This window comes from Leptotrichia sp. oral taxon 879 str. F0557, from assembly GCF_000469385.1.
Classification (GTDB): Bacteria; Fusobacteriota; Fusobacteriia; order Fusobacteriales; family Leptotrichiaceae; genus Leptotrichia; species Leptotrichia mesophila.
The window spans coordinates 39071-89248 of the sequence record NZ_KI271289.1 but is presented as its reverse complement, the minus strand read 5'-3'; the positions used below and the strand labels follow the sequence as shown (position 1 = coordinate 89248).

Below are 50178 nucleotides of genomic sequence, written 5' to 3'. Positions count from 1 at the left end.
TTTAGTCCCCTTCGATATCGGGGTGGTCTATATCTTATACTTAGTTATGATAATAATTATGTTAGTTTTAGTCCCCTTCGATATCGGGGTGGTCTATATCCCATCATATAATTGGGATTATATAGTTTTTTGAATTTTAATTGTCCCTCTATTCTTAAATTTTGATATAGATTACCCTTTTTTATATATTTTAGCACAGTTTATCTATAAAAACAAATATTTTTTTAATTTTAATGTTTGAAATGTCTGATTCCAGTAAATACCATTGTCATTCCGTGTTCATCGGCGGCTTCGATTGATTCTTTGTCTCTAATTGATCCACCTGGCTGTACTAGTGCTTTGATACCGTATTTTGCAGCTTCGTCTACACAGTCTCTGAATGGGAAAAATGCGTCTGATGCCAGAACCGCTCCTTCCAGTGAATCTAAATCTCCTTTGGCGTGTTCAAGTGCGTGCTGAGTTGCCCAGATTCTGTTTGTCTGTCCTGTTCCAACTCCTGTTGCCGCTCCGTCTTTTACGACCACAATTGCATTTGATTTTACGTGTTTTACGACTTTCATTCCAAGTTCCATATCTTTTAATTCTTGCTCTGTTGGCTGTTTTTTCGTTACAACTTCCATATTATCAATTATCTTCTGATTTGTCTGCTGAACTAATATTCCGCCATCAACTTTTACATATTCCACTTTATCCTGCGGTTTTGCAACTTCGCATTTTATTACTCTCAAATTTTTCTTGGATTTTAATATTTCCAGAGCTTCATCAGTAAATGCTGGGGCAATTACGATTTCTAGGAAAATTTTATTCAGTTCCTGTGCAGTTTTTGCATCGATTTCTCTATTAATCGCAACGATTCCACCAAAAATTGATACTGAATCACAATCATGAGCTTTCTTGTAAGCTGTGAAAACATCATCTGCCACTGCCACACCGCAAGGAGTCGAGTGTTTTACAGCACAGCAGGCAATTTCATCAAATTCATTTGCCACTTTCCAAGCAATATCCATATCCCTGATATTATTAAACGACAATTCTTTTCCATTTAACTGGACAAAATCCTTCATGCTTCCATTTTCAGTAGTTGAAACGTAATATGCAGACGATTGGTGAGGATTTTCGCCATATCTCAAGTCAAATTTCTTTTCATATGAAACATTCAAATATTTTGGATATTCCTCTTCCAGCAAGAAATTAGAGATAGCCGCATCATAAGCTGATGTCAAATTAAACACCTTCCCAGCCAATCTTTTTTTTGTTTCAAATGAAACTTCCCCATTATTTTCAATTTCTTCCATAACTTTCTCATAGTCTTCTGTTTCGCAGATAACTGTAACGTCCTTGAATGATTTTGCAGCCGAACGAAGCATTGTAGGCCCACCTATATCAATAAATTCGATCTTTTCATCAAAAGTCTTATCTGTCTGAACTTCCCTGAAAAACGGATAAAGATTAACTACAACATAATCAATTGTCTCTATTCCTTCTTTCGCAATCGTATCCATATGCTCCCTATTGTCCCTAATCGCCAAAATTCCACCATGAATATTCGGATGCAATGTTTTCACTCTTCCATCCAGCATTTCCTTAAAATTAGTAACTTCCGAAACATCTATTACAGAAAGCCCATTTTCCTTCAAAAACTTGTAAGTCCCTCCAGTAGAAATAATTTCCACACCTTTTTGATTTAAAAACTGTGCAAATTCCAATATCCCAGTCTTATCAAAAACACTAATCAAAGCTCTTTTTTTCATTCGGCATCATTCCTCCAATATATTTTGTTAATTTATTTTATCACAAACCCTTGTATTTATCAAGGTTGTGTAATTATTAACTTTTAAATAAAAAACTGCCTCAAATACAAGACAGTCTTTTATCGCTTTTTTTGTTTTAATATATGTTTTAATCTTTTGCTTATAAAGCATAACATAAAATTATTTATTATTCAACTGTAAAATTGTAAATTTAAAATTATTATACAATAATCTATAAAATTAACTACAATTTAATTCCCTTATAAGCAAAAAAAAAAAAAAAATAGTATAATTAAAAGGAAAATATAACTTTAAAACAAATAGGAGGTTTTTTTATGGGATTTATTAATCCATTTCAAATTTACTCTAAAGGAGAGAATACTATTACAAATAATATTCTATTACTTCTATCAAATTTATATAGAATAAATCCAAAAATTTATGAATTATTTATAAACAGTGTTCTTCCAGAAAATATCAATTATGAGGTTATCCCTGTTTTTGCACAACAAAAATCACAAAAGGAAGGAGGAATTATTGATGGGTATATTCAGACAAAAGCAACAAAAATCATTATTGAAACTAAAATTGCAGGATTAGATAATACAAAAAAACTTATTAATTACTGCAAAAACGAAAATCCATCTGAAACAAACATATTAATTCACATAAGTAATTCTACCTTTGATGAAACTACCATAAAATCTATAAATCAAAGAATAGGAATTTATAATTTTAATTTTGTTTCAATAACTTTTTCCGAATTACTTTCCTCCCTTCAAGAAATTACCGAAGAATATCCTTTTAATGAAGAACTATACCGTTTATCCAAAGATTTTTATTATTATTGCAGTTCAATGGGTCTAATAAAAAATGTATTCAGAATCGTTCCATGCAACAAAAGTTTTGAATTAAATAAAAAATATCGTTTATACTTCCAACCTGATTCCAGAGGATATTCAAACCATCAATTTACTGGAATATATACTGCAAAAAAAGTGAAATATATTGGAAAAGTAAACAAAGTTTTTTTGGCTGAACTTACAGAAGAAGGAAAATTAATTACTAAAAAAATTTCAGGCAATGGAGAAATTACTAGCGAGGAAGAAAACAGAATAATAAGCACAATAAAAGAATTTCCAGAAATTTATGGCTATGGAGATATTTCAAAAGGACATATTTTCTTTTTATTTGACGATAGTGATTTTTGTCCAACAAAATTTAAAAAAACTTCAAAATATGGTTTGCTAGGCTCTAGATTTTTTGACTTAAAATTAGATTTAGAAATTGAAAATGTAGAAAGATTATCAACTTTAGAAATTGCAGAAAAATTAAATGACATTACTTGGTAAAAATAAATTTTTAAAAGATTGGAGAAGAATTATGAGAAAATTGTTGTTAATTTTAAGTTTGTTTGTTGTAAACATTGTTGGATTGGCTTATGAGAAATGTAATCCTAAAACAATCTATGAAATTAGTGTAAATGATTTAAATGGAAGTTATTTTGGACAAAACAAAAAAGATGGAACAATTATGATAAAACTTGGTAAAAATGCTAATAAAGTACAAGCAATTCACTTTGATGAAAATAGGATTTTAAATAATTGTATTCTTGATCCCAAAATAACAGAATTTCATATTGAACATGGTTTATTTATCAATGCGATGTATGCTGAAATGATGGATGGTGTATATAATAATAATCAAGACATAAAAATAGATTATGATTCGTGTCTTGAGAAAAATCATCAATTTTGTAAAATTTCTAAAGATGCAGACATTAACGGAAATCCTGTGGGAATTTCATTTAATCAAGAAGTTCAGGATATTGAGATTCATGGAAATATAGTTGACGTTGAAAAAAGAAATGATTATAAAAAAGTGATAATAGGTGAAGGATATGAAGAAGATGATATTCCTGTATGTGCAAGTAAAAGTATTAGTGAAGAAAATTGTAAAAAAGAAAAATTCATAGTAAAATCTCCAAATGGTTATGCCAATCTTACTAGAAAAGCGTATGATAATTCGACTATTCGTGATAAAATAAAAAATGGAACAATTGTAGTCATAGATCCAATTGATATAAGTCCTTTTAATGTTGAAGGAGTATATGTTGAAGTTTTAGGACAACATAAATTTGGATACATTAATTGGAAATATTTGAAAAAGAAATAGTATTAAACATTTTAAATTTAAAATTTAGGAGAAATATAAATGGAAAATAATAATGTTGAAAACAAAAATTTAGTAAAAATTCTAATTGGAATAATAATTGCTCTTGTTCTGGTTATAGGATTTATTATCATAGGTGGTGGTATTTACCAATTTGTAAGTATGAAAAATAAAATAAATGAGATGGAAAAAGTTCAAAAGGAACAAGAAAAACGACAGTTGGAAAATCAAATGATGGCTTCAGTACAAACTCAGGCTAAAGAAGACAACAAAAAAAGTGAAACCAAAACCAACGAAACTAAGATTGAAACTAAAGAAGTCGATCCATATGAAAGAAGATTTACAGCTTCTGATATGAATGATACACTTGTAGAAATTAAAGGTGTAAGAGATGGAAATAAAGTGCTAGTGCGGGTTTTGGAAGGAAATAATAAAAATAAAAAAGGATATATTAATTTAAAAGGTTTTAAAAATATAAGCAGTTCTTCTTTAAGAAAATTAATTGGGAGCACTTGGGCTGCAACTGGTGTTAATAATGGAGTTGAAATGGAGTATGGTTTAATCCTTCATCGTCCTGGTTCAGATATATATAGCTTTAATTTAAATAAAGCATTAATAGATTACAAGTTATCTGGACATGATTCAGCAGTAAGGTATGACTGTGAGCGTGACACAGCAAGAAATTTTGTACAAAATTATGATCCTTCAGCTTGTTATTAAATATTCAAAAAAATACTCAGACAACTAACCACACTATTGTTTGAGTATTTTTTATACCAACTATTTTTAAAAATTCAATAGACAATTTATTTTTGATTCTTTTTAATCTTCTTCAACCACTCATCTGCCGCCTTTTCAAATTTATTTTCTCCATGCTCGTAAAATTTGATTTTTTCATTCATATAAATTTGGTCTACATAATGATTTTCATAATTATGTGGATATTTGTAGTCTTTTGCTCCAACTTTTGTGAGATGAACTGGCACTTCCTGAATTTTTTCATTTTCAATGTGGCTTAGTGCTGAATTTATAGCATTGTAGGCTGAATTGCTCTTGGGAGAAATTGCGAGATAGATTGCCACTTCAGATAAGATGATTCTAGCTTCGGGCATTCCAATTTCCTTTATTGCATTAAGTCCTGCCACAGCAACTGGTAAAGCCTGCGGATTTGCAAGCCCAATGTCTTCAGAAGCTAAAATCACAAGCCTTCTTGCAATATACAAAATATCTTCGCCACCAGACAGCATTTTCGCCATCCAGTAGACAGCCGCATCAGGATCACTTCCACGAATGCTTTTTATCATTGCTGAAATTGTATTGTACTTTTCTTCTGTCCTGTGATATGATTTTTTCGTATTCAAAATCTCCTTTACTTCTTCCAGTGTAAACTCCACTCCAACATTTGTTATCAGTTCCAAAATATTTATAGCCTGCCTTGCATCTCCTTCGATTATTTCCGAAATATATCCTAAAATATCATCTGAAATCCCCAAATTCTCCTTTTCATTAATATTTTTCAATATTTTAAGCAAATCATCCCCACTCAATTTCTTAAATTCAAATGCCATACATCGTGATAATAATGCGTTATTCAAACTGTAATAAGGATTTTCAGTAGTCGCTCCAATTAAAATAATATTTCCATTTTCCAAATCTTCCAAAAGTGAATCCTGCTGCAACTTATTAAATCTATGAATTTCATCTAAAAATAGTAATGTCTGCTGTCCATTTGTATGAAAACTGCTGTGTGCTTTATCAGAAATATTCTTTATATCAGTTACAGAGGCTTTTATAGCATTCAAATATTCATAATGGTAATTCATTTTATCAGCTATTATCTCTGCAAGCGTAGTTTTCCCTGTTCCCGGTGCTCCCCAAAAAATCGCATTCATAAAGTTTCCACGTTCAATAATCTTCCTCAAAATCCCATTTTCCCCAACCAATATCTTCTGCCCATAAAAATCATCAAGACTTTTTGGACGGTATCTAAATGCTAGTGGCTTCTTATCTTCATATACTTCATCAAATAAATTCATTTTTTTATATTTCCTTTTTTAATAAATTATAAGTATAATTATCATTTTCCAAAACTTTAATTATTAAACATCAATATTTTCAATAGTTTTAAAACTATTCTTCTCCATAAAGTTTCTTTTTATTATCTGAAAAAACGTTTAAAATTAATATTATTGTAAATATTACAACAACAGATGATGTTAAATAAAAATAATAATTAAACACTACTTCCTGCATATTTGCATTTTGCATTATTTCTCTTATAAATCCAGAGAGTGTTTCCATTTTCCATCCTTGACTTGTTTGAAGCAGATATAAATCTAAAAATAGTCCAATAAAATAAAAAATTATCATTAGAATTATTGAACTTACGCCAGCAAAGATTATTGCAAATAGACTCTTTTTCTTATTATTCTCATAAACTTTAATTGAAAATAAACACATTGTCAATAAAAATCCAATTAACTGCATCCCTTTTATTCCTTCTAAAACTCCCGTTTTAAAAAATATAGTAATTTTATCACTCAAAGAAATACTTCCAATATTTTTAACTATCGAATTTATCATCGAAAAAGTCACTCCAAGTGCAAATAAAACAAAAGTTATCACGATTATAACAAAAGTCCAGAATTTTATTTTATTCAAATTCTCCTTACCAAATCTAGCCTTCATCATTTTTATAAAAATAACACTTAATATAATCAGTACAACAAGGCTAAATAACGTCTGAACAAGCGTTACCATTTCTCCAGCTTTCAAATCTCCTGTTTTTGCCACACTATTGAAATAATAACTGCCAAAAATACCTCTTTGAAAAATTAGAACACTCCACGTAAAAATCATTATTCCAACTATTTTAACAGCTCCCAATAAAATATCAATAAAATTCCTATTTTCTATTTTTTCAAAATTTCTCATAAAAGCCTCCATTATATTTTAAATTTTTGTAAATCAACATTTACAATTTTAAGTATGATTTATTTCACTTAAAAACTGTACTCTTTATAATCAAACCAGACATACCACAGTATTTTTTCTTTCTGGTTAGGATATTTCCCAATAAGTTCTGTTACTATTGCCAATTCTTTTACTACTTCACTAAGCCACATATCTTCATCATCCTCATCGTAATAAATTTCATATTTCTCCATTTTCTCTTCCGTTAAGTAATCACCAATTTTCAAATCTTCTGCTGGAAAATACTTCTCATCTTTTATATCAATTTTTACAATTTTTCCAGTTCTTGGATTTGCAAATAATGAATATTTCTGTCCCTTATCTTCATACAACAAATACTGACAATATTTTTTTAGATTTCTTTTCTCTGATTTAGAAATTACTTTTTCAATGTGATTTCCTAATTTTATTCCACTGTATTTACGGTTAATTTTAATATTTTCATCTAGTTTGACTTCAATTTTCCCTGTTTCAAAATACCTCTTTAAGATTTTTTCAATTAATGTCAATTCATTATAATAATATCTTTTCAAATTTACAAATTCAGGAACATCAAGATTTACCTTACACTCCTGCAAATTATTCAAAAATTTTTCCATATCTTCAATTTCAATTTCATCAAACCATTTATTCTTAACAATGTACTTTCCTCCTTTTTTACTTATATAAAAAAATACGCAAAAAGCATACATATCTTTAAGTATTGCCACAATAAACGGTTCGCCTTCTCTTGCTGTCTCATTATAAATCAAAAACTTATTTTCCCAATTTCCACTTTTGGCTTTTACATATTTTTCTGTATTGTTTAAAATATCACAAAGTAATTCATAACTTAAATTTTCCTTAATTATTACCTCTTCTTGTCCGCTATCTGTTTCTTCTTTTTTATACTGATTATACAGCCACAATTTTAATTTTCTATCCATAATCTTTTTTAAAATAAAACTATCCCCAAATATTTTCTTTTCCCATAATGACTTATTCAACATAACTGAAAAACCTCATCTAATTTATTTCCCATTATATCATAAAAAAAGAACTCTGAAAATGTTAAAGTTTTCATTTCAAATTTTTACTTTTTTACTCCCTATTTACTTTTTTACCCAACCATACTATAATACATTTACCACAAAATGAATTAAAAAATTCAAATTTTAAATATAAAAAATTGAAAGGCTAATAACAATGAAAAAAAATATCTATTTTTATGAAACCAATACTCCAATTGGAAAAATTGGACTTGCCACAACAGAAAATGATTCTCATATTACTGATGTAATCTGGAGTTATGAAATTGAAAAATTTAAAAATGAGGATAATTTTCAAATTAAAGAAACCGAGTTAATAAAAAAGGCAAAAAATCAGTTATTTGAATATTTTTCCAAAAAGCGAAAAAATTTTAACTTGCCACTTTTAAAAGAAGGAACACCTTTTCAAATTTCCGTCTGGAACGCTCTTGAAACAATCCCTTACGGCGAAACCCGTTCCTACAAGGACATAGCAGTTGCAATTAATAACGAAAAAGCAGTCCGTGCAGTTGGAATGGCAAACAATCGAAATAAAATCTCAATTTTTATTCCTTGCCATCGTGTAATTGGTGCGAACGGAAAGTTAGTAGGATATGGTGGAGGACTTCATATAAAGGAGTTTTTATTGGAACTGGAAGGTATTAAAATAAAATAATTTAAGAAAATTACATTGTAATTTAGGTATAATTTTATTTTTTATTAAATTTTCTACAGAAATATAAAAAACAATTTGTATTCAAACTTAAAATATTGTATAATAAAAATATAAAAAAACACAAATAATCAATACATAAAATGAGAGAAATATATTTAAAACATAAGGAGATGATATGCAATACTTAAGAAAATTTTATTAATGGTTATACTTACTATGTCTGTCGTGGGATGTGAACTACTTGACCCTAAAGGCTGGAAAGAAGCAGAACAAAAAAGAAAGGAAAGTGGAGAAAAATGTTATAGAAGGGCTAGTGGAACATTCTATTGCAAGGATAAATATGGAAATAGAACATACTAGCTATATGTAAATATACAGAGCGATAATGATGATCAGGAAAAAGAAAATATATATTTAAGGCAGGGCTTCCTATACAGAGGAATGTTTTCCTGTCTTTTTTCTTTTGAATAAATATTTTATTTCTATTCTATCCCAGTTCAATTTCTTCATTAATTTTCTGATGAAAATCAATTTTGTTTTCAACATTAATAACATTAACTAATCATTTGTTTGACATATATTTTCTATAAAGCTATCTATTTTGTCTTATGTTATTCACTTCTTTTATTGTTTTCTGTATGAATGATATTTTTTATTCTAATAGGAACAATTTCATGCCCATATAGAGCAATTTCCTCTGAAGGAATTTTTTTGATACAAATTGCAGTTAATAAAATATTTTCGTTGATTTTTATTATTTTTTATGTTAAAATTTTATTAACAAAAATAACAAGAAAGGGTGTGAATTTTATGATAACCGTTTCTATAAATGCTCATCCTGACATAGAAGATAAAATAAACAACTATGTTAAGGAAAATAATATAAATTTAAACCAAGTAATGTTAGATTTAATTCTTGAAAAAATCGAAGATGAAGAGGACTACAAATTGGCTGTTGAGGCTTATGAAGAGTATAAGTTAAACAAGGAAAAAGCAATTTCATTTGAAGATTTAGTAAAAAAAATGGGATTGGAAAATGAAATATAAAGTTATCATCAGACAAAAAGCTGAAAAACAATTAAATAAACTAGATGATTCTATGAAACTAAAAATTATGAGATACATTAAACAAAATCTTAATAATACAGATAATCCAAAAAAATTTGGTAAAGCATTAAGATACAATCTGAAAGGATTTTGGAGATATAGAGTTGAAAACTATAGAATTATTGCAAAAATTGAAAAGGATAAATTAGTCATTTTAATTGTTCAAATAGATAAAAGGGATAAAATTTATATTTAGAATTATTTCTAAATTTATTGGGTTAATTGAGAATTAAAACTGTCTGATATTCTTATTTTTAGGGATAAGCGGCAGTTTTATTTTATTATTATTTTATTTAATTTTATACTAAACTCTGTTTAAAAAATAAAAATTATATCTTAAATTATTTTAAAATATTGGGTTTATATCCTTTATTAGGGAAGTTTATAATAAATCCGTTATTTAAATGGAGTTTAGTATTATTTAATTGTACTGTCAGATAAACAAAAAATTCTTTTAAAATCTTTCATTTATTTGTCAGGATAAAAAAAATTTTTTTATGGGTTGTAAATTTTTTGATAAAAAGTTAAAATATAGTATATTTTATAAATTCGAGAAAGGAGGCAGTATTTTATACTGTAAAAAAATCTATGAAAAAAATGGGATTAACAACTAGGATAATGGTTGGGTTAGCACTTGGGATTGTATTTGGGCTGATATTAAGTCCTTTTGCAAAAAATCCCTTCGTAAAAGATGTCGTTATTGATTCAGTCCTTGCTTTTTTTGGAGGAATGTTTATCAATCTTATGAAAGTTATGATTGTACCGTTAGTTTCTATTTCTCTTGCAATGGGAGCAGCTTCTATTGGAGATATAAAAAAACTTAAAAGAATTGGTACAAAGGTTTTGGGTTTCTATTTTGCAACTACTGCTATTGCTGTAGCAATTGGATTATTTGTAGCAAAAGTTTCTGGAATCGGAATGGGAATGGTGCATGGAGAACTTCCTAAAGGTGAATTTAAAATTGCGGAGCAAGGTAAACTTATTGATATTCTTCTTGATATGATTCCAAAAAACATTATTAATGCAATGTCAGAAGAAAAAATGCTTGCAATTATAGTATTTTTTTTGCTGTTAGGAGTTGCAATTTCAACTTTAGGAGATAAGGTAAAAAATTTAAAAGCTTTACTTGAAGAAGCAAATGAACTTGTGTTAAAAATGGTGGAACTTATAATGGAAGTCGCTCCAATAGGAGTATTCGCACTAATTTCAAAAGTTGTTGCTTCAACAGGTGTAGATGTGCTTGTAAAATTGCTTGGATTTGTGGCTGCAACATTATTTGCATTTGTTATTCATACAGGTGTTTATCAAATAATGCTAGCAACTATGGCAAAAGTAAGTCCATTAAGATTCTTCAAAAAATTCTTTAATGTTATATCAGTTGCATTTTCTACATCCAGCAGCAATGCAACAATCCCAGTAAATATTGAAACTTTAACAGAAAAATTTGGTATCTCTGAGGAAATAAGTTCATTCACAATTCCTTTAGGAGCGACTGTAAATATGGACGGTACTGCAATTATGCAAGGTGTTGCTGCAGTATTTATTGCAAATCTTTATAATATTCATTTAGGTCCAACACAATATTTGGGAATTATTTTAACAGCGGTACTGGCTTCTGTTGGTACAGCAGGTGTTCCAGGTGCAGGTATGCTAATGCTTTCACTTGTATTAAAACAAGCAGGATTACCGCTTGAAGGAATTGGTGTTGTAATCGGTGTTGACAGAATAATAGATATGTTCAGAACAGCAGTAAATATAACAGGAGATGCTGTCTGCACAATGGTTGTAGCTAGAAGTGAAAACGAAATTACAGACCAAAAAAAATTCTATAACTAATTTTAGTAAAATTTCTCTAAAATTAGACTAAAAAGTTATATTATATAAAATTATTATTTTTAAACAAATTATTCAAAAACTGTCTTTTAATCTTAGAATAGGACTATTAGACAGTTTTTTATTTCAAGTTATTCTTTTCTATTTTTCAACTTACTTATTTCATATAATGAAAATGCATAAATCTCTGTTATTTTCTCTAAATCTGATAAATCAAGCCACTCATCAGGTAAATGTGCTATATCCTTCTGACCTGGAAAACTTGGGCCATATGCAATAATATTAGGAATTATCTTTGCATAAGTTCCTCCTGTCGTTGTGACAGGTTCCGAATTAAATCCTGTAACATAATTATATACTTTCTGTAAAGTCTGCACATATTCAGAACTTTTATCATATAGAACTGGATTCCAGTTGGAAATTTCCTCCAGCTCCGTTCCTTCTGTCAAATTACTCTTAATTAAATCCATAAGCTGCTCTTTTTTGCATATTGCAGGATAGCTCATTACAAATTCAAAAAAATGTCTATTTTCAGAAATCCCAAATCTGTAACCTCTTAATATCATTTCTCCAAAGTCATCATCCTTAAAATTTATTTTTAATTTCACACCATTATTAGGTGCTGATAAAATATATCCATTTACAAATTCATATAATTTCTCTAAATCTTTCATTTCAGAATATATTCTTACTTTAAGCCTTCCCCTTTCTCCGTATACAACTGGCCATTTACAATCAGGAGTCCAGCCAAAAATAGGGGCTTTTTCCTTTGTCAGATAATGTTTTACACATGCAAATCCTGTTTCTTCATTTGTTCCGAAAACTATTCTTACAGGAACATCAAATTTTATTCCTAATTTTTTCAGAATATGGAGTGCAAAAAGATTTGATAGAATTGGACCCTTATTATCAAGAACACCCCTTCCGTATATGCGATTATTTTCTATTTCTCCATCCAATGGAGAGTACTTCCACCCTTCACCAAGAGGAACAACATCTACATGTCCAAAAATCCCTATATATTCCTCATAATCCCTTATTTCTTCCGATACATATTCTGCATAACCTATTTTATTATCTATATTCGCTGTATTAAATCCCAATTTTTCTGATATTTCCAGAGCTTTATTAAGTGCCTCTGCAGGCCCTTTTCCAAAAGGAGCATTTTCTTCAGCTTCCATCTGAATGCTGTAAATTGAAACTAATTCACGTATTTTCTCTATTAATTCAGGCTGTATTTTTTTCACTTCTTCTTTTATTTTCAATATTATTTCCTCATCGGAAATATTCCTGTTTTTATCATATTTTTTATTATCATCCATATTTTTATCCATTTTCTACCTGCCTTACTTTTCTATAAGAGGTTTAGTTCTTTCATTGATATACTCCTGAAGCCACTCTTCAGTTGCTTCTTCATGTACCATTTCATCGCCTTTTCTTTTTGTCCTGTATACTTTTACAGGAGTCTTTTCATTTCCTGCAACAAAGGAAAAATTTTCAATATTTGTAGCTACTCCCCATTCTCCTTTGTTATTCATAGCAATTACAGAAATATCTCCTGCTTTTCCTCTTTTTCTTATCAATTTCTTTTCAAAAGTGAAGACAGCCTTTTCACATGCTTTCTGAGGAGAAAGACCACTTTCCATAAGTTTTACTATCTCATATGAAATTATTCCCTTCATTATATCTTCTCCAAGCCCTGTTGCACTTGCTCCTCCAATCTCACTGTCAGCATAGAGTCCTGAACCGATTACAGGCGAATCTCCCACTCTTCCTTTCTTTTTCATGAAAAGTCCGCTTGTAGAAGTTCCTGCAACTATATTTTCTTCTTTATCAAGGCATACCATACCAACCGTATCATGTCCTGAATAGGGCTTTATTTCTATTTCTTTTATATGTGCCATATCCTTCAATCTGTTTCTGTAATGTATTTTTGCCCTTTCTGTAAGCATATTTTTTCTTTCAAAACCTCTTTTATGTGCATATTTTTCTGCGCCTTCACTTACTAACATGCTATTTTCATTTAAATGACTCAAATCTCTGGCAACAGATATAGGATTAGCAAAATCTTTAATAGCACATACTGCACCAAAATCAAAGTTGCTTCCATCCATGTATGCCGCATCCAGTTCCACTTCCATTTCTTCATTTGGAAGTCCACCGTAACCTACAGATTTATAAAAAGGAAAATCTTCAACATTTTTTATTGCTGTTTCTATTGCTTCTCCCGCTTTTCCATCATTTTTCAATATTTTTACAGCTTTTTTGACACCAGCATGTGCCATGCACCATGTTGCAATTATTCCCCACATCTTCTTACCTCCTCAAGTTTTTTCATCTTATTCACTGTAATTATAGTTTTCCTTCAGTATTCTGTCATACTTTTCAGGAGTCAGATCTTCTACTATCAGTTTCAGCAGTTTCAATGTCGCAATAATATCATCCTTATGTACGACTCCAAGATGAGTATGCATATATCTCATAGGTATGGATAAAGTTGTTGCAGGTATTCCAGTTCCTGACTTATGAATATTTCCTGCATCAGTCCCACCATCTGTAAAACAGCTCAGCTGATAAGGAATGTCATTCTTTCTGCATAGATTTTCAATATAAATAAGCAGTCCTCTGTTCATTATGGTCATTGAATCAATAACATTAATAGCTACTCCTTTTCCAAGCTTTATATTATTTTTATTCAAGGGGGTATCCCCTGCCAAAGTAGTATCTACAGCTATTGCCAGGTCAGGAAATACTTTATGTGCTGTTGTTCTTGCACCTCTTAGCCCAACTTCCTCCTGAACAGTTGCTGCCAGTGTGACTTTGTTACCTGTATTTTCCTTTTTCAGCATATTCATAAGCCATATTCCTGTCGCTACACTTACACGATTATCAAAGGCTTTTCCTGCAAGGTATCCTTCTTCATTCAGCTCTATCATTTTTCCATACGGACATATCATGTCTCCTACTTTTATTCCCAGTTCTTCAATCCGTTTTTTACTGCTAACTCCCATATCAATATATAGTTTATGAATTGGCAATACCTTTTCCCTTTCCTTTTCCTTTATTGAATGGACTGCAGGTCCACCAATAACACCATAATATATATTCTTTTTTTCATTTATAACTGTCACCTTCTGGTTAAGCAGAACATGCGACCACATATTTCCTACATTCTGAAAATACAGGTACCCCTGCTCATCTATTTCCTTTACGACAAATCCTACTTCGTCCATATGAGTGGCTACCATTATAGAAATACCATTGCCTTCTTTTGTAAAAAGGCAGGATCCAAGACCATCCTGAGAAAATGGAAGATTTATATGCTTTTTCAATATATCTACAATATCCTCTTCAAATCCTGAAATTGCATAAGTTTCTGTCAGCTCCTTCAAAACTTCCCATTCTATATCAAAATTCATTTTTCTCACCCTTTAAATCCGAATTTTTCTATTTTTTCAGCAGTCAGCCCCTTAATAAACTCTATGATTACATCACTCATATTATTTATATGTTTTACTTTTAACGAATTTAAAAGAGCCTGTTTATGTTTTAAAGGCAGTACAAGTACAACTGTCGGAGTTCCCTCCAATGACTTATGGATAAAAGAACCGTCTGTTGCTTCCAGCTGAACATGCCCTTCAGGAATATATCCTTTTTTCTGTGCAGCTTCATAAAATTCCTGTTTTAACATTTGATTTGGAAGCATTGACTTATCAAAACTACGAATATATATGGCATTTTCTTTGGGTTCTTTTACATATGCTGCATCAATAACAATAGCTATATCAGGTTTTACAGCAGTCGTTGCCGTTATTGCACCACGCTGACCTGTTACCGAATGGGAGATTCCTCCTATTGCAACATCAAATGGGAGATTTTCCTTGCTTTCTTCCAGTTTATCCAGAACTGTAAGACCAATCTCAAGCCCTGCCCTGTTAGAAAGATTTTTAGAAAGTATCTCTCCTTCTGGAAGGCATAAAGTTGGAACATCAAGTAAAAAAATATCTCCAATCTGAATTCCCGCTTTTAAAACTTCCTCTTTATTTCCATATCCTGTATCAAGTAAAAGTTCATTTTCATTTTTTACTATAAATCCTGTATATTCTTCATGTCTTCTATTAAGCACTTTTACTGTTCTCTGTTCAAACAGACCTTTTTCATAAAGTCCTATTGTTAAAAATTCCATCAATCCGTCTTCCCTGATATCTGAAATCATTCCTCCACTTTCATCCATGTTGGAACTTATCATTATTTTATATGACGAGTTGTTTCCTTTTTTAAGACCAAAAACAGAGCCAAGTCTGTCCTTTATTATTGAAAGGTTTCTTTTTTTATATTCATTATACAAAAAATCATGCACTTCCTTTTCATCCCCTGAAACTCCATTTAACTGACATAATTCTTTTAGTCTCATATTTACTCCATTTCTTTTATTTGACAATACAGATAAATTAATAGATAAAACTATCCTAAAGATATTCAAAAATAATATAAAAATTTATGCTTCTCATCTATTTTGTTTAACTTTTTGTGGTAATTTTTTCCTAGCTATTTATATATATAATCGCTCACTTCAGATAAATTATCTCCATCATAAACCTTCTTAATTACTTTTGCCATATTCTGAAGTGATTCCCGTAATCCTACTCCACCTTTTTTTGGCATTTTTATCATTACCAGATTATTTTTATATTTATCTATTATTTCTTTATTTTCTTCTGAACATACAACTACAGGTTTGCAATTTGTTTCCTTTTTTACGTACTCTGCTAAAATAGAGGATATTTCTGCATAGTTGTAATAGTTAAAACATGGTCCACATAAAAGAATATCAGCTTTTACCTTATTTAGAAGACCTGTCATTTTTTCAAGGACAAGCTCCTGATTTTCCTTAAAATAGCTGTCGCTGCAGTATGTTGTTGCAAGTACTGTTCCACCTATATTTTTTATATATTCTGAAAACATCATGTATGAACCTATTCCACCCTTTTCAAGTGCAAGTTCCACATTAGCTCCTTCTTTTCCACCTGTTCCAGATTGAATCTGATCAAAAAATAAAACTATTTTCATTATCTTTCCTCTTTTCTGTCAAAATTCTGCTTTCATTTTTTGTATTCATTAACAATAATACTTTTTTATAGTAAAACTTGTTTAGAACCAAACTCAAAAGCTATGACTATTTTACTCAAACCATAAATTTATATAATTTTAGCAGTTTAAATTAAAATAGGTTTGAGTATATCTTGAATAGTCTTTAATAACAAATAAAACTGCCCCAAAATCAAATTTTATAATTAATTTTGAAACAGCCTTATTCAATATAAATTTATACATTAGAAAGAGATATCATCAAGAGAAATATCTTCTAAATCATCTTTCTCATTTTGTTCTACTGGTTGAGTTTCTTCTTTCAAGTACTGTGTATCAAGCACTTTAAAGAATGGATAGTAAATAAGGCATCCAATTATAACCAGTATTATTTGGAAAAGTCCCGCAATTATACTTCCTGTAGCCAGCCATCCTGAAAAGAACATTGGTGTTGTCCAAGGCAGTAAAACTCCTGTTGTACGAGGTATAATATTTAACAAAGTGGCAGCTGTGGACAAAATCGTATTAACAAGTGGAACCAATAAAAATGGCACTGCTATAATTGGATTTAATACAACTGGAAGTCCAAATATAACCATTTCATTTATACCAAAGATTCCTGGAACTATAGACAATTTACCTAATTTTTTCATACGTTCTGATTTACCTTTAAATATCATAAGCAGTACAAGAGATAGTGTACTTCCTCCACCACCAAAGTTACAGAAGAAGTCTCCAAATGGTCCTGCGAATATATTAGGCAAAGGTTGATGTGCATTATATGCAGCTAGGTTTTCAGCAGTCAATGCTAAATGTATAGGATTGAAAATAGTATTTGTAACTGCTGGACCGTTTATACCAAAGAACCAGAATAATGTTGACAAAAATTGATAAATAGGTTCAAATATAAGGCTTTGACCAAATCCCATCAAAGGTGCCTGTAATACTTTGTAAATAAAATCATGTGCATATCCTTCTTTTGTCAAGAACAAGAACCCAAGTCTTATTATAAAGAATGTAAACATAACAAACATACTTGGAATCAGTGCTGCAAATGAATTCATTACCGCAGGCGGCACACCATCCGGCAATTTTATTGTCCATCCTTTATTTTTAATTGCCGTAAATATTGTTACAGAAACCAATGCTGTAATCATTGCTAAAAATAATCCTTTTGTTCCTAAATTCCCTGATGCAAATCCGCTAAAAGCTTTACCTTCCTTATCTACAAAAAGTGGATGTGTCTGAGGACTTATAATCAGAAATGCAACTAATGAAACTGCAGCTCCCGCAATACCTTCTATTCCTTTTTCTTTACCATAATAATAACCAATACCAATAACCCCAAGAAGAGCTATTATACCAAATGTAGAATTGATAACTGCATCAAGGTGTCCATCCCATCCTTTTCCCAAAAATTTTGCAATAAATTCTGTATATCCAGGAATTGGAAAATTCCCAATAACTAAAAATATTGAAGCTACTATAATTAACGGTGTACCTACTAAAAATCCATCACGGATTGCTGTTAAAACTTTATTACTGCTTAATTTAGTAGCCAAAGGTCCTAAAATTTTCTCTAATTTATCAAACATCTTCCTTTACCGCCTTTTCTTTTAGTATTTTTATTGCTCTTTTTAAAATACGTTCTCCATCGACTTTTCCATAATCTTCCAAGTCAATTACTGCCACAGGAATTCCCTTTGGCTCATATTTTGAAGCTGTTTCTTCAAATTTAAATTTTACTTGAGGCCCAAGCAATATTATATCTGGATGAAATTCTTCAACAATAACATCTATCTTATTGTCAGGAAAAGCCTTTACTTCAACAGGAAGACTATGCTTATCTGCCACATCCTGCATTTTTTTGGCAACTAAGCTTGTAGACATTCCCAAAGCACAAAACAAATATATTCTTTTCATAAAATCCTCCTCCAATTATGTATAATTTATAATTTATTATATTTTTTTATCTATCATTTGAAGCAGCAATCATTCTAATTGTATGTCTTACACCTCTTATGGCGATTGACAGTTCCATTATATTTTCATAATTTGCAACTCCTGAATATCCAGCATCTCCAATATGTTGAATATCCACTCCAGCTATTTTATTCATTATTGCTATTTGTCTTATTGTTTCTCTTGTGGAGCTTTCCTGACTCGTTCCTATCGCAGACATTGATAATGCTCCATTTTCCTTAATAAATCTTACAGCCTTTATCATTTCATCTTGAGTAAAGCCAGGTACTGTTCCTACAGCTGGCAGCATTATAACATCTGCACCGCTTTCAATAAATTCTTTTACAACATCTAAATTTGCGACAGGTTCATCAACTCCTGCTGAATGCATTTTCCCTGCGATTACCATTCCACTAAAATATTTTTTAGCCTGTTTTATTCCTTCTGAAATTCGATTGTTTGTAACCCCTGTACCAGGATTTCCTGTAAGACATACAAAGTCAAATCCCATTTCCTCTATTTTTTTTAATGTTGCCTCAGAACACATTCTTCCTTCAGGAATAATCTCTATTTCCTCCATCATATCCGCATTCAAGTCTACAGGCTCAAGATTCAGACCTACTGGTCTACCTGTAAGCTTTTTCAAAAGCTTTATTGGTTCATCACTTTCAGGCAAAGCTGCTATAACAGGATTATACACATCTAATCCATTCAATAATATAAGATCTGCTCCAAATGCTCTTGCTAATTCGCTATTTGTAACATCTCCTGTAACACTTCTTCTTCCTGTAATATTTTCTGAAAGCACTGTTCTTCCTTCACTTGCTTTAATTGCATTTTTTAAATCTTGTCCTGACATTTTACTAAAATCACTAGTAAAACAACTTAATAACCTTTTTCCCATCTTTTTTCCTCCAATTTTAACTCTATCTTTAAATTCTTCTGCTTTTCACTATCGTTATACCCCACATTTTTCATTTTGTCAAAAAAAAATTTAATTATTAATTTAATATTTTTTATATTATTTATTAGTTGATTTTTTCTTTAATTTAAGATATAATTAAAGAAAGACGAATAGTTATTTAGCTTTTTCGTCTAATTATAAATACTTTATAATAAAAAAATTTTAATATAAAAATTAAACGAAACTTATAAATTTTCTTTCGTCAGTTAGGAGAATAGAATGGATATTTATTTTTCAGAAAAATTTACAAATTTAAAAAATACTATTAATCTTAAATTTTCAAAAAAAATAACAAAAAACGAAAAAAACTTTTTTAAATTATTATTCTTTAGAATTGCATCAGATTCTTCATTTTTAGAAAAAGCTGAAATTAGATTTGAAGAACTGCTTTCCATACTTGAGTTTCCTTCAATTAATGATTTTACCCCGTTTTTTAATGCTTTAATGGAAAAACATATATTTTTTTCTACAGATATACAATTTTCAGGATCCTTTGGAATTATCTCATCTTTTACTTTATATTCTGATTATTGTCACATATTTTTTACTGAAGAATTTAAAAACTGCTTTTCTCTCAAAAAAAACTTTTTTTCTCTTCTTGAAATTGAAAAATTTATTTTTATGAATGATTCTTCCTCATTCAGTTTTTATAACAATATTATTAAAAATTTTAAAGATAAGAACGAAATCACTCTACCAGTTTCATTAGTAAAAACTTACTTAAATGCAAATGATAAATATGAAAGATTTTTTGATTTTGAAAAGTATATTTTAAAAAAAGCTATACTGGATATAAATACTTTTACAGATTTTTCAATTGAATATGAAAAAATAAAAGAACACAAAAAAGCAACGAATAAAATTACTTCAATAAGTTTTTATATAAATAAATCAAAACAATCCTACAAGCCTTTTGATAATAAAATTTATAAAATGCTGGAACCTATTAAAGAAAAAATTTCCAATCCTGAGGAAATTTACCATTTATTTGTACTTTATGTGTCAAAAAGAGGATATAAATATGTCTACGACAATATAAATTATGCCAAAAATTCTGAAGATTTTGAAAAAAATTTGAAAAAGGCTCTTATGCTCAATCTAGCCTCAAACAAACTAAAACTTTTTGTAAATGTATCAAAAACTGTTAAATCACCAATAGTCCTATTTTACACACTTACAAGAAAACTTAACAAAATTAAAAGACATTATCCAAAAATTGAAGAACTTATGTATAACTTTAAATTAAAAAATATTGATTCTATCAGTTATTTTAACGATAACGACTCTTTTGAATTTTCAAATAAATATATTAGAATTTTTGTAAAATATTATTCTAGCAAAAAGTCCATTATTGAAATATATCTTCCAAGCAATATTATCGAAAAAATTAAACTAGAAAAGGAAATTTAATATTATACTCAATCCATTTAAAATGGAATTACTAAAAATTATACATTAAACAAAACTTTAATTGATTAAATTAATTAAGAATAAAAATAATAAAAACTGTCCAATATTTCTATTTTAAGAATAAAAAGACAGTTTTTTATTTTATATATTTTTCAAATTACAAATTATCTATTGATATTTCCGTAAAATCTTTTATGACATACGAAACTCCATCAATTGATGATAATTTATTGGTATTGAGTGTCGAAGAAACAGCTATAATTTTTGAAGCATTTGCTCTCTTTGCCGCCTCTATTCCAAGTATTGCATCTTCAAATACTGCACAGTTTTCAATATCCACATTTATATTTTTGGCTGCTTTCAAAAAAATATCTGGTTCTGGCTTTCCTTTAAAACTTCCGTCAGTATAAACAACTTTATTTATATCAAACCATTTGCCCAAATTTAGATGTTCAAAATAAAATTTTACATTGCTTATCGGAGCACCTGTTGCTATAGTAATTGGAATACCAGCCTCTTTTAACTTATTAAGAAATTCTGGCAATCCTTTTACTAATTTGAACATTTTCTCATCTTTTAGGCACATATCCCGATACATGCTTTCCTTTTCTTCTCCTAGTTTTTGAACTTCTTCATTTGAAAAATCTTTGTTAAAAAAGTATGAAAGTACAGTTTTATTATTTCCACCATGAATATACTTATGAATTTCTTCATTTGTTATTTCCCTACCAATTTTGCTTCTTAAAAATTTTTTCCATACATCTTCCTGTAAAGCACTATCAAAAAGCATTGTTCCATTAAAATCAAATAATATCCCTTTTATTTTCATTTTTCCTCCGAGTAATCAATTATCTTTAGTTCTATTTTTATTTTTATTCAATTCTTGAAAAAATCTTACCTTAAATTTTATTGTTAAATTGCAACTAATAAACTTTGATATCCTTCAAGAACTAACACTTTTCCATCATTTTCAATATTCTCATAATTATTAATCAAAATATCTTCTAATTCGATTTCTTTTTTACCAATACTTTTGGCAATTTCACTTAGCTCCACTTTCTGTTTTTTATCAGAAAAATTATTAATGCAAAGAACTTGCTGATTTTCATATTTTCTTATATACGCGATTATTTCATCATTTCCTAATTCTACTGTAATAAATTCCCCAAAAATCAAACAATCTGAATATTTTCCATTCTGTCGTAAATCAATCATTTTTTTATAATGGGCAAAAATTGAATTTTCATTATTTATTTGAGATTCTGCATTTACTTTATCTTGACTTCCAGTCAATTCTATCCATGCTTTTACATCTTCATTTTTTGAAAATCCTGCATTTTTAGTGCTATTCCATTGGAAAGGTGTTCTTGAATTGTCACGGCTTCTTTTGTTTACAAAATATAGTGCTTCTTTAGGAGAAAAACCTTCTCCCAGTGCACGTTGATACTGATCTTTGCTGGCAATATCATCAAACTGTGCTATATCAGTTCTCTCAAAATTGTCCATTCCTATTTCCTGTCCCTGATAAATAAACGGTGTCCCACGTAAAAAGAAAAACAATGTCGCAAGTAATTTTGCATTTACTTCATTTGCTTTTTTCCCTAAAAATTTATTCAAACTTCTTGGTAGGTCATGATTTTCCAAAAATGGCGCTCCCCATCCATATTTCTGCTGTGTTAGCTGACTCTCAAAAATTTTGTTTCTTAATTCTTTCACTTTCACATCCTGTACTGAATAATAAAATCCTTCCTTTGCCATATCCAAATCAGAATAACTAAAATCAAAAATCATTGAAAAAAATCCATCTTCACCAATAAAATCATTATATCTTTCATATTCCAGCAAAGGTGTTTCAGCTACAGTCATGCAGTTATATTTTTTAAAAGTTTCTTGTGCCAATTCTCCCAAAAATTCCTCAATTCCCGGCTGATTTAAAGTATACTTTATATTATGTGCAAATCCATCTGCACCGTCAACAGGCAAATCTGAGTAATTCTTATCTTTTTTTATTGAATTTATGGCATCTACCCTGAATCCAGCTATTCCCTTTTCCAGCCAGTAATTTACCATTTTGTAAAGTTCTTCCCTTACTTCAGGATTTTCCCAATTTAAATCAGGCTGTTTCTTTGAAAATAAATGTAAATAATACATTTCATTCCCATTTTCATCAGTTTCCCCTTCAACCTTTTCCCAAGCAGAACCTCCAAAATGGCTTCTCCAGTTTGTTGGTGGCAGTCCATTTTTTCCTCTTTTAAAAATATAATAATTTCTATACTTGCTTTCAGGATTTCTTAATGCTTCTAAAAACCACTCATGCTCATCTGAAGTATGATTAATTACTAAATCTAAAATTATCTTTATTTCTCTTTTTTCCGCCTCTGAAATTAATCTTTCTAAATCTTCCTTTGTTCCAAATTCAGGATTTATATCATAATAATCAGAAATATCGTATCCATTGTCATCCATTGGCGACTTATACACAGGACAAATCCAGATAAGAGTTATCCCCAGTTCTTTTAGATAATCCAATTTTTCAGTAATTCCATTCAAATCTCCAATTCCATCATTGTTGCTATCATAAAAACTTCTTGGATATATTTGATATCCAACTTCTTTTTTCCACCATTTTTTATCTAGTTTTTTTATATCCATATTTTCTCCTTTTTTAGAATTATTTTATATTATCAATAAAAAGATTATCTCACAAGTTAAGAATAATTCATAAATAAATTTTTAAACTTTTGAGATAATCCTATAAATTAAGTATATTTGTTAATTATTTCAACACTGGCCAGAAGTCTTTATTTGCTTCAATTAAGTCATCCAATATTGCTTTTGCAACAGATGCACTTGGCACAGTTCTTGACAATGTGATTGCTTGCCATAATTTTTGGTATGAACCTTCAATCCATGCTTCTACTGTCAATTTTTCAACTGATACTTGTTGTTCCATTAATCCTTTTTGGAATTGAGGGATTTTACCTTGAACAATTTTTTCTGGTCCATTTGAACCTACTATACAAGGCACTTCAACCATTGCAGTTGGATCAAAGTTTGAGATTGCTCCGTCATTTTCTACTATTAACAACATTCTTTCTTTTGTATCATAAGCGATTGCTCTTGCCAGGTCAACTATATATGAAGCATGATCGTCAACGTGAAGTTTGCTATCTTTTGCTGTTCCTTTTTCAGCGATTGCTCTGCATTCTCCAAATACAAATTTTTCTCTTCCTTCCATTACTTCATTTGCTCTTGTGTGATTAGGGTCTGAGTGTTCTACTACGTAATCAGGGAAGAAGTAATATTTTAAGTAAGTATTTGGCATTGTTGTAGGATCAATTGCAAATACATCTCTTGCTTTTGTGAATGTATCATTCCAGCTTGCTTCTGTATTTTCTCCTTCAATTTCTACATTATATCCAATTTTTGCCACTTTTTCTCTTAATGCAGGCATTAAGTCATTTCCTTCTTTATCTCTAATGTCTGTCCACCATCCAAAGTGATTTAATCCAAAGTATCTAATTACCATATCTTTTCTTGATTTAAGCCCAAGCATTTCAGCCATTCTTATTTCAATTCCAATTGGCATGTCACAGATATTTAATATTTTAGAGTTTGGACGTAATCTTCTAGTTGCTTCTGCTACGATTGCTGCAGGATTTGAATAGTTTAACATCCATGCATTTGGTGAATATTTTTCCATATAATCAACTAACTCGATAACTCCACCAATTGAACGCATTCCATAAGAAATTCCTCCAGGTCCGCAAGTTTCTTGTCCTAATACTCCATGTCTTAAAGGTATTTTTTCATCTTTTTCACGCATTGCATATTTTCCAACTCTTATATGTGCCATAACAAAGTCTACATCAGTAAATGCTGTTTCAGGGTCTGTTGTATAAACAAAGTTAATATCAGGCGCTTTTTCCTTTATAATAATGTCACAAGCTTTTGCTATAACTTCTTGTCTTTCTGCATCGTTATCATAAAATTTTATTTGTCTAATAGGAAATTTATCTAAATTTTCAAGTAACATCAACACAATTCCTGGAGTAAATGTACTCCCTCCACCAGCTACTGCAATTGAAAATTTCTTCATAAATAATCATCTCCATTTCTATTAATTTTTATTTCTTATTTACGTCATTATAATAACATACTTTTTAAAAAAAGTCAATGCTTTTATATAAATCTTTTTAATAATTTTCAGAGAATTATATAAATCTTTTTTATTTTTGTTGATATTTACTCTTATTTAGTGTATAATTATAATAGTAGTATTGATACTTATAGTAAATCTAATTTAAATAAGAACAAAAACTTAAGTTATATCTTTATCTAATTTATATATTTTCTCGAAATCGGGTTAACTATGATTTCAAAAATTACAATTATTCTACTTAAATCTTAACTTTATTCAATTTTTATCACTTTAGCTTTTAAAAGATTTAAGTATATATAAAATATTCTATGAAAGGTTTGTATAAATGAATGAAAAAATATGAAAAAGTATATCACGATATTAAAGAACAAATTAAAAATGGAACTATGAAATCAGGAGATTTTTTAAAAAAAGAAGATGACTTAGCAATAGACTATAATTTTTCCAAACTTACTGTAAGAAAAGCACTTTCTATGTTAGAAAGAGAAGGTCTTATACAGAAAGTAAAAGGGAAAAAATCAATTGTGCTAGAGAAAAAAAATCTAGAAAACATCTCTATAACTTCCATTCAGACTGTACAAGAAATTAGCAAACTTCAAAATATCAATCTTGAAACTAACTTAATTAGTTTATATATTGTTCAAGGAATAGAAAAGTTGATGGAGGAATTTCAAGTATCTGAAAGTGCTGATTTTTACAAAGTTGTACGTACTAATTCGTTAGATGGCGAAATTTTAAATTATTCTACTAGTTTTTTTGACAGAAGAATCGTACCTTTTCTAAACGAAGAAATAGCAAAAAGATCAATATATGAGTATCTAGAAAACGAACTTAAGTTAAAAATAGCTTATTCACGTAGAGATATTAGTTTTAGAAAAATTACTCCTGAGGAGCAAAAATATCTTAAACTAAAGGATATAAATATGGTTGTAGTTATTGAAACTCATGCATATCTCTCAAATGGGACACTGTTTCAATATGAAACAATAATTCATCATCCTGAAAAATTTACTTTTAGTGCCATTGCAAAAAGATAAGTATTTTAAAAATAAAAGAAAGAACTTTCTTAAGTCTTATATTTTAAAACTTTAAAATTTTTGACTTTTGAAAATTCTTTCTTAATTTTTTTATAAGATTTAAATTTAATTATTTATTAAATTTTATTTTTATCCTTTTTTCATCATTTCTTCGATTCTTTCTCTTACTTGAGGTACTGATAATCCGATGATTACTTGAATAGCTGATCCTTTTCTAACTACACCATGAGCTCCTGCTGCTTTAAATGCTGCATCTGGCGATAATTTACTTGGATCTTTTACACTTACTCTAAGTCTAGTCGCACAGTTATTAAGTTCTTCGATATTTTCTCTTCCACCTAATGCTTCAAGAATGATTGCACCTTTTTGAGCATATTCATCTCCACCAGCTATGGCTGCTGAACCTTGTGCTCCACCTTCACCGTGTTTAGCTTTATAATCAGCTTTTGTATAAAGTTTCATTTCTTCATCTTCATCTTCTCTACCTGGAGTTTTTAAATTCATTTTTTGAATTAAGAACTTAAATACAAAGAAGTATATTACTGTGAATATTAATCCTATTATTATTTGAATAAATACTGTTCCAGCGTGATTCTTAAACATTGGAACCCAGTTTAGGAATAAGAAGTCAAGAAGTCCTCCACCCATATTTCCAACTACTCCAAAAGCATACATTGTTGCTGCCATTGTTGCTGCCAAGAAAGCATGAACTGCAAATAATACAGGAGCTATAAATAAGAATGTAAATTCTAATGGTTCTGTTATACCTGAAACTACTGCTGTAAATACTATTGGTATCAATAATGCTGCTACAGTTTTCTTTTTCTCAGGTTTTGCAGTAGCATACATAGCAAGAGCTATTCCTATTGCACCAAATATTTTTGAGTTTCCATGTAGAGCAAATCCTCCTTGCGGGAATAAAGATTTTAATGATTGAGCACTTTGAGCAAATTCTTTTATATGTTCAACCCAGTACACTTGAATTCCTCCAGGAACTGCAGCTGGTCCAAATATAAACGGTGTATAAACAAAGTGATGTAATCCAGTTGGAATTAATATTCTTTCTAAGAATGTGTAAATCCATACTCCAAATATTCCTGAAGCTTTCATAAATCCTTGCATTGCACCAATTCCCAATTGAACTTTAGGCCAAATTAGAACTGTTAAGAATGCACAAGGGATTAAAACTACAAACCCTACCATGTATACGAACACTGATCCTTGGAATACTCCTAAGAAATCAGGCAATTTCTTGTCAAAATATTTATTATGCAAATATACTACTAACGCTGCTATTAAAATACCACCAAATAAATTTGTATCTAATGTTGGAACTCCACCTATTGCAGCATATCCAGTTACTTTATTAGCTATTTGTTCAGCTGTATCTATTTTATAAAATACTTTCAATATTGCCGCTACAAAATAATTAAATGTTGTGTATAACGCAAATGTTTCCATACATGCTCTTGCATTTGTCTTTGTTGCTAAACTGATTGGCAGTCCTATAGCAAATAATATAGGCATTTGTCTAAATACTGTCCAACCACCTTCTTGTACTACATACCAGAAGCTATGCCACATTGTCCCTTCTTCAGCAATACTTCCCATAACTTGTGTATTAGTAAATACAGAAGACAATCCTACGACTATCCCAGTGAATGCAAACAATAGAACTGGTGCCATCATCGCTCCACCGAATCGTTGAATTTTTTTCATCATAGTTGAATACCTCCTAAAAATTTTTATATATTTGATTTATTTTTTCCTTATTTTAAATATACCACACTTTTTTAAATTGTCAATACATTTACGTATATCTTTTTTCAATTTTTTTTGCAAAAAAATAATCGCTGTATAAAAAACAACGATTATTACTGGGGTTAAGCATATATTTAGAATTATAAATTCATTTTAAAATTATTATTTTTTCATTTAAATTTAAATTTCTATTTCGACTTCTACACCAAAGTGATCTGATACTACATCTTTATTTTTTCCATTAAAGATAACTTTGCTTTCTTTTACTTTGATTTCCTTATTACAGAATATGTAGTCTATTCTCTTTTTCGACTTATCTTGAGCCCATCCATGTATTCCTTTATCTACTGTCACACCGCTGTCTTTTTTTTCAGCAAGTGTATATGTATCAAATAAGCCTTGATTTAAAATATTTTGATAATCTTCAGGATTTCCGTTGGCATCTGTATTAAAATCACCCATTAATATTTTTAAATTATCAGTTTTAGATCTATTCAAGATATTTCTTAAATTTTCTCCCATATCTTCAGTTTCACAATTTGGTAAATTCATGTGACAGCTGTAAAATTCAACATCCTGTCCATTATAATTAATAGTGATACTAACTATCCTTCTTGCCGATATTGTTCTTACTGACTGTGCAAAAGTACAGTAAAACTCATCTTCATCTTTAATTTTATGCCTTGTTATTATTGCCACGCCTTCATTATATTTACTAAATCCAATATGTGAGTTACTCCAGTGGTAATAATAGTCAGTGTCTGTATATTCCTGTAATTTTTCCAGAAGAACCCATCCATAGTTTTCCTGTCTTATATCATCAAAAATTACAGGATTATTCATAAGCTGATTGACTTCCTGCATTGCTATTACATCATATTGCTTTTCAGCTATATCTTTTGCTAAGATATCAATTTTTTCCATTTGATTTTCTTCTAACCATGCATGTACATTTATTGTTAATAATTTCATAAAATTACAACCTTTCTATCTATTTTTATTATTAAATTTATTCCTCTTCCAGATAACTATTTACTAAGTCATCACATTTTTTTCTGTTTATTGTCATTAATTCAAAAATTTTGTCCCTATTTTGCTTTAATTCTTCTAAATTGACTTTTTCCTTAGTTTTAAAAACATATCCCAAAATATCCAGGTTACATTTTCTTCTTAATATTGTTTCATTGGAAACTAACTTTGAAATACCATTTATTTCCTGTTTTTTCTTGATTATTTCAACTAATTCCTTATAATTTTCAGGCTTTATTTTTTCGCTTCCTTTTTCAAAAAAGTGCTGTGATTGTACAAATAATATATTATTTTTGCTTTCTTTTTCTTCGTTGAATATTATCACTTGATTTTTTAACGTGTTGTTAAAAGGAATTGCGACTACATATTCTATTTTATCAGATTTTACAAAATCTTCCATTTCTTCATTTTTTAATAAGTAAAAAGCATCTTTTTCTATCATTCCCTTTTTACTTTCCTTTAAAAAACTGTATAAGAATTTACTAGTATCTAAATTTTTTGTCAAAATTACTGCTGAATCCCTATTAGAAGCTGAATTTTTTAATGAATATAAAATTTTAGTAATTGTATTTTTTTCAATATCTTTCATTTTTTCACGATAAAAATTATTTTCTTCAAAAAAATCAACACTGTATAATATTTCACTATTATTTATTTCTAAAATATCCAGCGATAATTGATTAACGCTTTCATCACGTGTAATTGGCAAATTAATTACGTTATCGATATAGTTTTGTGTAATTTTTGCATATTTTCCTCTTAAAATATTCAGTTTTAATTCCATTTCCATTTCTGACAAGCTTTCAATAAATACCTGTTTATCTGGATGTTCTTCTATAAAGTCATATATTTCATTAAATACAGGTATTCTACTCGATAAGTTTTTCATATTTTCCAAATACGTGCCATTCAAGTCATATTCAAATCCCAAATTATTTAAGTATTCCAGAAATAAATAATTATCGTCTCTTAAATCTTCCAATTCTTCGTAAACAACCTTGCTTACACAAATAATATATAAAAGCAGAGACATTTTTAAAATCTGTAATTTTTTCTGATTTTTATTGTTTTCCAACTCATCTGTTACAAGTTCAAAGAATTTATTCTTCATTTATTATCACCTTATTTTTCGCTAGAATTTTTTCTTCGATATATTTTTTCTTTATTTTCAGATATTCTCTTGTATTTTCTTCCTCTTTTTCAAAACTTGTTATTATTTCAACCATTCTGTCCTGTTCTTTTCTATCAGGCAAGTCTATATCAAGCTCAACAATATCAGTCTTATTTACAGCTCTGACAGCACTCATAGTTTTATATTTCTTTTCAAAATAAAGTAGCAGCAGTTCTGTCTTTAAAAGCCATTGCAAATATTTAGGATTTATTTTGTCATTTGCCCGCAAGATGAAGTAAAGTGTTGCAGGAAGTACATTTTCATATTCCTTATCAACATATACAACTTCTATTTTACTCCCTTTTGCCTGAAACAGCACATCGTTCTTTTTTACAAAGTATTTTTCATTTATTTTATTTTTTCCATTTTTATATCTTTCAGGAACTTCCGCATTTTCGAAGCTTTCTATCTTACCATTATTTACAAGCGTCGGATTTAACAAAAGATAACCTGTTTCCGAATCAGCTGTTTTTACATTTAATGGTGCTATTATATCTACATTATCTCCTAATTTCATATTTTCACTTCCCTTTCCTTGTAAATATTATACCATAAAAAAATGTGGAATACCATATAATAACCTTTTATATATATAAAACATTTTAATTTAAATCTTATTTTATTTACTAATTTTTACTTTCAATATCACTTCTAAATTTTGTAAAGCATCCCCCATTACTTTTAAGCTGCTTATCTTCTTTCATCTGTTTTTTATCCTTGTAAATCATTATATCTTCAGGATTCTCAACAAATAAAGTCGTTCCTGCAGCTTTTATTTTAGCATCGCATCTAAATTTGAATATTCTGTCCTTAACTCCTTTTTTCAAGAGAATGTCATACCTTTTTTTAGGAAATTTTTCGATAACTAAAAAGTCATAATCTCCTGAACTACTGCTTCCCTTTATCCCTGCCTTTTCCAAGTATTCATCTTTTTTAGTGTTGTAGTATAAATTATTATCAGTAACATAAAAACTCGTATTTTTGTCAAGCGAGATTGTTTTCTCCGCTTTTCCGTCCAGAACTATATTTCCATCATCTACTGCCGTACTTTGCGATGTTTCCGTATTTAACATAATCAAATAAATTATTACACAAAACATTATTGCAATAATTATAAAAATAATTATATTCTGACTTTGTCCATTTGATTTTTTTTTCTTAATTGGATGCACTACTTTTCGCTTTTTCAATGATTCTTTTTCTGTTTTTTTGTTTTCAATCCATACCTGCCTTGTTTCCTGCAACTTTTCCTCAAGAACTTCAATCGAATCATTTTCAGGCCAGTATAACTTTGCATCATTTAAGTATTTTTGAGCTTCTTCAAATCTAGATCCCTTTATCGCTCTTAATGCTTCTATACACAGATTTTCTGATTTTTCAGCATACCTATCTTCTTTTTCTGTTTTCTGTCCTGAATTATTATTTTGCTTATATTCTTTCATTCCACTTGATTTTTTATAGACAGTATACGGTATCTTTTTCTCCTTGCAAAATCCTATAAAAATACTTTTTGCTTCTTCCTTGTCTTCAACAATTTTCTGTATTTCGTTAATAAATTCTTCAGATGGAATTTTATCATCTGTCAAATTGTAAATTTGTTCCGCTCTATCAAGTATTTTTAATACTTTTAAGTACTGGAGATATTTTAAATATTCATCATATTTCTTTAATTTGTCTTCACTTTTTAATATTATTTCACATGCACTGTATAATTTTTTCTTGGCAGAAGTTTCATTATCAAACTTTATCAGATTTTTCCTTTTTTCATCAATTTGTTTTTGAGTCAACGTCTTTATATCCAGTCCTTCAGAAACTAAAAATTCATACAAATTCATTTTACCTAAAATTTCAAGATATTTTTCAAATACCAAAAATTCAAAAAATTCATCTTGATTTTTATTAATATTTTCATAAAAATTTTTGTACAATTTTTGGTTATATTCACTAGGTAAAATTTTTCTTCCACTGATTTTTATTCTCTCTATTACTAGACTTTCCTGTCGTTGTGTTCTTTTGGCAATTTCTTTTACAATTTCTTCTTTAATCTCTGTATTTTTTATGTATTTCAGAAAATTATCTATCGGATCGAATAGTTTTTTCTGGGCATCTTTTATCAGTTCTTCTCTTCTAGCTTCATCCAGCATTTCTTGCCTTATAATCCCAGTTTTTGCGAGATTACTGTATTTTCTGTATTTTTTACCATCAAAAGGGTCACTTTCCTTTGATAGCCAGTATCTTTTTTTTTCTTCTATTCTTGCTTCTATTTTCTTTTCGTCTTTTTCAGGAACTGGATAATATTCAAGCCCAAGTATTATGTACCAATTGTTTATTATTCGACTATCTTCTGCCATTTTTTACTACTTTTCCTCCTTTACATCAAAATTTTTTCTCAACTAAAATTATTCTTATATTTTTAAAGTACTGCAATTCCTCGTGATTTATTTGTCAATTTTTCTAATTTTTCCCTAGATATTACGCTTTTTGTTTCTAATTTTACATTTACTTCTTTGTTTCCAGTCTTATCTTTTCCTCTTATTTCCAAAATTCCTTCTTTATTAAGTTTAAGAGTTATTTCTACTAGAGAGCCTGCTGGAAGGTTTTCAGGCAGTTCCAATATTGCATTACCTATTTTTAAGTCTTCATCTACATCAAAATACTTATCCATATAGTCATTTTCATAAATTTCTATATCGACTGTCTCTTGATTATCATTAAGCGTCGTAAAATTTCCAGAAACTTCTAAAATTCCGCTTGGCATAGGCTCATTTTTTACAATCATATTAAAACAGCTCTTAACCCCATCTTTATTTTCAACTTTTACTGCAAAGCTCTTTGTTGTCGCAATAACAATTTCTCTTGTATTTCCACCTATTCCCATCATTTCAGGGGAGAATGTCAAATCTTCCTTATAGTCTTTTGCTTTTAATTCCTTTTCATCTCCATTAACCATTACCTTTACTTCCGTATCGGATTCAAAGTCTTGTCCTGCAAGGCTCTTCTGATTATTCACATAAACATTTACAGCATGAATTGCCGCTCCCTTTGCAACAGCTTCATCTGGCTCAAGAATTTTTATTTCTATTTCTCCAAAGTTTTCTGTCAATGCCCTTTTTATCTGTAGCATTCTTGTAGAGCCACCTACAAGAAGTATTTCATCTATTTTTTCATATCCTTTTCTTTTAGCTACATCAATTACTTCTTTCGTTTTTTTCAAAGTTTCATTTAGCAATGTAGAAGTTATTTCTTCAAATTCATCTCTAGTTATAGAGACTTTTTCCCTGTTCCCCATAACTTCCAGTAAATCTCCAGCCTGGCTTCGTGAAGTTAGTTGTTTTTTTATTTTTTCTGCCTTCAATCGCAAATCCTGTTTTGCATATTCGTCAAACTCAATATCATAACCTATTTTTTTCACAAATTGGTCAGAAAGATATTCTATCAATACTTCATCCCAGTTTTTTCCACCTAAATCGTGATCTCCGTCTGAACAGATAACTTGAATTTTATCAGAACTGATACGCATAATCGTAACATCAAAAGTTCCGCCTCCTAAATCATAAACTAGAATTGTCTTTTCATCCTGCTCCTTTGCACACCCATAGTATAGTGCCGCCGCTGTCGGCTCGCTTATGATTTCCAGTACGTTAAGTCCTGCGATTTTTCCTGCATTTTTAGTTGCTGTACGTTCTGCTGTTCCAAAGTAGGCTGGACAAGTTATCACAACATCCTTAACTTCCACGCCAAGCTGTTCCGAAGCATCTTGTGTCAATTTTCTTAAAATAAATGCCGATATTTCTTCAGGAGTCTTGTCCTCCCCGTTATAATTAATTGCAAAATCTGTCTTTCCCATAAGTGTTTTTACAAGCATTATCGTATTTTCGGGATTTAAAACTGCCTCAGATTTCGCATCTGAACCTACAATAACATTATCTCCGTCAAATTCAACCACAGACGGCGTTATATTATCTCCATCATTATTTTTAATTACTTCAGCCCTTGCTGTATCATCTACACGGGCTATACAGGAATAAGTTGTTCCCAAATCAATTCCAAAAACGTATTTTGACATTTTCAATTCTCCCTTCATTTCATCCTTTTTTACTATTTTTTCTATAAATATAAAAATTACAGCAATTTAATTTAAATGTCAATATTTTTCATAGCCTAAAACTAAGAATACTTTAAATAATCGCTTTAATTATAACATATTCACTATTAAATTTCATTAATTTTTTTCTCAAACGTCAAAAATTCGTACTCCATTTGCCTTTTTTATTTCAAATTTTTATCGACAAAGTTTAAAAAAATGTTATTATGATTTAAGGTATGCCCATTTTTCCTTATTGAAAAATTGATGATGACTACCGTAAAATCTTTAACATGGAGGAAATTAATGAAAAAATTATTACTCATTTTAACAATGTTACTATTTGTATTGAGCTGCGGAACTCCACAACCGCAAAAAGATCTTGAAACTGCATTAAAAGCTCTTCAAAGTGGAGATGAAAAGAAAATACAGGAATTATATTCCAGTTCTGAGACACTAGACAATGATGATTCTGCAAAAATTATGAGGGAAGGTTACAAAAAATTAAGCTATAAAGTAAAAAACACAAAAGTAGAAGGCGATAAAGCAACTGTAAACCTTGACATAAAATCTCCCGATTTAAGTTCTTATTTCCCTGAATTTCTACAAAAGGGACTATCAATACAAGCTGCAAATCTAGGAAAAAGCGATGAAGAACTAACAAAAATGGGCGAAGAATTTACAGTAAAATTCTTTTTAGAAAAAATAAATTCAAAAGACTTGAAATTTAGCGAAAAAAATATAGATGTCGTTCTAAAAAAAGTGGATGGAAAATGGAAAATTGACGGGCAGGATGAAAAGAACAAAGAAATTCTTGAAGCTCTTACGCTAGGTTTCAACAAACTTATAGAAAGCCTAAGTAATCTTAAAAACTAAAAATTATTAAATCTTCAAAAATACTTTATTTTCAATACTTACAATACTTTTCCAAATTTTAACAATTTTACATTTACGTATATGTTGACTTTTGGCATAAAATATAGTATATTTAGTATGAGAAGAGAAAAATTTGATTATTAATAATTTTAAGGAGGATATAGAAATGTTTGAGAGAAGTTCTGGTATTTTGTTACATCCTACTTCACTTCCTGGAAAATATGGAATTGGAAGTTTAGGAAAGGAAGCATATAAATTTGTAGATTTCCTAAAAAAAGCAAATCAAAAATTATGGCAAATTTTCCCGCTTGGGCCGACTGGATACGGTGATTCACCTTATCAATGTTTTTCGACATTCGCTGGAAATCCATATCTGATTGATTTTGACTTATTAATTGAGCAAAATTTATTATCTGAGGAAGATTTGAAAGATATTAATTTTGGTGATAATAAGGAATATGTTGATTATGGTGCTATTTATAATCAAAAATATCCTTTACTAAGAAAAGCATTTGAAAATTTTAAAGCTAATGGAAACGATGATTTAAAAAGAAAATTAGAAACTTTTAAAGCTGAAAATAGCGATTGGTTAAATGATTACAGCTTGTTTATATCTTTAAAAAACCACTTTAATGGACTTCCTTGGACTGAATGGCCGCACGATATTAAAGTTAGAGAAGAAGCCGCTATTAATAAATACAGAGAGGAATTAGCTGATGAAGTTGAATACAATAACTTTATTCAATGCCTTTTTTTCGATCAATGGAACAATGTAAAAAAATATGCTAATGATAATGGAATTAAAATAATTGGAGATATACCAATCTTCGTTGCAGTAGACAGTTCTGACGCATGGGCAAATCCAGAAATTTTCCTTTTCGATCCTGAACTAAAACCTGTTAAAGTAGCTGGTGTTCCGCCTGATTATTTTAGTGCCACAGGACAGCTTTGGGGAAATCCTCTATACGACTGGGATAAATTAAAAGAGTTAAACTACAAATGGTGGGTAGACAGAGTTAGAGCTAACCTTTCTACTTGCGACATCATAAGAATTGACCACTTCAGAGGATTTGAAGCATACTGGGCAGTTCCTTATGGAGACGATACTGCAATAAATGGTCAATGGGTAAAAGGACCTGGAATTGACTTATTTAATAAAATAAAGGAAGAATTGGGAGAATTACCAATTATTGCCGAAGACTTGGGATTAATGACACAAGGTGTTATTGATTTGAGAGAAGCAACTGGATTTCCTGGAATGAAAATCTTAGGTTTTGCATTTGATTCAGAAGAAGAAAATGACTACTTGCCTCATACTTATACAAAAAACTGTGTAGTTTATACTGGAACTCACGATAATGATACATTAATCGGATGGTTTACAAAAGCAAAAGATAAAGATAAACAATTTGCAAGAGATTATTTAAATTCACAAACTGACGATAATATCCATTGGGATGCAATAAGAGGTGCGTGGAGTTCTGTTGCAAACATGGCAATCGCTCCAATTCAAGATTTCCTAGGATTAGGAAGTGAAGCTAGAATCAATACTCCTGGAGTTGCTAGCGGAAACTGGCAATGGAGATTAAAAGATGGTGTATTAACTGATGAATTAGCTGAAAAAATTGCTAAATTAACAAAAGTTTATTCAAGATAATTTGAAAACTTTTTTGAAATTATACAATTTATGATAAATAAAATAGAGAGAAATTTGAAAATATTATTCAAAAAACTCTCTATTTTTTATTACACTTATTAAAAAATTTACCTTTTTACATTATCATATTTTTGCATAAAAAGTGTTGCGACATATTCATTTTTATTGTATTTTACGCCTCCAATTTCCACTTCTCCTGCCACATCTTTTAAATCAGAATATTGATTATATTCCCAGCCATTTTTACTTGTCTGTTCCAAAATTTTAGCATTCTTTTGATATGACAGTTCAATTACTTCAGCATTACCTCTATATCTATATTTTTTTAACAGTTGTAAAATCTGAACCATAGTATTTTCTTCGTTTTGTTCTATCAAAAAAGTTAATTTATTTGGAAGAGATTTGTTCATTCTCCAAATTTCTTCTATCAACTTTTCTGCAAATTTCTTCTCATCACTTTTATATCTAAAAGTAACCATGTCTCCTAATGATAGAGCTTTTGTTAACACTCCGCTTTGCTCTACAGTTCTTGCAATAGGATTTTTGAAATTATCATCCATTACAGTTATAACCACTTTCGGCATATAAACTTTTTTCTCTTTTGGAAAAGATAAAATTGATAATATTAAGAATAATGATAGTATTATTTTTTTCATTTTCCACTCCGTTCTTAAATTTTTATTGTCTTGTTTATATTCCAAATTGAAATAGAATCTTATTACAAATGCTAACTACTTTATTAATAAAATCTACTTTTTATTTTTTTATAGTTTATCTTCTAATTTACTCATTTCTAGTTTATATTTCTCAAATAATTCTTTCGATTTAGTTTTGTTGCCTTTTTTCTCATAAAATACACTCATACACAAATACGAACTAGGATCACCTTTTTGTATGCCTAATTTACAAATTCTTTCTCCTTCTTCAAGACTTCCATCCTTTATTTTTTCTGTTCCATAATATCCATAAGCATAAATATTACCATTTTCATATTCTTTTTTTATTAAGTTTTTAATTTCATCAGTTATATTTCTACGTTTAATCGAAATTACTACAATATTATTTATTGAGACTTTATCTCCTTTTGCTAATGCTTTTTTAAAAAATTCTTCTGCTTTTTCATAATTTTGATTGTCATAATAAAAATTGGCTAACATTTTAAAAATTGTTATATCATTATTTTTAATAGTTCTTAATATTTTTTCTGCCTCTTTTTCTTTATTTTGTTTTATATAAATATATGCCAAATTTATTTTCATTCTTTCTTTTAATTTTTCATCTTTGGTATTTTCTAAATCTTTCAAAAGATAATATTCCGCTTTTTGAAATTTACCTTGAACAGAATATAAATAGCCTAGAGCATTATAAGCGTTTGGATTCCCTTTTTTCAATGCTTCTAAAAAATATTTTTCAGCTTCATTGTATTTTTTTTGATTAATATAATTATTTCCCTTTTCAAATTCCTCATTGCCATTTGCTCCATAACTTATCGAAAAACTAAAAATTAACAGCATCAAAATTAAAAATGTAGGTTTCATTTTCATCTCCTTTCAGTTTTTTTCCTCTATTTCTCGGAATTACAGTAATATTTAACTTATCTAGAATATTGCCATGTATCTATTTTTACTTTCATGCCTTCTAATTATTCTTATTTTTATCCTTTAATTTTTTCTGAATAAATTTCACCATTAAAAATCCAGTTAATCCTCCTGCAATCATAGCAGCAATTACTAATATTTCTTCCATATTATAGTTTACCTCCAAATCTTTCTAAAATCAATCATCTAATTTTTCTTCTTCTAACTTATCCTTACTTTCAATTTTTCCTAATTTTCTAAAAAAAGCAACTATTAATCCTATTCCAGCTACTCCTCCAATAATTATCATGATATATGTTAATATAACCAAAATAGTATAATCTGTATCCATATTTAAATCATTCCTTTACTTTTAAAATTATTGTCCTAATAACTTTTTAATCCCTTCTATTAGCAGAATATGCTCTTTTTCCAGCACTCTCTTTTGCAAAATTTCAGGCGTATCATTCTCATAAACAGGCACTTTCACATTTGTTATAATTTCTCCTGTGTCTATTCCATTGTCTACAAAATGGATGGTGCAGCCGCTTTCTTTTTCCTTGTTTGCGATTACAGCTTCGTGGACTTTTATTCCGTACATTCCTTTTCCACCGTATTTTGGGAGAAGTGACGGATGAATATTTATAATTTTACGATTCCATTTGTTTATGAAATTTTCTGATAAGATTGAAAGATAGCCTGCAAGTACGATGTAATCTGTTCTTTCTGTATCGTTTTCCAAAATAGCGTTTATTTCATCTGATAAATTTTTTCCAAATAACTTTTTATCGAGCATTATACTTTTTATCCCATGTTTTTCAGCTCTTTCCAGTCCAAAGCATTCCCTATCAGCAATAACGTAGGAAATTTCACAGTTTAAGTTGCCGTTTTCGATATTGTCGATTATTGACTGTAAATTGGAGCCTGAACCTGATATAAATACTGCTATCCTCGTTTTTTTATTTCCTGTATCATTTTTTGAATTTTCAATTATTTTAGACATATTTTTTCATCACCTTTTCCAATATGTCCGATTTCATAAGCATTTTCACCATTTTGTCCTAAAATTTCAATTACTTTTTCTTTATTTTTTGCGTCTACAATCAATACAAATCCTATACCCATATTAAATGTTCCCCACATTTCCTCTTCGCTTACTCTTGAAAATGCATCGTGCTTAAATAACTCGTGAATTTGAATTTTTGATTTTTGTATATTTGCACAAAGTCCATCAGGTATTGTTCTTGGAACATTTTCGATTAGTCCTCCACCAGTAATGTGAGCCATTCCGTTGATTTTTACTTCCTTCATTACAGCCTGAACTGGTTTTACATAAATCTTTGTTGGAGTCAATAAATGCTCTCCAATTGTTTTTCCATTATAAACTTCAGTAAAGTCAGTAAATAATTTTCTGATTAATGAAAAACCGTTACTGTGAGCTCCGCTTGATGGAATTGCAATTAAAACATCACTTTCCTTAACATCTGAACCATTCACAATTTGGTCCTCTTCTACCGCCCCTACTGCAAATCCTGCAATATCATATTCTCCTGGAGTATAGAATCCTGGCATTTCAGCCGTTTCTCCACCAATTAAGGCAGCTTCTGACTGCAAACATCCTTCCACAACTCCGCTTACAATTTCAGCCGACACATTTGAATCTAATTTCCCGCAAGCTAAGTAATCTAGGAAAAATAACGGTTTCGCTCCGTGACATAAAATATCATTTATACACATTGCTACGCAGTCTATTCCTACTGTGTTGTAAATCCCTGTTTCAAATGCAACTTTTAATTTTGTCCCAACTCCATCAGTTCCAGAAACCAGCACAGGCTTTTTATAATCTCCAAGTTTGTATAAAGCTCCGAAACTTCCCAAATCATTCATAACATTGGCATTATATGTGCTTTTGGCACCATTTTTTATTTTTTCTACACTTTTATACCCTTCTTCTTTATCTACTCCCGAATCTTTATAAGAAATTGACATTTTTTCCTCCTATTATATCTTTTATTCTACAAATATTTTAAAATTTTTGTTATATTTCGTAGGAAAAAATTCCGTAATTTCATATTCTGCAATTTCATTTATATTAAATGGATCTTCTAAAATTATCTTTTCTACTTCTGATAAACTTTCTGCATTTAATAAAATTACACCGCCCGTTCTAGGATTTTTTCTTCCTGAACAAATGAATTTTCCCATTTCATAATATTTTTCCAAAAATTTTATGTGTTCTTCTAAATGTTTTTCAACTTCACTTACTTCCTTTATATAATTCAAATTTACAATATACATTTTTTCACCTTATTTCTTTAATTCCTCTAAAGCCTTTTTTTGAATTGGTGTCAACGAAGCATAAAATTCTTCTTCATAATCACCCAAGCCAGCTGGATAATCTCCATTAAAACATTCCATGCAAAGCCCTGTATAAGGTGCGTCAAAATCAAGCCCTATTGACTCAATCAGCCCATCTATGCTAAGAAATGCAAGCGAATCTGCTCCTATATATTCTCTTACTTCCTCAACAGTTTTATTTGCTGAAATTAATTCAGACGATTTTGAAACATCTATTCCATAAAAAATAGGAAATTTAAATTCTGGAGATGCAATACGGACATGCACTTCCTTTGCTCCCGCCTCTTTTAACAATTGAACTATACGGCTTGAAGTTGTCCCACGGACTATTGAGTCATCTATCATAACTACAACTTTATCTTTTACAACACTTTTTACAGCGGACAATTTCATTCTGACACCTTGTTCACGTAATTCCTGTGTTGGCTGAATAAAAGTACGCGCTACATATTGATTTTTGATTAATCCCATTTCATAAGGCTTTCCAATTTCTTCTGCATATCCACTTGCCGCTGATAATGATGAGTTGGGAACTCCAATTATAATATCTGCATGTTCAACTGGAGCTTCCTGCGCCAATCTTCTTCCACATCTTTTACGTGACTTATGAACATTTACTCCAGAAATATCAGAATCAGGACGAGCAAAATACACATATTCCATTGCCGCAATGGCAGTTGAAGTATTTTCAGTATATTTTTCTATTCTATATCCACTTTCATCAATAATAACCACTTCTCCAGATCTTATATTTCTAATAAACTCCGCTCCAACAATTTCCAATGCACACGTTTCGCTTGCCAAAATATAAGCTCCATTTTTTGTTCTTCCTAGAATTAAAGGACGAAATTCAAATGGATCTACTGCCCCATACAATTCTGTCTGAGTTTGAATTACGAAAGAAAATCCACCTTTTACTTGACACAATGCATCTTTTAACTGGCTCAGAAAATCTTTTTCCTTGCTTCTTCTTATCAAGTGAACCAATACTTCAGTATCAGACGAAGAATGAAAAATTGCACCGTGTTCTTCTAGCTCTCTTTTTAACGTCCTTGCATTAATCAAGTTTCCATTGTGTGCCAAAGCAATGCTTCCATCAAAAAATTGAAATAAAAATGGCTGAATATTACGTCCACTGCTACTTCCAGAAGTTGCATACCGCACATGCCCTATGGCACTATTCCCTTCCAGACGGTTAAATATCCTGTCATCATTAAATACTTCTGACACTAATCCAGGACCACGATGTCCGTTTACACGTTTTCCATCACTTACCACAATTCCTGCCGCTTCCTGCCCTCTATGCTGAAGACTGTGAAGCCCGTAATAAGTAAGTCTTGCTGCATTAGGATGTCCATAAACTCCAAAAACTCCACATTCCTCATTCAAACTCTTAATCATTTGTAATTTTCCTCCATTTTTATTATAAACTATTCTAAATTTATAATTCTATTGATATTTTTACTATAAAAAAATTATCTCTCATTTATCTGATAACAAGTATTCAAGACTCTCTTGCTAATATATATAGTAAAACTGCTTTAAAACCAAACTTAAAAGGCTATGACTATTTTACTCAAACCTTAAATTTATATAATTTTTAGTAGTTTAATTTTAAATAGGTTTGAGTATACTTTAAAATTCCTAAAAAATTTATTTTAACACTTCTTCCAAACGACGTAAAACTTCACGATATGCTCCCATTACATCTCCTAAATCCTGTCTAAATCTATCCTTATCCAATTTTTTAAGCGTATCTTTATCCCATAATCTCATTGAATCTGGACTTATTTCATCAGCCAGCAAAATATTCCCATCCTTATCTCTTCCAAACTCAATTTTATAATCCACTAAAATCAAGTTAATTTTATCAAATAATTTTGAAAGCAAGTCATTTATTAAAAAAGTTTGCTCCTTAATCTCAGCCAATTCATCTTCAGTTACCAATTCCAATGCCAAAGCGTGATCATCATTCAATAAAGGATCTCCTAAATCATCATTTTTATACGACAGTTCAAATGTAGGTCTTTTAAAAATTTTTCCTTCTTCAGCTCCATATCTTTTCACAAAACTTCCAGTAGCTCTATTTCTAATAATTACTTCCAAAGGCACAATTTCAACCTTTTTACAAAGTTGTTCCCTTTCGTTCAAAGTTTCAATCCAATGAGTTTTCACACCATTTTTTATCAAATATTCATAAATCAATGTAGAAATTTTATTATTCAAAATCCCCTTATCTTCCAACTGGTCTTTTTTTACCCCATTAAAAGCTGTTGCATCATCTTTAAAATACATAATTATTTCATCTGCTTTATCTGTTGAAAAAATTGATTTTGCTTTTCCTTCATAAATTTGTTCTCTTTTTTCCATTTTTTTATTTCCTCCTAATTTCCACTTTTTAATATATTTTCTATTTTTCCTCTAATCTTTATAAATTTTTCAAATACTAATTTTTATTCAACTAACTCAATATTTATTATTTTAACCAATTTTATAATTCAATTTTTTTCTCATTATCCGCAATAAACTTAGCCTTCATCTCTTTTCTGAAATTAATCAGTTTCTCCTTAATTTCAGGATATTTTACCGATAAAATCTGTACAGCCAGCATTCCTGCATTATATGAATTATCAATTCCAACTGTTGCCACAGGAATAGACTTTGGCATCTGAACAATTGAATAAAGAGCATCAAGCCCTCCAATCGCTCCATTTAAAGGTACACCTACAACTGGAAGAATTGTCTTTGAAGCAATAACTCCTGGTAAATGTGCCGCAAGCCCAGCTCCAGCAATAATCACTTCAACCCCTCTCTTTTCCACATCTGCAAGGACTTCCTCCAATTTTTCAGGAACTCTGTGAGCCGACAGGACATCGGCCTCGTACCCAATTCCAAATTCCTTCAGGCAATTTGCTGCACCTCTCATTTTTTCAGTATCCGACTGACTTCCAAAAAATATTGCTACTTTCATTTTATAAATCTCCCTTCATTTATTCTTTACTTATTTTTACTTACTTTAATTCTCTATTCAAAATATCATAACCACATTTTTCATTAATTTTCAAATCTGATGTTTCCATAACAATATTTACAATATTTCTATCTGTATTTTTAATGTATTTCCCATAAAATAGAATTTTTTCTTTATTATTTCTAATATCGTTAAAATTTTTAGAAAAATAGCTATAAAAATTTTTATTGTCTGAATATTCAGCTTGCAAAACTAAATCAAATTCATTTTTAAATCCCAACACAGAAGTATTTTCAGATTTCAAGATTTTTATATTTTCAAATTTCTCAAGTTTAAAAAATTGTATTTGAAAATAGAAATTAAAAGTTTTTAAATTATTTACAACTTTGTTATTTTCAGCATGATAAAACTTTCCGTTTTTATATAAGATTGGTATTTCTTTAATTTTATTTTCTATTTCTTCAGAATAGTTTCCGTTCCAATTTCCATTTTCCTTTTTTAAAAATAAAATTTTATTTTTTTCTTTACCATTTCTTTTATCTTTCATCGTCAATTCATACTTTGTATCACAAAATTCATCTAATGTTTTTTTGGAATAACTATTTATAATGCCATTTTTTACAATCTTTGCCTCCTTTTCCAAATCTCTAGGTTTTTCTAATTTCCAATTTACAAAAAGAAATATTATTGGACAAGATGCAAGTATTAATATTACTACAGTTATGAATATTATTTTTTTCATATTCTATCCTTTAATAAAAAATCTAATCTCTTACACCATTTTTTGTGTAAATTTTTACTTATCTATATAAAAATCAGCTTTCTTTTTATTTGAAACACTATCTGCTTCTTGCAAGTTGTTTTCTTATAACTTGTTCTATTTCCTGATTTCTTTTCATAAGAAGTATTCCAATTGCATTTATATCTGTATATTTCTTATTTTCCATATCAGACATTATTTGATTAATTAATTCTAAATTTGATTTATTTTCTTTTTTAGCCAAAAGATAGATTTCCTTGTCTATTATTGCTTTGGAGTTTATAAATTCATACTCCTTATTTTCCATCGTATCTGATAATTTTTTTATTTCTGATTGAATTTTTTTCAAATCTTGTAAATATTTTTCCCTGTCTTTTTCTTCAACTGGAACTTCAAATGCTTCTTCTGCATTATAAATTTCATTCCAATCGTACAATTTATAGTAAAATATATCAATCAATAAACTTTCTTTAAACAAATCACCTATTGGTGTATTATTTCCATATTGCTGATCTGTATAAAAAACAGCCGTTTTTTTTAGTAAATATTTTAATTTAAAAATAAATATTTTGTTTAATTCCCTATATTTTTCCTTACGTTGTTTAATACTTTCTAAATATTCAGAATTTAAAGTTTTTCCCTTTGCAAAATTGTCCTTTTTATAATCTCCTGATTGATAATAATTTTCCAAGTTATCTGCTTTCGACTTCCAAATTTTTAATGATTCAATCCAATTTCCTGTTAATTTACCAAACAATTTATCATTTTTATTTTCCTTTTCCAGCACTTGAATTACACTGTCAAAATCTGAAAAATTTTTTTCTGATGCCATTTTCAAAAAGTCATTTATTTGCTTTTCATCAGGTTTTACAAAATTATTATTATCATCTAAAAATATCTTTTTGTAATCATAAAAAAAATCTTTTTCATAAAAATACAAAATTATTTTAGTAACATTGTTACCATAACGAGGCATATTTTCAGCAATTTCTCTGAATTCTTCCTTCCAATTCTTAGGTATATGTTCAAAATCCAGCATTTCATCAAGTGAGATTTCACGTAAAGTATCCTGATTACTCACATTTTCAATCTTTTTATTTTGAGCATTCTCCGACTTTTCTTCTTTCTTTTGGCAATTTGATAAAACTAACGACAGCAAAATGGCTAAAAACAGAAATTTATTTATTTTTTTCACACCAAACTTCCTTTACAAAAAATTAAAATTATTTAAGTTATACTCGAATCCATTTAAAATTAAACTATTAAAAATTAGACATTAAGGTTTGAGTAAATAGTCATAGCCTTTGAGTTCTGTTTTAAAACAGTTTTACTATGCAAAGATAGAATCAATATTAATCCAAGATTCTATCTCCATAACATAATTTTTTTCTATTTAAAAAATTTTATTCCATTTCTAAAGATATTTTGTTCCTTATTCCCATAAATATTTTTATAAACATTCTTTCCTTTTCTTTCAGAATGTCCCATTTTCCCAAAGATTCTTCCATTGTGAGCAAGCATTCCTTCGATTGCATAATATGAACCGTTTGGGTTAAATTGAGAATCCATTGTTGAATTTCCATCTAAACCTACATATTTTGTTGCAATTTGATTGTTTTTGAATAATTTTTTGTATTCTTCCTCCGTAATAATTATTCTTCCTTCACCGTGAGAAATTGCGACAGAGTGAATATCTCCCTCTTCCATATCAGAAAGCCACGGAGAGTTATTTGTAATAATTTTTGTCTGCACGATTTTTGACATATGTTTATCAATTGCATTAAAGGTCAAAGTTGGCGAAGTTTCTTTCAATTCACGAATTTCCCCGTAAGGAAGCAATCCTGATTTTATAAGTGCTTGGAAACCGTTACAAATTCCTAAGATTAACCCATCTCTTTTTAGTAAATTTTCCACAGCTTCTTTGACTTTTTTATTTTTTAGAACAGCAACCATGAATTTAGCAGAACCATCTGGCTCGTCTCCTGCACTAAATCCGCCTGGTAGCATTAAAATCTGCGAATTATTAATTTCCTTAACAAAACTGTCAATTGAATCTAAAATATTTCTGTGAGACAAGTTGTTAAACACTCCTATTTTAGAAATTCCTCCTTCACGGTTAAATGCTCTTTCCAAATCATATTCTGAATTTGTCCCTGGAAATACTGGTATAAACACTCTAGGTTTTGCATAAGTGTTTGAGATATTACTAATTATATTTTCATGCTCAATTTTAGCAAGTTTTTCATATTTTAAGCCTTCACAATGTGCAATTTCATGCTCTTTTGCCACTTCTTTTTTCGTTGGGAAGATTTTTTCAAGTTTGCTTTCCCAATTTCCAATTAACTCATCTAATTCAAAAGTTATTCCATTTATACTAATTTTGGCTTCATCAGTCACTTTTCCGAGCAACATCGCATTTTTATGCTCAATATTTTCAGCAGTTTCCACAATAAATGCTCCGTAATTTACTTTAAACCAGTCATTTTCATCAACTTGTACCGAAATATCCACACCCAGTTTATTTCCAAATGCCATTTTTGCAATACTTTCTGCAATTCCACCATTTTTCACAGCCATAGCAGATACAATTTTTTTATTTCTTATATTTTCAGTTATAAAATCAAAGTTTGCCTTTAATTCATCAAGTTTTGGTAAATCATTTTCATCATTTGGCGTTGTAATTAAGTACACATTGTTTCCAGCCTTTTTAAATTCGCTAGAAATTACATTTTCGGCATCTGTAACGCTTACTGCAAATGATACCAATGTTGGCGGTACAGAAATTTCGTTAAATGTTCCGCTCATTGAGTCTTTTCCACCAATTGACGGCAATCCAAAGGCTTTTTGAATGTGCAATGCTCCTAATAATGCTGATAATGGTTTACCCCATTTTTTAGAATCCTGCCCCAGTCTTTCAAAATATTCCTGGAATGTAAATCTAATGTTTTTGTAGTTCCCTCCACCAGCGACAACTTTTGCCATTGACTCAATTACAGCGTAAGCACCGCCGTGGAATGTACTTTGTTTTGCAACATAAGGATTATATCCATACCCAACCATTGAAGCAACGTCTGTTTCTGCATTAATTACCGACACTTTCTGTACCGAAACTTCCACAGGTGTCAACTGATATTTCCCACCAAACGGCATTAATACAGTAGTTGCTCCAATTGTTGAATCAAAAGTTTCAACCAATCCTCTTTGTGAAGCGACATTCAAGTCTTTCAGGTTATTTATAAATTTGCTTCTAAAGTCATTCCCTTCAATTTCTCTGTTTAAATTCAATTTTGATGTATTCTCAATTGTAATATTGATATTTGAAGCCGCTCCGTTTGTATTTAGGAAATCTCTTGAAATATCAACAATTGCTTTTCCGTTGTATTTCATAACGAGTCTGTTAGAATCATTAATTTCAGCTACTTTATACGCTTCCAGATTTTCTTCGTTTGCAAATTCTATAAATTTATCCAAGTTTTGTTTTTCAATAACAACAGCCATTCTTTCCTGCGACTCTGAAATAGCAAGTTCCGTACCATTTAGCCCAATATATTTCACTCTTACTTTATTCAAGTCAATTTCAAGCCCGTCAGCAAGCTCTCCAATCGCAACTGAAACTCCTCCAGCTCCAAAATCGTTACATTTTTTAATTAATTTTGTAACATTTTTATTTCTAAAAAGTCTTTGAATTTTTCTTTCTACAATTGCATTTCCCTTTTGAACTTCAGCGCTTGATTTTTCTGAAGATTCTGTTGTATGCTCCTTAGACGATCCAGTCGCTCCTCCAATTCCGTCTCTTCCAGTTCTTCCACCAAGTAAAATTACAATATCCCCATTTTCAGGCTTTTCACGAATAATATTTTCAGCAGGTGCCGCTCCCACGACAAGTCCTAGTTCCATTCTTTTAGCCTTATATCCTTCATCGTAAATTTCATTCACATGAGTTGTCGCAAGCCCAATCTGATTTCCATAAGAAGAAAATCCGTGTGCAGCTACTTGCGTAATAACCTTTTGCGGCAATTTTCCAGCCATTGTATCCTCAATTTTTTCAGTCGGATCAGCAGAACCGCTAATTCTCACAGCCTGATAAACATAAGTTCTTCCAGATAACGGATCACGGATTGCTCCACCAATACAAGTAGAAGCTCCTCCAAACGGCTCAATTTCTGTCGGATGATTATGAGTTTCATTTTTAAACTGCAAAATCCATTTTTCAGTAACAGTATTTTTTTCCCCATTTTCATCAATTCTTTCAATTGGCACATCAATATAGATCGAACACGCATTTATCTCATCCGAAACTTCCAAATCTGGCAAGTTCCCATTTTTTCTCTGCTCTTTTCCAAAAATTGTAGCAAGATCCATAAGAGTCATAGGCTTTTTAGAAATTCTGTCAGCATGAACGTACTCCCTGCTTTCCAAGTACTCATTAATAGCCTTTTCAATAATATTTTTGTAAGTCTCATTTTCAACTTTTATATCGTCAATAATTGTTTCAAAAGTTGTGTGTCGGCAATGATCGCTCCAGTAAGTATCAAGAACACGAATCTCAGTTTCCGTAGGATTTCTTTTTTCTTCATTTTTAAAATATTCCTGAATAAACAACAAGTCGTTCACAGTCATCGCCAGTTCCAATTCATTTTTAAGACTTTCGATTTCCTCTTTTGTTTTTTCAGTAAATCCTTCATAAACAATAACATCATCCGTATTTTCAGTTTCAACATTTTCACTTAAAACTTTTAAATCTTTTTCCCTCGCCTCAACCTCATTTATATAATATTTTTTTATTCTCGCAAGTTCATCAGGAGAAATTTTTCCGTATAAAATTATCAATTTTCCGCTTTTTACATTAATATTATTATCTTCATCAATCAATAAATTTATACATTGAATCGCAGAATCCGCTCTCTGATCATATTGTCCTGGCAAAAACTCCACTGAAAAATACACATTTTCTGAATCTTTTTCCTTAAATACTTCATCAAATGACCTAAAAACATTGTCAACATTTATTTCCGAAAATACAGTTTTTTCCAATTTTTCCAAATCATTTTCACCCAAGTTAAACACATCATAAATATTCAAGACTCTTACATCAACAAGCCCATCTATCCCAATGTTCTCCTTCAAGTCACTAAACAAATTCTGTGCTTCCACTCTAAAATCTTCTTTTTTTTCCACAAAGATTCTATAATTCATTTTTTCTCTCCTTCTTTCTGCTATATTTTTTATTTATATTAACTAATTTAATACTATTTCCCATTTAAATAGCAAATATTTAATAAATTTTGAATTAAATATGTTTAAGCAAGGGTTTTAAACTTCTTGTCCTTAACATAGTTTTTATTTTCTAACAGGATTTAGTATTAGATTATTTTGTTTAATAACAGTCTTTTCTATTTTTATTATGTTTTTTCTTTATTTTTCGCAGGATTGCTCATTGCCGCAAATCCTTATCTTGCATGAAAGATTTATTCTAATAATTAAAATTGTGGCAAGATTGCTACGCAATACCTATGGCTAGACTACGACTTTTATTTACCCAACTTCGAAACTCCTCCTTTTCCAGTCGTCAAACAGTCGTAGTTGAACAAATAAAATCTCCGTTAGTTTATCAATTCTTTAAAAATACTAGGTTTTTATCCTTTACGAAAAAATTTTTAATATTTAAACGAGATTTAGTTTTAATCATCACAGTTATTATAATAAATAAAAATTATTATCTAAGCGAAGCGAATTTCAATTTTGTTTTCAAAAAATACTTAGACAAGCTGGGATTAGTGCGTAGCACTTTC

The 50178-nt window shown here is 29.7% G+C and carries 45 protein-coding genes; 12 read left to right on the top strand and 33 right to left on the bottom strand.

Features of this window, described 5'->3' with window-relative positions:
* Positions 1–230 precede the first annotated feature (230 nt).
* Positions 231–1751 carry a bifunctional phosphoribosylaminoimidazolecarboxamide formyltransferase/IMP cyclohydrolase gene (purH, locus tag HMPREF1552_RS01225; RefSeq protein ID WP_021743215.1) on the bottom strand — a complete coding sequence of 507 codons (1521 nt, stop codon included), beginning with the start codon at positions 1749–1751 and terminating at the stop codon, positions 231–233.
* 335 nt (positions 1752–2086) lie between these two features.
* Between purH and HMPREF1552_RS01220 the strand changes: the two genes are divergently transcribed.
* Genes HMPREF1552_RS01220 through HMPREF1552_RS01210 form a run of 3 tightly spaced genes read left to right on the top strand, consistent with a single transcriptional unit; the run spans position 2087 to position 4643 of the window.
* The gene (locus HMPREF1552_RS01220; protein WP_021743213.1) at positions 2087–3103 is read left to right on the top strand and encodes a hypothetical protein; all 1017 of its coding nucleotides are present in this window, start codon (positions 2087–2089) and stop codon (positions 3101–3103) included.
* Positions 3104–3134: 31 nt separating this feature from the next.
* Complete coding sequence (locus HMPREF1552_RS01215) at positions 3135–3926, top strand: hypothetical protein (RefSeq protein ID WP_039900934.1); 792 nt, start codon at positions 3135–3137, stop codon at positions 3924–3926.
* A 39-nt stretch (positions 3927–3965) separates the two neighbouring features.
* Positions 3966–4643 (top strand): hypothetical protein, encoded by a 678-nt coding sequence (locus tag HMPREF1552_RS01210; protein WP_021743211.1) that lies wholly within the window; start codon positions 3966–3968, stop codon positions 4641–4643.
* A gap of 86 nt (positions 4644–4729) precedes the next feature.
* Here HMPREF1552_RS01210 and HMPREF1552_RS01205 read toward each other — a convergent pair whose 3' ends face one another.
* The 3 genes from HMPREF1552_RS01205 to HMPREF1552_RS12680 form a co-directional block, all read right to left on the bottom strand.
* Positions 4730–5959 (bottom strand): replication-associated recombination protein A, encoded by a 1230-nt coding sequence (locus tag HMPREF1552_RS01205; protein ID WP_021743210.1) that lies wholly within the window; start codon positions 5957–5959, stop codon positions 4730–4732.
* Positions 5960–6053: 94 nt separating this feature from the next.
* Positions 6054–6857, bottom strand: coding sequence for a hypothetical protein (locus tag HMPREF1552_RS01200; protein ID WP_039900907.1), 804 nt, complete (start codon positions 6855–6857; stop codon positions 6054–6056).
* Between the two features lie 68 nt (positions 6858–6925).
* A complete protein-coding gene (locus HMPREF1552_RS12680) occupies positions 6926–7885 on the bottom strand; it encodes a hypothetical protein (RefSeq protein WP_021743208.1) in 960 nt (319 codons plus the stop codon).
* Positions 7886–8081: 196 nt separating this feature from the next.
* Between HMPREF1552_RS12680 and HMPREF1552_RS01190 the strand changes: the two genes are divergently transcribed.
* From HMPREF1552_RS01190 to HMPREF1552_RS01170, 5 genes are all read left to right on the top strand, one after another.
* Entirely contained in the window at positions 8082–8579 is a 498-nt protein-coding gene (locus tag HMPREF1552_RS01190) for a methylated-DNA--[protein]-cysteine S-methyltransferase (protein ID WP_021743207.1), read from the top strand.
* 180 nt (positions 8580–8759) lie between these two features.
* A complete protein-coding gene (locus HMPREF1552_RS01185; RefSeq protein ID WP_039900905.1) occupies positions 8760–8939 on the top strand; it encodes a hypothetical protein in 180 nt (59 codons plus the stop codon).
* A 450-nt stretch (positions 8940–9389) separates the two neighbouring features.
* Positions 9390–9626: a DUF6290 family protein gene (locus HMPREF1552_RS01180; protein ID WP_026746023.1), complete on the top strand. Its 237-nt coding sequence runs from the start codon at positions 9390–9392 to the stop codon at positions 9624–9626.
* The gene (locus HMPREF1552_RS01175; protein WP_021743204.1) at positions 9616–9882 is read left to right on the top strand and encodes a type II toxin-antitoxin system RelE/ParE family toxin; all 267 of its coding nucleotides are present in this window, start codon (positions 9616–9618) and stop codon (positions 9880–9882) included. The genes HMPREF1552_RS01180 and HMPREF1552_RS01175 overlap by 11 nt, the downstream gene beginning before the upstream one ends.
* A gap of 392 nt (positions 9883–10274) precedes the next feature.
* Positions 10275–11522 carry a dicarboxylate/amino acid:cation symporter gene (locus tag HMPREF1552_RS01170; RefSeq protein ID WP_021743203.1) on the top strand — a complete coding sequence of 416 codons (1248 nt, stop codon included), beginning with the start codon at positions 10275–10277 and terminating at the stop codon, positions 11520–11522.
* Positions 11523–11650: 128 nt separating this feature from the next.
* Here HMPREF1552_RS01170 and HMPREF1552_RS01165 read toward each other — a convergent pair whose 3' ends face one another.
* The 8 genes from HMPREF1552_RS01165 to HMPREF1552_RS01130 form a co-directional block, all read right to left on the bottom strand.
* The gene (locus HMPREF1552_RS01165; RefSeq protein WP_021743202.1) at positions 11651–12853 is read right to left on the bottom strand and encodes a Sapep family Mn(2+)-dependent dipeptidase; all 1203 of its coding nucleotides are present in this window, start codon (positions 12851–12853) and stop codon (positions 11651–11653) included.
* A 12-nt stretch (positions 12854–12865) separates the two neighbouring features.
* Positions 12866–13831: a N(4)-(beta-N-acetylglucosaminyl)-L-asparaginase gene (locus HMPREF1552_RS01160; protein ID WP_021743201.1), complete on the bottom strand. Its 966-nt coding sequence runs from the start codon at positions 13829–13831 to the stop codon at positions 12866–12868.
* Between the two features lie 27 nt (positions 13832–13858).
* Positions 13859–14938: a M42 family metallopeptidase gene (locus HMPREF1552_RS01155; RefSeq protein ID WP_021743200.1), complete on the bottom strand. Its 1080-nt coding sequence runs from the start codon at positions 14936–14938 to the stop codon at positions 13859–13861.
* A gap of 5 nt (positions 14939–14943) precedes the next feature.
* Positions 14944–15933 (bottom strand): M42 glutamyl aminopeptidase, encoded by a 990-nt coding sequence (locus tag HMPREF1552_RS01150; protein WP_021743199.1) that lies wholly within the window; start codon positions 15931–15933, stop codon positions 14944–14946.
* A gap of 134 nt (positions 15934–16067) precedes the next feature.
* Positions 16068–16589 (bottom strand): GrdB-related putative oxidoreductase, encoded by a 522-nt coding sequence (locus HMPREF1552_RS01145; RefSeq protein WP_021743198.1) that lies wholly within the window; start codon positions 16587–16589, stop codon positions 16068–16070.
* Between the two features lie 263 nt (positions 16590–16852).
* A complete protein-coding gene (locus tag HMPREF1552_RS01140) occupies positions 16853–18202 on the bottom strand; it encodes a PTS sugar transporter subunit IIC (RefSeq protein ID WP_021743196.1) in 1350 nt (449 codons plus the stop codon).
* The gene (locus HMPREF1552_RS01135; protein ID WP_021743195.1) at positions 18195–18530 is read right to left on the bottom strand and encodes a PTS sugar transporter subunit IIB; all 336 of its coding nucleotides are present in this window, start codon (positions 18528–18530) and stop codon (positions 18195–18197) included. The genes HMPREF1552_RS01140 and HMPREF1552_RS01135 overlap by 8 nt, the downstream gene beginning before the upstream one ends.
* Positions 18531–18576: 46 nt before the next feature.
* Positions 18577–19473 (bottom strand): hypothetical protein, encoded by an 897-nt coding sequence (locus HMPREF1552_RS01130; protein ID WP_021743194.1) that lies wholly within the window; start codon positions 19471–19473, stop codon positions 18577–18579.
* A gap of 279 nt (positions 19474–19752) precedes the next feature.
* Here HMPREF1552_RS01130 and HMPREF1552_RS01125 point away from each other — a divergent pair, with 279 nt between their 5' ends.
* Positions 19753–20943, top strand: a complete 1191-nt coding sequence (locus HMPREF1552_RS01125) for a replication initiation protein (protein WP_021743193.1) — start codon at positions 19753–19755, stop codon at positions 20941–20943.
* A gap of 157 nt (positions 20944–21100) precedes the next feature.
* Here HMPREF1552_RS01125 and HMPREF1552_RS01120 read toward each other — a convergent pair whose 3' ends face one another.
* The 3 genes from HMPREF1552_RS01120 to HMPREF1552_RS01110 form a co-directional block, all read right to left on the bottom strand.
* Complete coding sequence (locus tag HMPREF1552_RS01120; protein ID WP_021743192.1) at positions 21101–21772, bottom strand: HAD family phosphatase; 672 nt, start codon at positions 21770–21772, stop codon at positions 21101–21103.
* 83 nt (positions 21773–21855) lie between these two features.
* Positions 21856–23595 carry an alpha-glucosidase gene (locus HMPREF1552_RS01115; RefSeq protein ID WP_021743191.1) on the bottom strand — a complete coding sequence of 580 codons (1740 nt, stop codon included), beginning with the start codon at positions 23593–23595 and terminating at the stop codon, positions 21856–21858.
* A 124-nt stretch (positions 23596–23719) separates the two neighbouring features.
* Entirely contained in the window at positions 23720–25042 is a 1323-nt protein-coding gene (locus HMPREF1552_RS01110) for a 6-phospho-alpha-glucosidase (protein WP_021743190.1), read from the bottom strand.
* Positions 25043–25434: 392 nt separating this feature from the next.
* On the opposite strand from HMPREF1552_RS01110, the gene HMPREF1552_RS01105 reads away from it, so the two are divergent.
* A complete protein-coding gene (locus tag HMPREF1552_RS01105; RefSeq protein ID WP_021743189.1) occupies positions 25435–26142 on the top strand; it encodes a GntR family transcriptional regulator in 708 nt (235 codons plus the stop codon).
* A gap of 129 nt (positions 26143–26271) precedes the next feature.
* Here HMPREF1552_RS01105 and HMPREF1552_RS01100 read toward each other — a convergent pair whose 3' ends face one another.
* The 6 genes from HMPREF1552_RS01100 to HMPREF1552_RS01075 form a co-directional block, all read right to left on the bottom strand.
* Positions 26272–27864, bottom strand: coding sequence for an alpha-glucoside-specific PTS transporter subunit IIBC (locus tag HMPREF1552_RS01100; RefSeq protein WP_021743188.1), 1593 nt, complete (start codon positions 27862–27864; stop codon positions 26272–26274).
* A 219-nt stretch (positions 27865–28083) separates the two neighbouring features.
* Entirely contained in the window at positions 28084–28875 is a 792-nt protein-coding gene (locus HMPREF1552_RS01095) for an endonuclease/exonuclease/phosphatase family protein (protein ID WP_021743187.1), read from the bottom strand.
* Positions 28876–28912: 37 nt separating this feature from the next.
* Positions 28913–30043, bottom strand: coding sequence for an N-6 DNA methylase (locus HMPREF1552_RS01090; RefSeq protein ID WP_021743186.1), 1131 nt, complete (start codon positions 30041–30043; stop codon positions 28913–28915).
* The gene (locus tag HMPREF1552_RS01085) at positions 30033–30620 is read right to left on the bottom strand and encodes a restriction endonuclease subunit S (protein WP_021743185.1); all 588 of its coding nucleotides are present in this window, start codon (positions 30618–30620) and stop codon (positions 30033–30035) included. The genes HMPREF1552_RS01090 and HMPREF1552_RS01085 overlap by 11 nt, the downstream gene beginning before the upstream one ends.
* A gap of 109 nt (positions 30621–30729) precedes the next feature.
* Positions 30730–32454: a hypothetical protein gene (locus HMPREF1552_RS01080; protein ID WP_021743184.1), complete on the bottom strand. Its 1725-nt coding sequence runs from the start codon at positions 32452–32454 to the stop codon at positions 30730–30732.
* A gap of 62 nt (positions 32455–32516) precedes the next feature.
* The gene (locus tag HMPREF1552_RS01075) at positions 32517–34169 is read right to left on the bottom strand and encodes an Hsp70 family protein (RefSeq protein ID WP_039900904.1); all 1653 of its coding nucleotides are present in this window, start codon (positions 34167–34169) and stop codon (positions 32517–32519) included.
* A 324-nt stretch (positions 34170–34493) separates the two neighbouring features.
* Between HMPREF1552_RS01075 and HMPREF1552_RS01070 the strand changes: the two genes are divergently transcribed.
* Positions 34494–35063 carry a DUF5105 domain-containing protein gene (locus tag HMPREF1552_RS01070; protein WP_051311972.1) on the top strand — a complete coding sequence of 190 codons (570 nt, stop codon included), beginning with the start codon at positions 34494–34496 and terminating at the stop codon, positions 35061–35063.
* Between the two features lie 160 nt (positions 35064–35223).
* Positions 35224–36720, top strand: a complete 1497-nt coding sequence (gene malQ, locus HMPREF1552_RS01065) for a 4-alpha-glucanotransferase (RefSeq protein WP_255349258.1) — start codon at positions 35224–35226, stop codon at positions 36718–36720.
* A 107-nt stretch (positions 36721–36827) separates the two neighbouring features.
* On the opposite strand, the gene HMPREF1552_RS01060 is transcribed toward malQ, so the two are convergent.
* The 12 genes from HMPREF1552_RS01060 to HMPREF1552_RS01010 form a co-directional block, all read right to left on the bottom strand.
* Positions 36828–37376 carry a hypothetical protein gene (locus HMPREF1552_RS01060; protein ID WP_039900900.1) on the bottom strand — a complete coding sequence of 183 codons (549 nt, stop codon included), beginning with the start codon at positions 37374–37376 and terminating at the stop codon, positions 36828–36830.
* Positions 37377–37484: 108 nt separating this feature from the next.
* A complete protein-coding gene (locus HMPREF1552_RS01055) occupies positions 37485–38258 on the bottom strand; it encodes a lipopolysaccharide assembly protein LapB (RefSeq protein ID WP_039900899.1) in 774 nt (257 codons plus the stop codon).
* Between the two features lie 238 nt (positions 38259–38496).
* The gene (locus HMPREF1552_RS12405; protein WP_006803660.1) at positions 38497–38649 is read right to left on the bottom strand and encodes a hypothetical protein; all 153 of its coding nucleotides are present in this window, start codon (positions 38647–38649) and stop codon (positions 38497–38499) included.
* 27 nt (positions 38650–38676) lie between these two features.
* The gene (purN, locus tag HMPREF1552_RS01050) at positions 38677–39300 is read right to left on the bottom strand and encodes a phosphoribosylglycinamide formyltransferase (protein WP_039900898.1); all 624 of its coding nucleotides are present in this window, start codon (positions 39298–39300) and stop codon (positions 38677–38679) included.
* Positions 39288–40286, bottom strand: a complete 999-nt coding sequence (gene purM / locus HMPREF1552_RS01045) for a phosphoribosylformylglycinamidine cyclo-ligase (RefSeq protein WP_021743177.1) — start codon at positions 40284–40286, stop codon at positions 39288–39290. The genes purN and purM overlap by 13 nt, the downstream gene beginning before the upstream one ends.
* 21 nt (positions 40287–40307) lie before the next feature.
* Positions 40308–40595 carry a YciI family protein gene (locus HMPREF1552_RS01040; protein ID WP_021743176.1) on the bottom strand — a complete coding sequence of 96 codons (288 nt, stop codon included), beginning with the start codon at positions 40593–40595 and terminating at the stop codon, positions 40308–40310.
* A 9-nt stretch (positions 40596–40604) separates the two neighbouring features.
* Entirely contained in the window at positions 40605–42056 is a 1452-nt protein-coding gene (purF, locus tag HMPREF1552_RS01035) for an amidophosphoribosyltransferase (RefSeq protein ID WP_021743175.1), read from the bottom strand.
* 252 nt (positions 42057–42308) lie between these two features.
* The gene (purC, locus tag HMPREF1552_RS01030; RefSeq protein ID WP_021743174.1) at positions 42309–43025 is read right to left on the bottom strand and encodes a phosphoribosylaminoimidazolesuccinocarboxamide synthase; all 717 of its coding nucleotides are present in this window, start codon (positions 43023–43025) and stop codon (positions 42309–42311) included.
* Positions 43026–43146: 121 nt separating this feature from the next.
* A complete protein-coding gene (gene purE / locus HMPREF1552_RS01025; protein WP_021743173.1) occupies positions 43147–43626 on the bottom strand; it encodes a 5-(carboxyamino)imidazole ribonucleotide mutase in 480 nt (159 codons plus the stop codon).
* Between the two features lie 40 nt (positions 43627–43666).
* On the bottom strand, positions 43667–44368 hold the full coding sequence (locus HMPREF1552_RS01020; protein ID WP_021743172.1) for a hypothetical protein: 702 nt from the start codon (positions 44366–44368) through the stop codon (positions 43667–43669).
* A gap of 97 nt (positions 44369–44465) precedes the next feature.
* Positions 44466–45581 (bottom strand): DUF3829 domain-containing protein, encoded by a 1116-nt coding sequence (locus HMPREF1552_RS01015; RefSeq protein ID WP_021743171.1) that lies wholly within the window; start codon positions 45579–45581, stop codon positions 44466–44468.
* 194 nt (positions 45582–45775) lie between these two features.
* A complete protein-coding gene (locus HMPREF1552_RS01010; RefSeq protein ID WP_021743170.1) occupies positions 45776–49582 on the bottom strand; it encodes a phosphoribosylformylglycinamidine synthase in 3807 nt (1268 codons plus the stop codon).
* Positions 49583–50178 lie beyond the last annotated feature (596 nt).

Excerpts from the sequence above, each read along its gene's own strand:
- HMPREF1552_RS01200 (WP_039900907.1), bottom strand. The coding sequence starts at position 6,857 with ATGAGAAATTTTGAAAAAATAGAAAATAGGAATTTTATTGATATTTTA.
- HMPREF1552_RS01055 (WP_039900899.1), bottom strand. The coding sequence starts at position 38,258 with ATGAAACCTACATTTTTAATTTTGATGCTGTTAATTTTTAGTTTTTCG.
- HMPREF1552_RS01110 (WP_021743190.1), bottom strand. The coding sequence starts at position 25,042 with ATGAAGAAATTTTCAATTGCAGTAGCTGGTGGAGGGAGTACATTTACT.
- HMPREF1552_RS12680 (WP_021743208.1), bottom strand. The coding sequence starts at position 7,885 with ATGTTGAATAAGTCATTATGGGAAAAGAAAATATTTGGGGATAGTTTT.
- HMPREF1552_RS01210 (WP_021743211.1), top strand. The coding sequence starts at position 3,966 with ATGGAAAATAATAATGTTGAAAACAAAAATTTAGTAAAAATTCTAATT.
- HMPREF1552_RS01075 (WP_039900904.1), bottom strand. The coding sequence starts at position 34,169 with ATGTCAAAATACGTTTTTGGAATTGATTTGGGAACAACTTATTCCTGT.
- purH (WP_021743215.1), bottom strand. The coding sequence starts at position 1,751 with ATGAAAAAAAGAGCTTTGATTAGTGTTTTTGATAAGACTGGGATATTG.
- HMPREF1552_RS01040 (WP_021743176.1), bottom strand. The coding sequence starts at position 40,595 with ATGTATATTGTAAATTTGAATTATATAAAGGAAGTAAGTGAAGTTGAA.
- HMPREF1552_RS01140 (WP_021743196.1), bottom strand. The coding sequence starts at position 18,202 with ATGTTTGATAAATTAGAGAAAATTTTAGGACCTTTGGCTACTAAATTA.
- HMPREF1552_RS01145 (WP_021743198.1), bottom strand. The coding sequence starts at position 16,589 with ATGAAAATAGTTTTATTTTTTGATCAGATTCAATCTGGAACAGGTGGA.
- HMPREF1552_RS01125 (WP_021743193.1), top strand. The coding sequence starts at position 19,753 with ATGGATATTTATTTTTCAGAAAAATTTACAAATTTAAAAAATACTATT.
- HMPREF1552_RS01135 (WP_021743195.1), bottom strand. The coding sequence starts at position 18,530 with ATGAAAAGAATATATTTGTTTTGTGCTTTGGGAATGTCTACAAGCTTA.
- HMPREF1552_RS01205 (WP_021743210.1), bottom strand. The coding sequence starts at position 5,959 with ATGAATTTATTTGATGAAGTATATGAAGATAAGAAGCCACTAGCATTT.
- HMPREF1552_RS01120 (WP_021743192.1), bottom strand. The coding sequence starts at position 21,772 with ATGAAAATAAAAGGGATATTATTTGATTTTAATGGAACAATGCTTTTT.
- HMPREF1552_RS01100 (WP_021743188.1), bottom strand. The coding sequence starts at position 27,864 with ATGATGAAAAAAATTCAACGATTCGGTGGAGCGATGATGGCACCAGTT.
- HMPREF1552_RS01115 (WP_021743191.1), bottom strand. The coding sequence starts at position 23,595 with ATGGATATAAAAAAACTAGATAAAAAATGGTGGAAAAAAGAAGTTGGA.
- HMPREF1552_RS01130 (WP_021743194.1), bottom strand. The coding sequence starts at position 19,473 with ATGGGAAAAAGGTTATTAAGTTGTTTTACTAGTGATTTTAGTAAAATG.
- HMPREF1552_RS01170 (WP_021743203.1), top strand. The coding sequence starts at position 10,275 with ATGAAAAAAATGGGATTAACAACTAGGATAATGGTTGGGTTAGCACTT.
- HMPREF1552_RS01190 (WP_021743207.1), top strand. The coding sequence starts at position 8,082 with ATGAAAAAAAATATCTATTTTTATGAAACCAATACTCCAATTGGAAAA.
- purM (WP_021743177.1), bottom strand. The coding sequence starts at position 40,286 with ATGTCAATTTCTTATAAAGATTCGGGAGTAGATAAAGAAGAAGGGTAT.
- purN (WP_039900898.1), bottom strand. The coding sequence starts at position 39,300 with ATGTCTAAAATAATTGAAAATTCAAAAAATGATACAGGAAATAAAAAA.
- HMPREF1552_RS01150 (WP_021743199.1), bottom strand. The coding sequence starts at position 15,933 with ATGAGACTAAAAGAATTATGTCAGTTAAATGGAGTTTCAGGGGATGAA.
- HMPREF1552_RS01085 (WP_021743185.1), bottom strand. The coding sequence starts at position 30,620 with ATGAAATTAGGAGATAATGTAGATATAATAGCACCATTAAATGTAAAA.
- HMPREF1552_RS01070 (WP_051311972.1), top strand. The coding sequence starts at position 34,494 with ATGAAAAAATTATTACTCATTTTAACAATGTTACTATTTGTATTGAGC.
- HMPREF1552_RS01220 (WP_021743213.1), top strand. The coding sequence starts at position 2,087 with ATGGGATTTATTAATCCATTTCAAATTTACTCTAAAGGAGAGAATACT.
- HMPREF1552_RS01010 (WP_021743170.1), bottom strand. The coding sequence starts at position 49,582 with ATGAATTATAGAATCTTTGTGGAAAAAAAAGAAGATTTTAGAGTGGAA.
- HMPREF1552_RS01020 (WP_021743172.1), bottom strand. The coding sequence starts at position 44,368 with ATGAAAAAAATAATATTCATAACTGTAGTAATATTAATACTTGCATCT.
- HMPREF1552_RS01060 (WP_039900900.1), bottom strand. The coding sequence starts at position 37,376 with ATGAAAAAAATAATACTATCATTATTCTTAATATTATCAATTTTATCT.
- purF (WP_021743175.1), bottom strand. The coding sequence starts at position 42,056 with ATGATTAAGAGTTTGAATGAGGAATGTGGAGTTTTTGGAGTTTATGGA.
- HMPREF1552_RS01090 (WP_021743186.1), bottom strand. The coding sequence starts at position 30,043 with ATGAAGAATAAATTCTTTGAACTTGTAACAGATGAGTTGGAAAACAAT.
- purE (WP_021743173.1), bottom strand. The coding sequence starts at position 43,626 with ATGAAAGTAGCAATATTTTTTGGAAGTCAGTCGGATACTGAAAAAATG.
- purC (WP_021743174.1), bottom strand. The coding sequence starts at position 43,025 with ATGGAAAAAAGAGAACAAATTTATGAAGGAAAAGCAAAATCAATTTTT.
- HMPREF1552_RS01095 (WP_021743187.1), bottom strand. The coding sequence starts at position 28,875 with ATGAAATTATTAACAATAAATGTACATGCATGGTTAGAAGAAAATCAA.
- HMPREF1552_RS01105 (WP_021743189.1), top strand. The coding sequence starts at position 25,435 with ATGAAAAAATATGAAAAAGTATATCACGATATTAAAGAACAAATTAAA.
- HMPREF1552_RS01180 (WP_026746023.1), top strand. The coding sequence starts at position 9,390 with ATGATAACCGTTTCTATAAATGCTCATCCTGACATAGAAGATAAAATA.
- HMPREF1552_RS01175 (WP_021743204.1), top strand. The coding sequence starts at position 9,616 with ATGAAATATAAAGTTATCATCAGACAAAAAGCTGAAAAACAATTAAAT.
- HMPREF1552_RS01080 (WP_021743184.1), bottom strand. The coding sequence starts at position 32,454 with ATGGCAGAAGATAGTCGAATAATAAACAATTGGTACATAATACTTGGG.
- HMPREF1552_RS01160 (WP_021743201.1), bottom strand. The coding sequence starts at position 13,831 with ATGTGGGGAATAATTGCAACATGGTGCATGGCACATGCTGGTGTCAAA.
- HMPREF1552_RS01215 (WP_039900934.1), top strand. The coding sequence starts at position 3,135 with ATGAGAAAATTGTTGTTAATTTTAAGTTTGTTTGTTGTAAACATTGTT.
- HMPREF1552_RS12405 (WP_006803660.1), bottom strand. The coding sequence starts at position 38,649 with ATGGATACAGATTATACTATTTTGGTTATATTAACATATATCATGATA.
- HMPREF1552_RS01165 (WP_021743202.1), bottom strand. The coding sequence starts at position 12,853 with ATGGATAAAAATATGGATGATAATAAAAAATATGATAAAAACAGGAAT.
- HMPREF1552_RS01155 (WP_021743200.1), bottom strand. The coding sequence starts at position 14,938 with ATGAATTTTGATATAGAATGGGAAGTTTTGAAGGAGCTGACAGAAACT.